At 66.5% G+C, this 57,671-nt stretch carries 48 protein-coding genes (2 of these 48 cut by a window edge); 27 read left to right on the forward strand and 21 right to left on the reverse strand.

Annotated features, from left to right (window positions below):
• A protein-coding gene (locus tag CAL26_RS11495) for a nitroreductase family protein (RefSeq protein ID WP_373454471.1) crosses the window boundary here: on the forward strand, nt 1-586 show its 3' portion. It extends 11 nt beyond the left edge of the window; the window shows 586 of its 597 coding nt (coding positions 12-597); its start codon lies off the left edge, out of view; the stop codon is at nt 584-586.
• A gap of 66 nt (nt 587-652) precedes the next feature.
• Here CAL26_RS11495 and cueR read toward each other — a convergent pair whose 3' ends face one another.
• Together cueR and CAL26_RS11505 are read right to left on the reverse strand one after the other, a co-directional pair.
• Nucleotides 653-1,042, reverse strand: a complete 390-nt coding sequence (gene cueR, locus CAL26_RS11500; RefSeq protein ID WP_094847074.1) for a Cu(I)-responsive transcriptional regulator — start codon at nt 1,040-1,042, stop codon at nt 653-655.
• Nucleotides 1,039-3,402, reverse strand: a complete 2,364-nt coding sequence (locus CAL26_RS11505) for a heavy metal translocating P-type ATPase (protein ID WP_094847075.1) — start codon at nt 3,400-3,402, stop codon at nt 1,039-1,041. Before CAL26_RS11505 ends, cueR begins: the two co-directional genes overlap by 4 nt.
• A gap of 174 nt (nt 3,403-3,576) precedes the next feature.
• Here CAL26_RS11505 and CAL26_RS11510 point away from each other — a divergent pair, with 174 nt between their 5' ends.
• The 3 genes from CAL26_RS11510 (at nt 3,577) to CAL26_RS11520 (ending at nt 6,139) form a co-directional block, all read left to right on the forward strand.
• On the forward strand, nt 3,577-3,777 hold the full coding sequence (locus CAL26_RS11510; RefSeq protein ID WP_094847076.1) for a heavy-metal-associated domain-containing protein: 201 nt from the start codon (nt 3,577-3,579) through the stop codon (nt 3,775-3,777).
• A 156-nt stretch (nt 3,778-3,933) separates the two neighbouring features.
• On the forward strand, nt 3,934-4,662 hold the full coding sequence (locus tag CAL26_RS11515; RefSeq protein WP_094847077.1) for a glutathione peroxidase: 729 nt from the start codon (nt 3,934-3,936) through the stop codon (nt 4,660-4,662).
• A 58-nt stretch (nt 4,663-4,720) separates the two neighbouring features.
• A complete protein-coding gene (locus tag CAL26_RS11520) occupies nt 4,721-6,139 on the forward strand; it encodes a dihydrolipoyl dehydrogenase (RefSeq protein WP_094847078.1) in 1,419 nt (472 codons plus the stop codon).
• Between the two features lie 37 nt (nt 6,140-6,176).
• On the opposite strand, the gene CAL26_RS11525 is transcribed toward CAL26_RS11520, so the two are convergent.
• The 7 genes from CAL26_RS11525 to CAL26_RS11555 form a co-directional block, all read right to left on the reverse strand.
• The gene (locus tag CAL26_RS11525; protein ID WP_094847079.1) at nt 6,177-9,203 is read right to left on the reverse strand and encodes a hypothetical protein; all 3,027 of its coding nucleotides are present in this window, start codon (nt 9,201-9,203) and stop codon (nt 6,177-6,179) included.
• A 308-nt stretch (nt 9,204-9,511) separates the two neighbouring features.
• Nucleotides 9,512-9,763 (reverse strand): GlsB/YeaQ/YmgE family stress response membrane protein, encoded by a 252-nt coding sequence (locus CAL26_RS11530; RefSeq protein WP_086064593.1) that lies wholly within the window; start codon nt 9,761-9,763, stop codon nt 9,512-9,514.
• Nucleotides 9,764-9,877: 114 nt separating this feature from the next.
• Nucleotides 9,878-10,492, reverse strand: a complete 615-nt coding sequence (locus CAL26_RS11535) for an SCO family protein (protein ID WP_094847080.1) — start codon at nt 10,490-10,492, stop codon at nt 9,878-9,880.
• Nucleotides 10,493-10,496: 4 nt separating this feature from the next.
• A complete protein-coding gene (locus tag CAL26_RS11540) occupies nt 10,497-12,560 on the reverse strand; it encodes a M3 family metallopeptidase (RefSeq protein WP_094847081.1) in 2,064 nt (687 codons plus the stop codon).
• 185 nt (nt 12,561-12,745) lie between these two features.
• Nucleotides 12,746-13,594: a bifunctional methylenetetrahydrofolate dehydrogenase/methenyltetrahydrofolate cyclohydrolase FolD gene (gene folD, locus CAL26_RS11545; RefSeq protein ID WP_094847082.1), complete on the reverse strand. Its 849-nt coding sequence runs from the start codon at nt 13,592-13,594 to the stop codon at nt 12,746-12,748.
• Nucleotides 13,591-14,217 carry a response regulator transcription factor gene (locus CAL26_RS11550; protein WP_066348896.1) on the reverse strand — a complete coding sequence of 209 codons (627 nt, stop codon included), beginning with the start codon at nt 14,215-14,217 and terminating at the stop codon, nt 13,591-13,593. The genes folD and CAL26_RS11550 overlap by 4 nt, the downstream gene beginning before the upstream one ends.
• Nucleotides 14,214-15,968: a PAS domain-containing sensor histidine kinase gene (locus tag CAL26_RS11555; protein WP_086064597.1), complete on the reverse strand. Its 1,755-nt coding sequence runs from the start codon at nt 15,966-15,968 to the stop codon at nt 14,214-14,216. Before CAL26_RS11555 ends, CAL26_RS11550 begins: the two co-directional genes overlap by 4 nt.
• Before the next feature lie 259 nt (nt 15,969-16,227).
• On the opposite strand from CAL26_RS11555, the gene aceE reads away from it, so the two are divergent.
• The 3 genes from aceE to lpdA are packed head-to-tail and all read left to right on the forward strand — an operon-like array spanning nt 16,228 to nt 22,497.
• Nucleotides 16,228-18,936, forward strand: coding sequence for a pyruvate dehydrogenase (acetyl-transferring), homodimeric type (gene aceE / locus CAL26_RS11560; protein ID WP_094847083.1), 2,709 nt, complete (start codon nt 16,228-16,230; stop codon nt 18,934-18,936).
• Between the two features lie 12 nt (nt 18,937-18,948).
• Complete coding sequence (gene aceF / locus CAL26_RS11565) at nt 18,949-20,640, forward strand: dihydrolipoyllysine-residue acetyltransferase (protein WP_094847084.1); 1,692 nt, start codon at nt 18,949-18,951, stop codon at nt 20,638-20,640.
• A gap of 12 nt (nt 20,641-20,652) precedes the next feature.
• Nucleotides 20,653-22,497, forward strand: coding sequence for a dihydrolipoyl dehydrogenase (gene lpdA / locus CAL26_RS11570; RefSeq protein ID WP_094847085.1), 1,845 nt, complete (start codon nt 20,653-20,655; stop codon nt 22,495-22,497).
• A gap of 64 nt (nt 22,498-22,561) precedes the next feature.
• Here lpdA and CAL26_RS11575 read toward each other — a convergent pair whose 3' ends face one another.
• The 9 genes from CAL26_RS11575 to CAL26_RS11615 form a co-directional block, all read right to left on the reverse strand.
• The gene (locus CAL26_RS11575; RefSeq protein WP_094847086.1) at nt 22,562-23,326 is read right to left on the reverse strand and encodes a cephalosporin hydroxylase family protein; all 765 of its coding nucleotides are present in this window, start codon (nt 23,324-23,326) and stop codon (nt 22,562-22,564) included.
• Nucleotides 23,323-24,504, reverse strand: a complete 1,182-nt coding sequence (locus tag CAL26_RS11580; RefSeq protein WP_094847087.1) for a class I SAM-dependent methyltransferase — start codon at nt 24,502-24,504, stop codon at nt 23,323-23,325. Before CAL26_RS11580 ends, CAL26_RS11575 begins: the two co-directional genes overlap by 4 nt.
• Nucleotides 24,495-25,376 carry an NAD-dependent epimerase/dehydratase family protein gene (locus CAL26_RS11585; RefSeq protein ID WP_094847088.1) on the reverse strand — a complete coding sequence of 294 codons (882 nt, stop codon included), beginning with the start codon at nt 25,374-25,376 and terminating at the stop codon, nt 24,495-24,497. The genes CAL26_RS11580 and CAL26_RS11585 overlap by 10 nt, the downstream gene beginning before the upstream one ends.
• A complete protein-coding gene (locus CAL26_RS11590; protein ID WP_094847089.1) occupies nt 25,373-25,951 on the reverse strand; it encodes a dTDP-4-dehydrorhamnose 3,5-epimerase family protein in 579 nt (192 codons plus the stop codon). The genes CAL26_RS11585 and CAL26_RS11590 overlap by 4 nt, the downstream gene beginning before the upstream one ends.
• On the reverse strand, nt 25,948-27,018 hold the full coding sequence (gene rfbG, locus CAL26_RS11595; RefSeq protein ID WP_094847090.1) for a CDP-glucose 4,6-dehydratase: 1,071 nt from the start codon (nt 27,016-27,018) through the stop codon (nt 25,948-25,950). Before rfbG ends, CAL26_RS11590 begins: the two co-directional genes overlap by 4 nt.
• A complete protein-coding gene (gene rfbF / locus CAL26_RS11600; RefSeq protein WP_094847091.1) occupies nt 27,012-27,782 on the reverse strand; it encodes a glucose-1-phosphate cytidylyltransferase in 771 nt (256 codons plus the stop codon). Before rfbF ends, rfbG begins: the two co-directional genes overlap by 7 nt.
• 5 nt (nt 27,783-27,787) lie before the next feature.
• On the reverse strand, nt 27,788-31,429 hold the full coding sequence (locus tag CAL26_RS11605) for an O-linked N-acetylglucosamine transferase family protein (protein WP_179283343.1): 3,642 nt from the start codon (nt 31,427-31,429) through the stop codon (nt 27,788-27,790).
• Nucleotides 31,430-31,721: 292 nt separating this feature from the next.
• On the reverse strand, nt 31,722-33,371 hold the full coding sequence (locus CAL26_RS11610) for a flagellin N-terminal helical domain-containing protein (protein WP_094847093.1): 1,650 nt from the start codon (nt 33,369-33,371) through the stop codon (nt 31,722-31,724).
• Between the two features lie 279 nt (nt 33,372-33,650).
• Nucleotides 33,651-34,406, reverse strand: coding sequence for an RNA polymerase sigma factor FliA (locus CAL26_RS11615; protein ID WP_094847094.1), 756 nt, complete (start codon nt 34,404-34,406; stop codon nt 33,651-33,653).
• Between the two features lie 420 nt (nt 34,407-34,826).
• Between CAL26_RS11615 and flhD the strand changes: the two genes are divergently transcribed.
• The 15 genes from flhD (at nt 34,827) to flhF (ending at nt 52,163) form a co-directional block, all read left to right on the forward strand.
• Complete coding sequence (flhD, locus tag CAL26_RS11620) at nt 34,827-35,150, forward strand: flagellar transcriptional regulator FlhD (RefSeq protein ID WP_066348928.1); 324 nt, start codon at nt 34,827-34,829, stop codon at nt 35,148-35,150.
• A gap of 25 nt (nt 35,151-35,175) precedes the next feature.
• Nucleotides 35,176-35,754 carry a flagellar transcriptional regulator FlhC gene (gene flhC / locus CAL26_RS11625; protein WP_094847095.1) on the forward strand — a complete coding sequence of 193 codons (579 nt, stop codon included), beginning with the start codon at nt 35,176-35,178 and terminating at the stop codon, nt 35,752-35,754.
• Nucleotides 35,755-35,919: 165 nt separating this feature from the next.
• A complete protein-coding gene (motA, locus tag CAL26_RS11630) occupies nt 35,920-36,792 on the forward strand; it encodes a flagellar motor stator protein MotA (protein ID WP_094847096.1) in 873 nt (290 codons plus the stop codon).
• 15 nt (nt 36,793-36,807) lie between these two features.
• Nucleotides 36,808-37,791, forward strand: a complete 984-nt coding sequence (gene motB, locus CAL26_RS11635) for a flagellar motor protein MotB (protein WP_094847097.1) — start codon at nt 36,808-36,810, stop codon at nt 37,789-37,791.
• 13 nt (nt 37,792-37,804) lie between these two features.
• Nucleotides 37,805-38,197, forward strand: a complete 393-nt coding sequence (locus tag CAL26_RS11640; protein WP_086064613.1) for a response regulator — start codon at nt 37,805-37,807, stop codon at nt 38,195-38,197.
• Nucleotides 38,198-38,212: 15 nt separating this feature from the next.
• On the forward strand, nt 38,213-40,390 hold the full coding sequence (gene cheA, locus CAL26_RS11645; protein WP_094847098.1) for a chemotaxis protein CheA: 2,178 nt from the start codon (nt 38,213-38,215) through the stop codon (nt 40,388-40,390).
• A gap of 12 nt (nt 40,391-40,402) precedes the next feature.
• On the forward strand, nt 40,403-40,903 hold the full coding sequence (gene cheW / locus CAL26_RS11650) for a chemotaxis protein CheW (RefSeq protein WP_094847099.1): 501 nt from the start codon (nt 40,403-40,405) through the stop codon (nt 40,901-40,903).
• A 57-nt stretch (nt 40,904-40,960) separates the two neighbouring features.
• On the forward strand, nt 40,961-42,637 hold the full coding sequence (locus CAL26_RS11655) for a methyl-accepting chemotaxis protein (RefSeq protein ID WP_094849823.1): 1,677 nt from the start codon (nt 40,961-40,963) through the stop codon (nt 42,635-42,637).
• A 15-nt stretch (nt 42,638-42,652) separates the two neighbouring features.
• On the forward strand, nt 42,653-43,507 hold the full coding sequence (locus CAL26_RS11660; protein WP_094847100.1) for a CheR family methyltransferase: 855 nt from the start codon (nt 42,653-42,655) through the stop codon (nt 43,505-43,507).
• Nucleotides 43,508-43,531: 24 nt separating this feature from the next.
• On the forward strand, nt 43,532-44,587 hold the full coding sequence (locus CAL26_RS11665) for a protein-glutamate methylesterase/protein-glutamine glutaminase (RefSeq protein ID WP_094847101.1): 1,056 nt from the start codon (nt 43,532-43,534) through the stop codon (nt 44,585-44,587).
• 51 nt (nt 44,588-44,638) lie between these two features.
• Nucleotides 44,639-45,028, forward strand: a complete 390-nt coding sequence (gene cheY / locus CAL26_RS11670) for a chemotaxis response regulator CheY (RefSeq protein ID WP_086064618.1) — start codon at nt 44,639-44,641, stop codon at nt 45,026-45,028.
• An 8-nt stretch (nt 45,029-45,036) separates the two neighbouring features.
• A complete protein-coding gene (cheZ, locus tag CAL26_RS11675; protein ID WP_094847102.1) occupies nt 45,037-45,663 on the forward strand; it encodes a protein phosphatase CheZ in 627 nt (208 codons plus the stop codon).
• 480 nt (nt 45,664-46,143) lie between these two features.
• A complete protein-coding gene (flhB, locus tag CAL26_RS11680) occupies nt 46,144-47,307 on the forward strand; it encodes a flagellar biosynthesis protein FlhB (RefSeq protein ID WP_094847103.1) in 1,164 nt (387 codons plus the stop codon).
• 3 nt (nt 47,308-47,310) lie between these two features.
• Nucleotides 47,311-49,425 carry a flagellar biosynthesis protein FlhA gene (gene flhA / locus CAL26_RS11685; protein WP_094847104.1) on the forward strand — a complete coding sequence of 705 codons (2,115 nt, stop codon included), beginning with the start codon at nt 47,311-47,313 and terminating at the stop codon, nt 49,423-49,425.
• Nucleotides 49,422-52,163: a flagellar biosynthesis protein FlhF gene (flhF, locus tag CAL26_RS11690; RefSeq protein ID WP_094847105.1), complete on the forward strand. Its 2,742-nt coding sequence runs from the start codon at nt 49,422-49,424 to the stop codon at nt 52,161-52,163. The genes flhA and flhF overlap by 4 nt, the downstream gene beginning before the upstream one ends.
• 108 nt (nt 52,164-52,271) lie before the next feature.
• On the opposite strand, the gene CAL26_RS11695 is transcribed toward flhF, so the two are convergent.
• The 3 genes from CAL26_RS11695 to flgA form a co-directional block, all read right to left on the reverse strand.
• A complete protein-coding gene (locus tag CAL26_RS11695; RefSeq protein ID WP_094847106.1) occupies nt 52,272-52,739 on the reverse strand; it encodes a flagella synthesis protein FlgN in 468 nt (155 codons plus the stop codon).
• Between the two features lie 5 nt (nt 52,740-52,744).
• Nucleotides 52,745-53,038 carry a flagellar biosynthesis anti-sigma factor FlgM gene (gene flgM / locus CAL26_RS11700; RefSeq protein ID WP_094847107.1) on the reverse strand — a complete coding sequence of 98 codons (294 nt, stop codon included), beginning with the start codon at nt 53,036-53,038 and terminating at the stop codon, nt 52,745-52,747.
• A gap of 205 nt (nt 53,039-53,243) precedes the next feature.
• The gene (flgA, locus tag CAL26_RS11705) at nt 53,244-53,963 is read right to left on the reverse strand and encodes a flagellar basal body P-ring formation chaperone FlgA (protein WP_256988368.1); all 720 of its coding nucleotides are present in this window, start codon (nt 53,961-53,963) and stop codon (nt 53,244-53,246) included.
• A 245-nt stretch (nt 53,964-54,208) separates the two neighbouring features.
• Between flgA and flgB the strand changes: the two genes are divergently transcribed.
• The 5 genes from flgB to CAL26_RS11730 all read left to right on the forward strand — a co-directional run.
• Nucleotides 54,209-54,616, forward strand: a complete 408-nt coding sequence (flgB, locus tag CAL26_RS11710) for a flagellar basal body rod protein FlgB (RefSeq protein ID WP_094847108.1) — start codon at nt 54,209-54,211, stop codon at nt 54,614-54,616.
• A 19-nt stretch (nt 54,617-54,635) separates the two neighbouring features.
• Nucleotides 54,636-55,052 (forward strand): flagellar basal body rod protein FlgC, encoded by a 417-nt coding sequence (gene flgC / locus CAL26_RS11715; RefSeq protein WP_094847109.1) that lies wholly within the window; start codon nt 54,636-54,638, stop codon nt 55,050-55,052.
• Nucleotides 55,053-55,090: 38 nt separating this feature from the next.
• A complete protein-coding gene (locus tag CAL26_RS11720; protein WP_094847110.1) occupies nt 55,091-55,783 on the forward strand; it encodes a flagellar hook capping FlgD N-terminal domain-containing protein in 693 nt (230 codons plus the stop codon).
• A gap of 74 nt (nt 55,784-55,857) precedes the next feature.
• On the forward strand, nt 55,858-57,120 hold the full coding sequence (gene flgE, locus CAL26_RS11725) for a flagellar hook protein FlgE (RefSeq protein ID WP_094847111.1): 1,263 nt from the start codon (nt 55,858-55,860) through the stop codon (nt 57,118-57,120).
• Nucleotides 57,121-57,158: 38 nt separating this feature from the next.
• Nucleotides 57,159-57,671 carry the 5' portion of a flagellar basal body rod protein FlgF gene (locus tag CAL26_RS11730; RefSeq protein WP_094847112.1) on the forward strand. The gene runs 246 nt beyond the window's last position, so 513 of the gene's 759 nt are visible here — the first part of the coding sequence; it begins with the start codon at nt 57,159-57,161; its stop codon lies beyond the right edge, outside the window.

Genomic DNA, 57,671 nt, shown 5'->3' on the forward strand with positions numbered 1-57,671 from the left:
ACTGAATTCGGCACCCATACACGCGCTGCATACGCGGCGTTCGATGAAATTCCTGCGCGCCCCGGCCCCGCGGCCGGAAGAACTGGAACAGATGCTGCAGGCCGCCATGGCCGCGCCCGACCACGGCGCGCTGCGGCCCTGGCGATTCAAGATCATCCGCGGCGAGGCCATCGGCCGCCTGGCCGACCTGGCCCTGGACGAGGTCAAGCGCAGCGGCGACAAGCGCATGACCCCGGAAAAGGAAAAGTCCGTCCGCGAATGGCTGGCGGGCGTGCCGGTGCTGATCGCGCTGGCGCAGAAGATCAATCACGACAACCGCAAAGTACCGGAGCAGGAGCAGCTGCTGGCCACCGGCGCGTCGGTCATGAACATCCTGAACGCCGCGCATATGCTGGGCTACGGCGCGTTCTGGAGCACCGGACTGGGCACCTACCTGGAACCGGTGCAGGACGCCCTGGGTTTCGACGCGCTGGACTACCGGTTCCTGGGCTTCCTGGCCATCGGCACGCCGGCCTGCGCCGTGCCGCCCGCCAACCGGCCGGACTTCCATGAGTTCGTGTCGGAGTGGACGGGTCCGGCCGCCTAGTCCCGGGCGCCTGACCGGTGGCGTCTGGCCGGGGGCGCCTGGCCGGGGGCGCCTAGCCGGGGGCGCCTAGCCTTTCGCCAGCTCTTCCATGATGGGACATTCCGGCCGATCGTCGCCATGGCAATGGTCGGCCAGATGATGCAGGGTGTCGGCCATCTGCTGCAGCGCCTGCGCCTTGCTCTCCAGTTCCGCGACGTGCCGCATGGCGATGCGCTTGACGTCGGCGCTGGCGCGGCCGCGGTCGCGCCACAATGCCAGCAGGTCGCGCATCTGCTCCACTGAAAAACCCAGGTCGCGCGCCCGGCGCAGGAAGCGCAGGGTGTGCACGTCGTTGTCGCTGTAGATGCGATAGCCCGCGTCGGTGCGTTCCGGCGACCGCGTCAGCCCTATGCTTTCGTAGTAGCGGATCATCTTGGCCGTAATGCCGGATGCCGCCGCAGCCTGGCCGATATTCATGATGCACCGCCTCCCGCGATAAGTGTGGATGTACCGTGGCCGGATCGATCGGCGGCGGCCGGCGTCGCCGGCACCGGCGCCCGGAACGTCCGCAGCCGCAAGGCGTTGCCGACCACGAAAAGACTGGAAAGGGCCATCGCCGCGGCCGCGAAAACGGGCGACAGCGACGGGCCGTGCAGCAGCGCCAGGGCGCCCGCCGCCAGCGGTATCAAGGCTACGTTGTACACGAAGGCCCAGAACAGGTTCTGGCGGATATTGGCCAGGGTCGCCCGGCTGATGGCGATGGCGCGCGGCACGCCCGCGGGGTCGCCGGCCATCAGCACGACCGAGGCCGCGTCGATGGCGACGTCGGTCCCCGTTCCGATGGCGATGCCCACGTCCGCCGCGGCCAGCGCCGGCGCATCGTTGATCCCATCGCCGACGAAAGCCAGCAGCGGGCGTCCCGCGGCGCCGGCCGCATCGCCTTGCCGCAGGTCACGGACCGCCTGTACCTTGCCTTCGGGCAATACCTCCGCGTGCACCTCGTCGATGCCCAGGACCCGCGCGACCGCCTGCGCGGTGTGGCGGTTGTCGCCGGTGATCATCACCGTACGTATGCCCGCCGCGCGCAGGGCCGCGATGGAAGCGGCCGATGTCGGGCGCACGGGATCTTCCACCGCCATGACCGCGGCGGCTACGCCGTCGATGGCCACGTAGATGGCCGTCTTGCCGGCGCGGGCCCAGTTCTCCGCCCGATCCCGCAGGCCGGCCACGTCCACCCCATGTTCGCCCATCAGCCGCTCCGCGCCGACCAGCAATTGCCGTCCTTGCACCTCGCCTTGCACGCCGGCGCCCGAAATCGCCTGGAAGCCGCTGACGGACGTGGCCGGCAGGCCTTCCGCGCGCGCCGCCGCCACGATGGCCGAGGCGATCGGATGTTCCGATGCGGCCTGCACCGACGCCGTCCAGGCCAGGACGTCGTCGCGCCGGAAGCCGGCGGCCAGCGCCATGTCGGTCATGGCGGGCTTGCCTTGCGTCAACGTGCCGGTCTTGTCGAAGGCCACGGTGCCGACGTCCCGCAGGCTTTGCAGCGCATCGCCCTGGCGGAACAGCACGCCCAAGTCGGCGGCGCGGCCGGTGCCCACCATGATGGACATCGGCGTGGCCAGCCCCATCGCGCAGGGGCAGGCCACGATCAGCACGGCCACCGCATGCACCAGCGCCTGGGGCAGGGCGGGCGACGGTCCCCACGCCAGCCACGCGAAGAAGGTCACGGCCGCGATCGCCATGATGGCCGGCACGAAACGATAGGTGATACGGTCCACCAGGCTCTGTATGGGCAGCTTCGCGCCTTGTGCGTCCTGCACCATGCGGGCGATACGCGCCAACGCCGTGTCGGCGCCGGTGTGCGTGACCTGCACGGTCAACGTGCCCTGAGTATTGAGCGTGCCGCCCGTCACCGCGTCGCCGGCCGTCTTTTCCACCGGTACGGGCTCGCCGGTGATCATGGACTCGTCCACGAAGGAGGCGCCGTCGCGTACCACGCCGTCGACCGGGATTTTCTCGCCGGGGCGGATACGCACCACGTCGCCGGACCGCACGTCTTCGATGGGCAGGTCCACGGTGTCGTCGCCGCGCAGCACCCGGGCGCGCCGCGGCTGCAGCGATGCCAGCCGCGCGATCGCGGCGCCCGTGCGGCCCTTGGCGCGTGCTTCCAGCAGGCGGCCCAGCAGGATCAGCGTCACGATGACGGCGGCCGCCTCGAAATAGACATGGCGGGCCTCCGGCGGCAGCCAGTCCGGCATGAACGTCGCGACCGTCGAATAGAGCCACGCGCTGCCCGCGCCCACGGCCACCAGGGAGTTCATGTCCGGTCCGCCACGCGCCAGGGCCGCGCCGCCTTTCAGGAAGAAGTCCCGGCCGGGGCCCGCCAGCACCAGGCTGGTCAGCAGCCATTGCAGCAGCCACAGGCGCTCGAGTCCCACATACGCATCCAGGGCGTGATGCAGGGCAGGCACCAGATGGCCACCCATTTCAAGCAGGAAAACCGGCAGGCTCAAGGCCAGCGCGACGGCGAAGCGGCGGCCCAGGCGGCGCGCCTCCTGTTCGCGCGCGGCCGCCTGGCGCGCCGTCTCGTCGTTTTCCGGCACGAGGGGGCGGGCGCCATAACCGGCCTTGGCGACGGCGGCCACCAGGGCGTCCGCCGTGGCCGCGCCCGCCTGGTCCCATGCCACCCGGGCGCGTTCGGTCGCCAGGTTCACGCTGGCGCTGCGCACGCCGGGTACGGCGGCCAGGGCGTTTTCCACGCGCTTGACGCAGGACGCGCAGCTCATTCCTTCTATGGCGAGCTCGATGGAGGCGGTTTGCGGTTCGGTTTTCATGTTCGCTGCGGCGCTGAGAGGTATGACCCACAGTGTGATCCTTCCCATCATGGTAAGGTCAAGCGGGCTCCGGTCAAGTGCGCCAGATCAAGGATTGACCTTGCCATGATGGGAAGGTGTACTGTTCCAGGCATCGGGCGGCATGCCGTTCGCCCAGCGCTACAAGGAGTCATCATGGCCATGCAATATCAGGTCCCCGACATGTCGTGCCAACACTGCGTCCAGACCATTACCCGCGCCGTCACCCAGGCCGTGCCGGGAACATCGGTTCAGGCGGACCTGTCGAACCACCGCGTGACCGTCACCGGCACGGAAGACCAGTCGCGGGTGGAAGGCGCCATCCGCGAGGCCGGGTACACCGCCGTCCCTGCTTGAAATGGGGCGCGCTGGCAACGCAGCATGGGACAGCGAGCGGGCCCTCATTGATGAAGACTATCGATTAATAAGAATAATTAAATTTGATGTATTGATAGCTGTTATTTATTATTCGTCCATGGCGTTTCGCCTTTGAACCGAACAGGAGATCTACCCATGCTGCAAGCCCGCGAAGGACAACGCGTCCCGAACGTGACTTTCCCCGTCCGCGAAGACAACGCCTGGAAGCAGGTCACCACGGACGACATCTTCAAGAACAAGACGGTAGTGGTTTTCTCCCTGCCTGGCGCCTTCACGCCCACCTGCTCGTCCACGCACCTGCCGCGCTACAACGAACTGGCGCCGGCCTTCCGCGCGAACGGCGTGGACAGCATCGTCTGCGTCTCGGTCAACGATACCTTCGTGATGAACGAATGGGCCAAGGACCAGGAATCGGCCAACGTAACGCTGCTGCCCGACGGCAACGGCGATTTCACCGAAGGCATGGGCATGCTGGTCGACAAGCGCAACCTGGGCTTCGGCAAGCGCAGCTGGCGCTATTCGATGCTGGTGCGCGATGGCGTGGTCGAAAAGATGTTCATCGAACCGGAAAAGGACGGCGACCCGTTCGAGGTCTCCGACGCCGACACCATGCTGAACTACATCGCCCCGGCCGCGCGCAGGCCTGACCAGGTGGTGGTGTTCTCCAAGCCGGGCTGCCCGTTCTGCATCGAAGCCAAGTCCCTGCTGGAAAGCAAAGGCTACGACACGATCGACATCCCGCTGGAAAACAAGGTGCGCGGCCGCGTGATCGGCGCCGTTTCCGGCAAGGCCACCGCGCCGCAGGTGTTCATCAACGGTTCGCTGATCGGCGGCCTGGATGAACTGAAGGCGCACTTCGCCTGAGCCGCGCCGACGCGTGCATGACCTCGCCATACCTATCCGAGCATCATAAGGATTACACATGAAAACCCTGCAAACCGATGTGGCCGTGATCGGCGCCGGCACGGCCGGCCTGGGCGCCTATCGCGCGGCGGTCGCCGCGGGCAAGCGCGCGCTGATCATCGAAGGCGGGCAGTACGGAACGACTTGCGCCCGCGTGGGCTGCATGCCGTCCAAGCTGCTCATCGCCGCCGCCGAGGCCGCGCATGCCGCCGGACACGGCGCGCCCTTCGGCGTCCACATCGACGGCAAGGTGCGTGTGGATGGCCGCGAGGTCATGGATCGCGTCAAGCGCGAGCGCGACCGTTTCGTCGGGTTCGTCGTGGAAGGCGTGGAAAGCATCCCCGCACAGGACAAGCTGCGCGGCTTTGCGCGCTTCGTGTCCGACACGGTGCTGCGCGTGGACGACCATACCGAAGTCCATGCGCGCACCGTGGTGATCGCCACCGGCTCCACGCCGGCGGTGCCGCCGCCGTTCCAGGCGCTGGGCGACCGCCTGGTGGTCAATGACGACGTGTTCTATTGGGACGACCTGCCTGCCAGCGTGGCCGTGTTCGGCCCCGGCGTGATCGGCCTGGAGCTGGGCCAGTCGCTGGCGCGGCTGGGCGTGCGCGTCAGGGTGTTCGGTGTCAGCGGCAGCCTGGGCGGCATCACCGATCCCGCCGTGCGGCAAAGCGCCAAGAAGGCCTTCCAGGAAGAGTTCTACCTGGATCCCGATGCACGCGTGCTGGAAACCACGCGAGACGGCGACCGCGTACGCGTGCGCTACGTCGCGCTGGACAACACCGAACGGGTGGAGCATTTCGACTATGCGCTGGTGGCGACCGGCCGCCGCGCGCACCTGGGCGGCCTGGCGCTGCAGAACACCAGCCTGAAGCTGAATCCGTCCGGCGTGCCGGAGTACGACCGCTACACCTTGCAGGCGGGCGATACGCCGATCTTCATCGCGGGTGACGCGAACGGCGATCTGCCCTTGCTGCACGAAGCGGCGGACGAAGGGCGCATCGCGGGCGAAAACGCGGCGCGTTTCCCCAACGTCAAGGCCGGCAGCCGCCGCGCGCCGATGGCCGTGGTGTTCTCCGATCCGCAGCTCGCCGTGGTGGGCACGCCGTACAACCGTCTGCCGGAAGGCACGTACGTGACGGGTGAAGTGGACTTCGGCAACCAGGGGCGTGCGCGCGTCATGCTGAAGAACAAGGGCCGCCTGCACGTTTATGCGGACCGCGTCACCGGTCGTTTCCTGGGCGCCGAAATGGCGGGACCCAGCGTCGAGCACCTGGCGCATCTGCTGGCCTGGTCCTTGCAGCAGGGAATGACGGTGGCCCGCATGCTGGAGATGCCTTTCTACCATCCGGTGGTGGAAGAGGGCCTGCGCACCGCCTTGCGCGACGCCGACGCGCAGGTGCGGGAACATGGCCTGAAGTTGGCCAACGCCGCGTAAGCAATGCGAATAGGCCCCGCCTGGACGGGGCCTTGTTCTATCGCGCGGCGCGCGCTTCCACCGCGCTGGACAGGGCCTGCAAGGCCGGCACCGCTCGGCCGGTATCGTCCAGCGCCGTCAACAGGGCCCTGGCTTGCCGCGCCGTCGGCGCCAGGCGGTCAAACGCTTTCGCGCATAGCACGCTGGCGGTGCTCGCGTCCGGCGCGTACGTATCCAGGCACGCCGCCAGGGCGGCGATCGCCGCCGGCAGTTCGGCTTCCCGGCGCCGGTTGCCGGCCAGCGTTTCCATGACCTTGCCGACGGCTCGCGTCGCATGCCTGATCGCAGGCTCCCGGCCCAGCACGGTTTCCATTGCCCGCAGATGCCGCAGCTGTTCGATCATGTCCACGGTCGGCGCGCCGGCGGGCTCCAGCAGCCACTGATAGCTGTCCACCACATGATTCAGGCTGACGCATTCCGCGGGCGATAGCGTGCGCACGCAGGCTTCCACCACATCGTCGTAGCGCGCCGGCGCCGACTGCAGGCGCGCGATGTCCTTGATCGCCGCTTCCAGCAGCTTCCATTGCGAGCGGGTCAGGGGCCGGGACGACGCCGCCTGCTGTTTCAACGATACGGCGACCTGACGATGTGCCCGTGCCAGGCGCGCGGATCGGGACGCCGATGCCGGCCACCACGTGCGTCCGGATATCGTGCGCGCGCGACGCCAGATATCCCGGGCGATCGTGCCGGCAAGCGGCTGCTGCACCGGCGGCATGTCGCGCAACGCGTCCAGCGTGCGTACCGCCGCGATCTCGGGAATGGGATCGCCGGCCGCCGCGCGTGGCGGGACGGCTCGCGCGCCCACGCCCACGCCCTGTGGCGGCGGCACCGCTTTCGACACGATGGCGGCCAGCCCGCGCAGCGCGGGCATCAGCCTCAACGCTTCGTTGCGGCGCTGGGCATGCCCACGGAACAGCGGGATCATGTCGCGCTCGCGTTCGTCCAGGGCGGCGCTGTCGGGGATGCGTTGCAGGACCGCTTGCAGGTCCTGGCGCGGCAGGTCCAGCCGCCGCACGGCGAGTTCGCAGAATGCCTGGGCTTCGTCCACACCGCCGGCGGATTGCATTTCGTATGTCAGGCTATCGAGCGCGTCGGCCAGGACACGCGGGCTCGCACCGTCGCGCAACGCCACCATGACGCCCTTGACGGCGGGCATGTAGTCATTGCGCAGCGCGAATTCTCGCGTCACGGCAGCCTTGATGGCTTGCAGCCGGCGCGCGTCGGCTTCGTCGATCCTCACGAAATCCGGAACCTGGGTCATGCGGAGCAGCCCGGGCAGATCGGCGGATCGCAGCGTGCGGACATAGGCCTGCGCGGCATCGGCGTAGGCTTGGAGCGCGTCCTGACCGCCGAACCGGTTCCTGGCCTGGGCCTTCATCGTGCGGGCGATGGCCTTCTGCGCGCGTTCCAGCGACGACGGACTGAGCGCCGCGCGCAGCGCGTGCCTGATGCGGCTGGCGATGGGATCGCGGTGCGCGGCCTGGGGCGCGGACGTCGCGGGTAAGGGCATATCGGCACGCACGGTGTCCGACGCCTGGTTGGCGGATGCCGATGCCGTGGCGGGATAGGGCATGACGTTGGCGTCGTCGCCGCGCAGCATGGCCGCCGTGGTGAACAGGTCCGTGAGCAGGCGCCGTTGGTCGTAGCGCAGTCCGTCGCTCATGTAGCCGCCGGGCAGGTTGTCCGCGCGGCTGGATTCCAGATAGGCATGGATGCCGCGGATGGGCGTGTCGTGCGCCGCGTCCCTGTCCATCGGCATGAAGGTGTCCATGAACTGCTGACGGACGGCGGGCGGCAACTGCCTGACCAACGCGACGTGGCGATCCTGGTCGGACGCGTCATGCGCGGCGGAAGACCGATACATGCCGTATAGATGCTCGATCGCGCCGTGCATGCCGCCGATGTCGTAGCGTTCGCTGGCCGTCAGCAAGCTGCCCATGACGCGACGGGGGTAGGCGTCATGGGCGATTTCCGCCATGACGTCGACGATGCGTCGGGCAATGCGGCGGACGCGCGGCTCGGCCTGCAGCGCGGGGTTGGCGTCCAGGGCGGCGTCCAACTGTTGCCGCGCGTCGTGATCCAGCTTGCGCAGCCGTCCCGCCCTGTCCAGGGCGGGGAGTTGCGCGATGGTCGCGTTGTCCGTATGGAAAGCCAGGGCGAGTTGCACGAAGGCCATGTCGATCTCGGTGGGCGCGGCGCCATGCGCCAGTCGCGTGGCGGCGCGGGCGATGGCCTGGCTCGCATCGCGCGGCCACGCCGGATCGTCGGCCAGCATGGCTGCGTGCACCTGGCGGCCCAGCGCGTACAGTTCGGCGGCGTCGGCGACGGCTTTCGCGTTCGCGTCCCGATGTGGCAGCGGGGCATCCGTCAATGAGCCGGCAACGTGCGCATCGGCGCAGTCCTCGATCAAGGCATCGACCGCGCCGCGTATGGCCGTGGTGCTGACGCGGAAGCGTGCCGCCGCCGGCAAGCCCGGGGAGGATGCCGTCGCGCCTGGCGCGGCGCTGGCTTGGCTTTGCAGCGTGGCGTCGATGCTGGCGCTATCGGCGAGGTCATTGGAGGCGGCGTTGGAGGCACCGTCAAAGACATCATCGGAGACGTCGTCGCTGCCGTGATCGCCACTGTGATAGCCACTGGACGTGGCGCTGTAGCCGCTGTCCTGGCTGGCGACGGAATGATTGCGCCTGGCTTGATAGGCGTCCGGGCCGGCGGCGCTGCCGTCGCTGGGCGAACATGGACGCATGAAGGCCGCGACGACGGACAGCTTGACGGCGCCGGGCCGCGCGGGCGCGTGCCGCAACAGGGCGCGGGCATTCGATGCCAGCGTCAGCCGTGGGCGCGGGCGCGGCGCGGACAGGAAGATGGATGCCGTGGATACGTAGCCGGGCGCCCGGCTGCGGGAAGCGCGTGTGTGCGATCCGGCTTCCGCCCTGAAAGCGGCCGGCGCGTGTTCGCTGTCAGCCGCCTCGGGCGGAATCGCGTAGCTTGCGGTCAGGGGAATATTGAAAATGGTGTTCTCAGGCATCGAAAGCTTCCAGGGGAATTGAGGGACGAGCGCGTCGCCGGCTGCGGATATGGACGCCGCTGTCACCAACGCGCATGCGTGCGATTCCCCGTCGGTTGATTCCTTTGTCGGCCAACAGAATTGAAGGGCGGTTTTGCGCCTGGCCGGGCTCGACGCCGGACGCCATGGAGCGGGTGGAGGGGCGCCGGGCCGCGATAGCGTGCGCCCAAAAGAAACACCCCCAAGGCGCACTTGCCTTGGGGGTGTCCGTTTCGCCGCCGGTCCGCCCGAGGGCGGACTTTTTTCGTGGCGAGACGGGGGGCGCCGGGCTACGCTCGGCGGCGGGTGAACATGCCCACCACGAACAGCACGATGATCGCGCCGACGACGGAAGCAATCCATCCGGCCGGCTCACCAGCGGCATACCAACCCAGCGTCCGTCCCAGGAAGCCCGCCACGACGGCGCCGACGATACCCAGGATGGTGGTCAGGATAATGCCCATGGATTGGTCGCCAGGCATGAGCGCACGCGCGATCAGGCCGACGATGAAACCCACGATGATCATGATAATGATGTCCATACGTGCTCCTTCCGTTGTGATACGCGTCTAAAGGGAAACCGCAACACGGGCATGATAGCGGCGGCCGCAGGGGGGATCCGTCGATGTCATGTAACAACAAATTGCCCTGTTGTTTTAACGCCGCGCGTCGTCGATCAGCTTCCGCAGCGCATCAACGATCTGGTCGCTGGAGCTGCTGTCCGATACCAGCAGCCTGGCTTCGCCGGTGCCGTCGAACACGTAAACACCGCGGCTGTGCGTGACGTTGTAGGTCTCCGGGTCCGCGCCGGGCTTGGGCTTGTCGATCTGGTAGGAGACGCGATAGCGGCGCGCCACGTCCGCGATCTGCCGTTCCGTGCCGGTCAGCCCGATGGCATTGTTGTTGAAGGCGTTCACATAAGCTTGCAATCCATCCGGCGTGTCGCGATGCGGATCGACGCTGACGAACAGGATGCGTACGGCGTCCGCGTCCTTGCCGAGCCGGCCCATCACGTCCGCCAACTGCGCCATGGTGGTTGGGCAGACGTCGGGGCAGCTGGCATAGCCGAAGAACAGCAGGACCGTCTTGCCTTTCACGTCGTCCTGGCTGACGGTACGTCCTTGCGCGCCGGACAAGCTGAACTTCAGGTCGGGCAGGTGGCCATGGATGTCGTAGATGGGCGGCGGGGCGGCGGCGTGGCCCGCCGCGGGAACGGCCGTGCCCACCAGCATGGCGAAGGCGAGCAGGATACGGGCGGCGGCCGCGGGCATGGGTTTACTCCTGTTGGGCGATCATGCCGCTGTGGCGCAGCAAGGCGTCGATGCGCGGCTCGCGGCCGCGAAAGGCCTTGAACGAATCGGCGGCCGGCCGGGCGCCGCCCACGGCCAGGATCTCGCGCCGGAAGCGCGCGCCAGTGGCGGCGTCCAGCGTCCCGTGCGGGGCGTCCCGCGCGGCTTCCTCGAAGGCTTCGTAGGCGTCGGCCGACAGCACTTCGGCCCATTTGTAGCTGTAATAGCCCGCGCCGTAGCCGCCCGCGAACAGGTGCGAGAAGCTGTGCGGCATGCGATGCCAGGCCGGCGGCGTCAGCACCGCGACTTCGCCGCGCACCTGGTTGAGCAGGTCCAGCACGGCCTGGATGCCGGCGCCTTCCGGCCGGTCGTGCAGCAGCATGTCGAACAGCGCGAACTCGATCTGCCGCACGGTCTGCATGCCGCTCTGGAAATTGCGCGCCGCCAGCAGTTTGTCGAAGAGCGCGCGCGGCAGAGGCTCGCCGCTGTCCACGTGGGCCGACAGGCGCTGTACCACCGGCCATTCCCAGCAGAAATTTTCCATGAACTGCGACGGCAGTTCGATCGCGTCCCATTCCACCGCGGCAAAGGCGGCGGCGCCCGGTTCGTCCACTTCGGACAGCAGGGCGTGCAGGGCATGGCCGGTTTCGTGGAACAGCGTGATGACGTCATCGTGCGTCAGCAGCGCCGCCTTGCCGCCATTCGGCCGCGAGAAATTGCAGGTCAGGTAGACCACCGGCGTATGCAGGGTGCCCGAAGCCAGGCGGCGGCTGCGCTCGCTATCCACCCAGGCGCCGCCCTGCTTGCCGGCGCGCGCGTACAGGTCCAGGTAGAGATAGCCCACCAGTTCGCCATCCGCGCGTTCCACGCGCACGCCGCGCACGTCGGAATGCCAGGCCGATACCGGGAATTCCTTCAGGCGCACCGTGAACAGGGTTTCGATGACTTCGAACAGCCCGGTCAGCACGCGCGGTTCGGTGAAATATTGCTTGATCTCGTCTTCCGAATACGCATAGCGCGATTCGCGCAGGCGTTCGGACGCGTAGGGCACGTCCCAGGGCTGCAGGTCATCCATGCCCAGCTCCTGGCGAGCGTACTCGCGCAATTGGGCCAGGTCGCGTTCCGCGTAGGGGCGCGCGCGGCCGGCCAGGTCGCGCAGGAAGCCGATCACCTGTTCGGCGTCGCGCGCCATGCGGGTCTGCAGGCGCAGCTCGGCGAAATTGCGGAAGCCCAGCAGGCGCGATTCTTCCGCGCGCATGGATAGGAGCTCTTCGATCAGCGGCGAATTGTCGAACTTGCCGTCGCCGTGTTCGGACGCCACCGTGCCATAGGCGCGGTAGAGCGTCTCGCGCAGCGAGCGGTCGCGGGCATATTGCATGATGGGCAGGTAGCAGGGCATTTTCAGCGTCAGCTTCCAGCCATGCTTCCCATCGGCCTGCGCGGCCTGTTGCGCTGCCTGCCTGACGTCGGCCGGCACGCCGTCCAGCCGGGCTTCGTCTTCGACCAGCAGCGACCACGCGTCGATGGCGTCCAGCACGTTTTCGGAGAACTTCTGCGACGTCTGGGCTTCGCGGTCCGAGATTTCGGCATAGCGCTCGCGGTCCGCGCCCTGCAGTTCGACGCCGCTGAGCCGGAAATCGCGCAAGGCCAGGTCGATGACGCGTTGGCGCACCGGGCTCCACGACGCGAAACCCGGGGCGGCGCGCAGCCGCTGGTATTGCTTGTACAGGCCTTCGTGCAGGCCGACCCAGGTGGAAAACTCGGTGACCTTGGGCAGCGCGGCGTTGTAGGCCTCGCGCAGTTCGGGGGTATTGACCACCGCGTTCAGGTGCCCGGCCACCGACCAGGCGCGCCACAGCCGCTCGGAAGTCGAGTCCAGGGGTTCCAGTATGGTTTCCCAGGTGGCGGGCAGGGCGGGGTCCGCGGCCTGGTCCACCGCCTGCCGCGCGGCGGCCAGCAAGGTATCCACCGCCGGCACGATATGCTCGGGCTTGACGGCGGCGTAGTCCACCAGGTCTTCGACGGGGGCGAGTAGCGGGTTGGCGCTCATAGACGGGCTCGATCCAGGATAAACAACAATGCAGTTTAGATGGAGACGAGCCATCAAGGTTGCAAGAGCCACCCGGTCCGCAGAAACAGGTGCTGCCCGAGCCGGGACGCCGCGGATCCGGGTTCCCCGGTCCGCCGGCGTCGCCCCCTTGAGGGGGAAGCGCGCAGCGCTTCGGGGGTGGGCCTTTACCTTAGCCTTTCCGCCGCCTCGACGGTATTGACCAGCAGCATCGCGATGGTCATGGGCCCGACGCCGCCGGGCACGGGCGTGATCGCGCCCGCCACCTGCACCGCGCTGTCGAAATCCACGTCGCCGCGCAGCTTGCCGTCTTCGCCGCGGTTGATGCCCACGTCGATGACCACGGCGCCCGGCTTGATCATGTCGCCCTTGACGATGCCGGCCTTGCCGGTGGCGACCACCAGGACATCCGCCCGGCGGGTATGCGCCGCCAGGTCGCGCGTCTTGGAATTGCACAGCGTCACGGTGGCGCCCGCGGCCAGCAGCAGCATGGCCATCGGCTTGCCGACGATATTGCTGGCGCCCACGATGACGGCTTCGGCGCCGCGCAGCGCGACGCCTTCGCTTTCCAGCATCTTCATCACGCCGTAGGGCGTACACGGACGGAACAGCGGCTGGCCCGTCATCAGCAGGCCCGCGTTGCTGATGTGGAAACCGTCCACATCCTTTTCCGGGGCGATCGCCTCGATCACCTTGTGCGCATCCATGTGCGGCGGCAGTGGCAGCTGCACCAGGATGCCGTGTATCGTCGGATCGCCATTCAGCACGGCGATCCGCTGCAGCAGTTCGGCTTCGCTCATGGTGGCCGGATACTGCTCTTTCACCGAGTGAAGGCCGGCCTTTTCGCAGGCCAGCACCTTGTTGCGCACATAGACCTGGGACGCCGGGTTTTCGCCGACCAGCACCACGGCCAGGCCGGGTTGGACTCCCTGTTTCGCCAGTTCGGTGACGCGATGCGCGACTTCGTCGCGGATGCGCTGGGACAGCGCCGAACCGTCGATGATCCTTGCCGTCATGCGTGCGCCTCGGGTTTTGCCAGGGCCACCTTCATCAGGTCGGCCACGGTGGTGACTTCCAGTTTTTCCATGATGTTGGCGCGATGCGCCTCCACGGTCTTGATGCTGATCCCGAGATCGTCGGCGATCTGCTTGTTCAGGCGGCCCGCCACGATGCGTTCCAGCACCTGCTGCTCGCGCGCCGTCAGGCGGGCCAGCATGGCTTCATGATCGCGCTGCGCCTGGAACTTGGACACGCGCTGCGTGGCCTGTTCCAGCATGCGCGCGACGATTTCGCGCAGGTCCGATTCGTTGAAGGGCTTTTCCAGGAAGTCGATCGCGCCTTTCTTCATGGTCGTCACCGCCATCGGCACGTCGCCGTGGCCTGTGATGAACACGATGGGCAGCGGCGCCTTGCGGGCGATCAGCTGTTCCTGCAATTCCAGGCCGCTCATGCCCGGCATGCGGACATCCGCGATCAGCACGCCCACCTGGTTGGGGTCGTAGTCTTCCAGAAAGCTTTCCGCGCTGCTGTACGCGCGCACACGATAGCCGTTGGCTTCAAGCAGCCAGCGCAGCGAATCGCGTACCGCTTCGTCGTCGTCGACGATGAATACCGTGCTGGACGGATTGGGGGTGTTCATGCGTGAAGCTCCTCGGACTGGTCATTCTGCGACTGCGCCTGAGGCGCCGCGCAGGGCAGGGTGAAGCGGAAGATCGTGCCGCCCGCGGGATTGGGATCCGCCCAGAGGCGGCCGTGGTGCGACTCGATTATGGTACGGCAGATATTCAGCCCCATGCCCAGGCCCTGGGCCTTGGTGCTGAAAAAGGGTTCGAACAGCCTTTCCGGATCGGCCAGGCCGTGGCCGCGGTCCACCACGGCCACTTCGATGTGCTGTTCGTGCAGGATGACGGCAACCTTCAGTTCATCGGAATCGCTGTTTTCCATGGCCTCCAGGCCGTTCTTCAGCAGATTCAGCAGCACCTGTTCGATCAGGATGGGATCGGCCAGCACGTCCGGCGCGTTCGACGGCACGAAGCGTTCGATGCGGATGCGGCGCTTGCGGGCGTCGATCTCTGCGAAGCCGATGGCGTTGTCGACGATGCCGGCGATGGCGACGCGCTGGCGGCGCGGTTCGCTGCGCTTCACGAATTCGCGGATGCGGCTGATGATCTTGCCGGCCCGTTCGGCCTGCGCCGCGGCTTTTTCCAGCGCCGGCAGCAGCATGCGCGGATTGGTATGGCCCGCCTTGACCAGGGCGACGGCGCCCATGCTGTAGTTGGTGATCGCCGTCAGCGGCTGGTTCAGTTCGTGCGCCAGCGAGGACGCCATTTCGCCCATGGTGGTCAGGCGGCTGGTGAGCTGGATCTTTTCCTGCTGGACGCGCGACGCTTCTTCGTGCTGCCGGCGTTCCGTGATGTCGCGCGCCACCTGCAGGCGCACGCGGCGGCCGTCGGTCCAGGCCAGCATGCGGTGGTGCACTTCGAACCAGCGCTGCACCGACGGCGCGAAGACTTCCACCGATTCGTCGGTGAAGCGGCCGCGGCGGCCGGCCAGCAGTTCGTCATGGCCGCCGGTCTGCGCGCCGAACACGCGCCGGTAGGTGCGGTTGGCGAACAGCAGCTCCAGGCCATCGTGGGTATCGGCCGTGACCGAGATCGCGTCGTCCAGGCCTTCCAGCACCGTCATGAAGCGCTCGTGCGCCGCCGTCAGGGCTTCGCGGATGCGCTTGGGCTCGGTGATGTCCGTCATCGACGTCATCCAGCCGATCTGGTTGCCGTTGGGGTCCAGCAGCGGCGACACATACATGCGCGCCGTGAAGCGCGAGCCGTCGCGCCGCTGGGCTTCCACTTCCAGCCCGCTGCTGGGCGTCTTGCCCGACAGCAGGATGTCCAGGGTGTGCTGGTGCTGGTCGTGGCGTCCGGGGACCCAATAAGGGAAGGGCGGGCTGCGGCCGATCAGGTCGGCCTCGTTCCAGCCTATCATCCGGCAGAAGGCCGGATTGACGTAGGAGATGCGGCCTTCCATGTCCAGCACCCGCATGCCGGTGGACATGGAGTTTTCCATCGCGCGGCGAAAGCCCGTCTCGGCGATCAGGGCGGCCTCCGCATGCGAGCGGAAGCGGGTATAGCGCCACAGCATGAGCAGGCTGATGACGATCACGCAGGACAGCGCGAGCACGATCCACAGCAGGCGCTGCTGCCGCATTTCCTGGTCTATGGTCACGAACATGACGCTGTCGTCATGGATGCGCTGCAGCCAGAAGAACACGCCCATCACACATATATAGAGTATGAGGACGACGACAGGCGTCAGCCAATAGAGGCCGCGCCTGCGCAATCGGGCATGGTCGTGAAACGGCGTGGGTATATTCGACTTTGGGACGCTGGCCATGGCTATGTCGCGGGAACTTGAGACATTTTAGTCGCTTGTTTCCCTTGGCGATATTTTCATATTATGAAATGCCGTACCGCAACATGAAATTTCTCTTGCGTCACGGTAATCTTGTTTCCTAGAATGCGCCGCATAAGTTGCCCTGGCCAAGCGGTCTGGCGCGGAAACGCGCGGCAGGCCGGTTTTCTGCGGGCGTTTTCAGTGCCCCTCGCGCCGGCACAGGCGCACGGCTACAACCCTCTCTGCTCGGAGACACACGATGTCCTCTAACGCCCTGGCTGGCGCCCAAACGGCTGCCAATGACGAAGACACCCTGGAAACCCAGGAGTGGCTCGAAGCGCTGGCGGCGGTGCTCGACCGCGAAGGTCCGGAACGCGCCCACTACCTGCTGGAACGCCTGATCGATGAGGCTCGCCGTTCGGGCGCGAATATGCCGTATTCGCCCAACACCGCTTATGTGAACACGATACCGCCGGGCCTGGAGCCCGCGCATCCGGGCAACCTGGAGCTGGAGTCGCGCATCCGCGCCTACGTGCGCTGGAACGCCATGGCCATGGTGGTGCGGGCCAACCGCCACTCGCCGCCCGATGGCGGCGACCTGGGCGGCCACATCGCGTCGTTCGCCTCGCTGGCCACCATGATAGGCACCGGCCAGAACCACTTCTGGCATGCGGAAAGCGAAGACCACGGCGGCGACCTCGTGTACTTCCAGGGCCACTCGTCGCCCGGCGTGTACGCGCGCGCCTTCCTGGAAGGCCGGCTGACCGAAGAACAATTGAACCACTTCCGCCAGGAAGTGGACGGCAAGGGCCTGTCGTCGTATCCGCATCCCAAGCTGATGCCGGAATTCTGGCAGTTCCCGACCGTGTCGATGGGCCTGGGCCCCATCACCGCCATCTACCAGGCGCGTTTCCTGAAGTACCTGCACGCGCGCGGCCTGGCCAACACCGCCAACCGCAAGGTCTGGGTCTTCTGCGGCGACGGTGAAATGGACGAACCGGAATCGCTGGGCGCGATCGCCCTGGCGGCCCGCGAAAAGCTGGACAACCTGATCTTCGTCATCAACTGCAACCTGCAGCGCCTGGACGGCCCGGTGCGCGGCAACGGCAAGATCATCCAGGAACTGGAAGGCGATTTCCGCGGCAGCGGCTGGAACGTCATCAAGCTGATCTGGGGCGGCTACTGGGATCCGCTGCTGGCGCATGACAAGGAAGGCATCCTGCGCCGCGTGATGGAAGAAACCGTCGACGGCGAGTACCAGGCCTACAAGGCCAACGACGGCAAGTTCGTGCGCGAGAAGTTCTTCGGCAAGCATCCCAAGCTGCTGGAAATGGTCGCCCGCATGAGCGATGAAGACGTGTGGCGCCTGAACCGTGGCGGCCACGATCCGCACAAGGTGTACGCCGCGTTCGAATCGGCCTCCAACCACAAGGGCCAGCCCACGGTCATCCTGGCCAAGACCATCAAGGGCTACGGCATGGGCCAGGTCGGCCAGGCCAAGAACCCCACCCACCAGCAGAAGAAGCTGGACGTGGCGGCGGTGCGCGAATTCCGCGACCGCTTCGGCATTCCCATCCCCGACGACAAGCTGGAAGAACTGCCGCTCTTCAAGCCCGCCGAGGATTCGCCGGAAATGAAGTACCTGCACGAACGCCGCAAGGCGCTGGGCGGCTATCTGCCCAAGCGCCGCGTCAAGGCCGACGAAAAGCTGAACGCGCCCAAGCTGGAAGCGTTCAAGCCGGTGCTGGAGCCCACCGCCGAAGGCCGTGAGATCTCCACCACCCAGGCCTTCGTGCGTTCGCTGAACCAGATCCTGCGCGACAAGGACCTGGCGCCGCGCGTCGTGCCCATCCTGGCCGACGAATCGCGCACCTTCGGCATGGAAGGCCTGTTCCGCCAGATCGGCATCTATGCGCCGGAAGGGCAGAAGTACATCCCGGTCGATAAGGACCAGGTGATGTACTACAAGGAAGCGGCCGACGGCCAGTTGCTGCAGGAAGGCATCAACGAAGCGGGCGCGATGAGCTCCTGGATCGCCGCGGCGACGTCGTACTCGACGAACAACCGCATCATGATCCCGTTCTACGTGTACTACTCGATGTTCGGTTTCCAGCGCATCGGCGACCTGGCCTGGCTGGCCGGGGACATGCAGGCGCGCGGCTTCCTGATCGGCGGCACCGCGGGCCGCACCACGCTGAACGGCGAAGGCCTGCAGCACGAGGACGGCCACAGCCACCTGATGGCGGCCACCATCCCGAACTGCCTGCCCTACGACCCGACCTACGCGCATGAAGTGGCGGTCATCATCCAGGACGGCCTGCGCCGCATGGTCGAGAACCAGGAAAACGTCTATTACTACCTGACCGTGATGAACGAGAACTACCCGCACCCGGGCTTGAAGCCGGGCGACGAGGAAGGCATCGTGCGCGGCATGTACAAGCTGAAGACGGTGGGCAAGGGCAAGCAGCGCGTGCAGCTGATGGGCTCCGGCACCATCCTGCGCGAAGTCGAGGCCGCCGCCGACCTGCTGGACAAGGACTGGGGCGTGGCCGCCGACATCTGGAGCGTGACCAGCTTCACGCTGCTGCGCCGCGAAGGACAGGACATCGATCGCCACAACATGCTGCACCCGGCGGAAAAGAAGCCGCAGGTGGCTTACGTGACCCAGCAGCTGGCGAAGACGGAAGGCCCGATCATCGCGTCGACCGACTATATGAAGCTGTATGCCGACCAGATCCGCCCGTTCATTCCCAAGGGCCGCGAATACCGCGTGCTGGGCACGGATGGTTTCGGCCGTTCCGATTTCCGCTACAAGCTGCGCGAACATTTCGAGGTCGATCGCCACTTCGTGGCCGTCGCTGCCTTGAAGGCGCTTGCGGACGAAGGCGCCATTCCGGCTTCCAAGGTGGCCGAGGCCATCAAGAAGTACGGCATCAACCCCGAAAAAGCCAACCCGCAATACGCCTGAGGCCCGAACGACATGAGCAATACGGTGGAAATCAAGGTACCTGACATCGGCGACTTCAAGGAAGTCGAAGTCATCGAAGTACTGGTGGCGGCCGGCGACACGATCAAGGCGGAACAGAGCCTGATCACGGTGGAGTCGGACAAGGCTTCCATGGAGATTCCGGCGTCGGAAGGCGGCGTGGTCAAGTCCGTGAAGGTCAAGGTCGGCGACAAGGTGGCGATGGGCACCGTCGTCCTGGAACTGGAAGCGGGCGGTTCGTCCGAAGCGGCCGCGGCAGCGCCGGCCAAGGCCGAAGCGAAAGCGGAAGCCAGGCAGGAAGCCGCGCCGCAGGCCCAGCCCGAGGCGCAGGAAGCCGCGCCGGCCGCCGCGCCCGCGCAGGGCGGCGGCCAGCAGGTCATCGAGGTGCCCGATATCGGCGACTTCAAGGAAGTCGAGGTCATCGAGGTGATGGTCGCGGTCGGCGACACCATCAAGGCCGAACAGAGCCTGATCACGGTGGAGTCGGACAAGGCGTCGATGGAGATTCCGTCGTCGCAGGGCGGTGTGGTCAAGGAAGTGCGCGTCAAGGTCGGCGACAAGGTGTCCAAGGGCACGCCGGTGGTCGTGGTGGAAGGCGGCGAAGCGCCTGCCGCCGCCGCGCCGGCCCAGGCGGCGCCCGCCCAGGCCGCGGCGCCGGCTCAGGCCCAGGCCTCCGCGCCGACCCCCGCGGCCGCGTCGCCGGCGCCTGCCGGCCGTGCCGCGCCCGCCGCCGCGCTGCCCGAAGCCGAACTCAAGCCCGGCCAGCTGCCGCATGCGTCGCCTTCGGTGCGCAAGTTCGCGCGCGAGCTGGGCGTGGACCTGGCGCGCGTGCCGGGCAGCGGTCCCAAGGGCCGCATTACGCAGGACGACGTGCGTGGCTTCGTCAAGCAGGCGCTGGCCGGCGGCGGCGCGCCCGCCGCGGCTGGCTCGGCCGCCGGCGGCAATGTCGGCGGCCTGAGCGTCCTGGGCTGGCCGCAGGTGGACTTCAGCAAGTTCGGCCCGATCGAAGCCAAGCCCTTGTCGCGCATCAAGAAGATTTCCGGCGCGAACCTGCACCGCAACTGGGTCATGATCCCGCACGTCACCAACAACGACGAAGCGGACATCACCGACCTGGAAGCGCTGCGCGTCACGCTGAACAAGGAAAACGAGAAGTCCGGCATCAAGGTCACCATGCTCGCCTTCCTGATCAAGGCGGTGGTCGCGGCGCTGAAGAAATTCCCGGAATTCAATGCCTCGCTGGACGGCGACAACCTGGTGCTGAAGCAGTACTACCACATCGGTTTCGCCGCCGATACGCCCAACGGGCTGGTGGTGCCGGTGATCCGCGACGCCGACAAGAAGGGCATCCTGGACCTGGCCAAGGAAAGCTCGGACATGGCCAAGAAGGCGCGCGACGGCAAGCTGTCGCCCGCGGAAATGCAGGGCGGTTGCTTCTCGATCTCGTCGCTGGGCGGCATCGGCGGCACGCACTTCACGCCCATCATCAATGCCCCCGAAGTGGCCATCCTGGGCGTATCGCGCTCCGAGTTCAAGCCGGTATGGGACGGCAAGCAGTTCGTGCCGCGCCTGAAGCTGCCGCTGTCGCTGTCCTATGACCATCGCGTCATCGACGGCGCGGCCGCGGCCCGCTTCAATGCCTATCTGACCGCCTTGCTGGCCGACTTCCGCCGCATCGCGCTGTAATCGGGGATCGATATGAGCAATACGGTGGAAATCAAGATACCCGACATCGGCGACTTCAAGGAAGTGGAAGTCATCGAAGTACTGGTGGCCGCTGGCGACACGATCAAGGCCGAACAGAGCCTGATCACGGTGGAGTCGGACAAGGCTTCCATGGAGATCCCGGCGTCGGAAGGCGGCGTGGTGAAGTCCGTGAAGGTCAAGGTCGGCGACAAGGTGTCCATGGGCACGGCCATCCTGGAAGTGGAGCCCGCCGCGGGCGGCGCGTCCGCGGATGCGGGCAAGGACGCGGGCAAGGGCGCCTCGTCGTCAACGGACGCGCCGAAGGCCGCGCCGGCTGCCGGATCCCAGGCGGCCGGTTCGCCGGCCGCCGACAAATCCCCGCCGCCGCCCCCGGCGGCAGGCGCCGCCGCCGCGCCCACGGCGGCGAAGTACGCCGGCAACGCCGATATCGAATGCGACATGCTGGTCCTGGGCGCGGGCCCCGGCGGCTATTCCGCCGCCTTCCGCGCCGCCGACCTGGGCATGAAAACCGTGCTGGTCGAGCGCTACTCGACCCTCGGCGGCGTCTGCCTCAATGTGGGTTGCATCCCGTCCAAGGCCTTGCTGCACGTCGCGGCGGTCATGGAGGAAGCCAAGGCGCTGGCCGACCACGGCATCAGCTTCGGCGAGCCCAAGATCGACCTGGACAAGCTGCGCAGCTTCAAGGACAGCGTGGTCGGCAAGCTGACCGGCGGACTGGCCGGCATGGCCAAGATGCGCAAGGTCACGGTGGTGACGGGCGTGGGCGAATTCGCCGATCCCAACCACATGACGGTCAAGGGCGCCGACGGCAAGACGCAGACGGTGCGCTTCAAGAACGCCATCATCGCGGCCGGCAGCCAGGCGGTGCGCCTGCCCTTCCTGCCCGATGACGAGCGCGTGGTGGATTCCACCGGCGCGCTGCTGCTGCGTTCCATTCCCAAGAAGATGCTGATCGTCGGCGGCGGCATCATCGGCCTGGAAATGGGCACGGTGTACTCCACGCTCGGCGCCCGCCTGGACGTGGTGGAAATGCTGGACGGCCTGATGCAGGGCGCCGACCGCGACATGGTCAAGGTGTGGCAGAAGATGAACGCGCCGCGCTTCGACAACATCATGCTCAAGACCAAGACCGTGGCCGCCGAAGCCCGCAAGGACGGCATCTACGTCACCTTCGAAGGCGAGGGCGCGCCCAAGGAGCCGCAGCGCTACGACCTGGTGCTGCAGGCGGTGGGCCGTTCGCCCAACGGCAAGAAGATCGGCGCCGACAAGGCCGGTATCGCGGTCACCGATCGCGGCTACATCCCGGTGGACAAGCAGATGCGCACCAACGTGCCGCACATCTACGCCATCGGCGACATCGTCGGCAATCCGATGCTGGCGCACAAGGCCGTGCACGAAGGCCATGTGGCGGCCGAAGCCGCGTCGGGCGAGAAGTCCTTCTTCGACGCGCGGGTGATCCCGGCCGTGGCGTATACGGATCCCGAGGTCGCCTGGGTGGGGCTGACGGAAGACGAGGCCAAGAAGCAGGGCATCAAGATCGAGAAGGGCGTGTTCCCCTGGGCCGCCTCCGGCCGCGCCATCGCCAATGGCCGCGACGAAGGCTTCACCAAGCTGATCTTCGACGCCGAGAACCACCGCATCCTGGGTGGCGGCATCGTCGGCACCCATGCCGGCGACCTGATCAGCGAACTGGCGCTGGCCGTGGAGATGGGGGCCGACATCGTCGACATCGCCAAGACCATCCATCCGCATCCCACGCTGGGCGAATCGGTGGGCATGGCGGCGGAAGTGGCGGAAGGGGTCTGCACGGACCTGCCGCCGACGCGCAAGAAGTAAGGCAGGCGGCGCCCGCGCTCGCGGACGCCGCCTGTGCCCTTGTCCCGGTGTACCGGGACCCGGCTTACACCCGCTTCAGCCAGGCGCCCGGCCAGTGCGTGATGTTCTGGTCGAGCGCGCTTTCGTTGAACGGCCAGGAAGGCGTCGCCACCTTGAATTCCGGGTGTTTTTTCGCGAAATCGCGCGCCGCGTCCGTCGGGTTGTCCGTGGTCCAGGTGGCGGTGCCGCGCGGTACGTCCGCCAGGTCGTACATGATGCCGTCGGTCGCCACGATGTACGATCCCGGCGTGACCAGTCCGGAGTACAGCTCCAGCTCCTGCAGCACGTGGTCGTAGGTGTGGTTGGAATCCAGGATGACCAGCACCTTTTCGCCGGGCTTCACCAGCGATGCGACGTGGCGCACGGTTTCCGGCGCGGTCGAGCTGCCTTCCACCAGGGTGATGTACGGCATCAGGGGATGCGCCTCGATGGCCGCGCGATTGTGCGGACGGATCTCGATATCGATCCCGACGATGCGGCCGCGTCCCATCGCCTTGCACAGGGATGCGTAGAACACCAGCGAACCGCCGTGGGCCACGCCGGTCTCGATGATCACGTCCGGCTGCAGCTGGGTGATCACTTCCTGCATCCGCACCATGTCTTCCGGCAGCTGGATCACGGGACGACCCATCCAGCTGAAGGTGTAATGGTATTTCTGGTCCCAGCCCACCCGGACCCACTGGCGCGAGATGGCCTCGAAGGCTTCCTTCGAGTAGAGGTCCAGGGAGCGCGTTTCCTTGCCCTCGGTGAGGGTCAGCAGCTTCGCATCGGTATCTATCAGCAGCTTCATTGTTTGCTCCAGTCCGCGAGATCCATCCGGATATTCTGTTCCGCGAGGATTTTCAGATTTTCACTTCTGTAGTTGGGGTTCATGAGGACGGCCATCGCCACGCCGCGCCGCGCGGCCTGCGCCGGGCTGACGATGGGATGGCCGGTGCCGGGTACGAAGCGACCCTGCTTGTTGGGGTTCAGGTCGATGACGCAATCGATGCGCGTGCCGTCCGGGTCCAGCAGATTGGCCAGCGTCACGCCCTTGGCGCCGGCGCCCCAGACGGCGATCTTCATGCGTCCGCAGGCGTCGTCCAGCTGCGCCTTCAGATGCCCGATGAGGCGTGCTTCGGCGTCGGCGTAGGCCTGGGTCAGCGCGACCAGCTCCGCGGCATCGGCCGGCGGGGCGTCTCCGGCGGCGGGCTCGGTGGGCGTGGCTTCGACCCACAGGTATTGTTCGCCGAAGATGTAGTGCACGTCCTCGACGCGGAAGCCGGCGCGCTGGAACGCGGCGCGGATGGACGTCGCGGAGAACAGCGAGCAATGCTCGTAGAAGAAGTCCCAGATCACCTGCCCGCGCAATATCCATTCGACGGCGGGCGTTTCGAAGAACACGCGCGCGTCGCGCGACCGGGACAAGGCTGCCCTGACCGAATGCAGCAGATCCAACGGCGTCTGTATATGCTCGATCACGTGGCGGCAGATGACGATGTCGGCTGGGACGGCCGCGCAGGAGGCGTCGTAGTACGACTTGCGGAAGGACAGCCGGCCGTCCAGCTCCGTTTCCGGGCCGATATAGCTGGGATCGAATCCTATGCCCCGGTTGCCGGCGGCCAGGTCGCCGACCAGCTTGCGCAGGAATTCGCCCTTGCCGCAGCCGACTTCGACGATCGTGCAGTCGCGTACCTGCCTGTCGCGCACCAGCATCGCGGCCAGCCCGTCCAGATAGGCGTCGAAGTGCGCGGAATGCGATTGCGCGTTGTCATAGCTCTGCCCATAGGACAGCCTGGCCGGATCGAAGCTGCGGTTGAAGACGAAGCCGCAGGATGGGCAGGCAGCCATGTCCAGGCGGCCCCGAGCGATGCGGCGCGCTTCTTCCGCCGTGTCGTAGACCAGGTGCTGGTGGCACGGCACGTCCGGACGGCTGACGAAAGGCGGGGAGGCCGGCGTGCCGCAAAGCGGGCAGGTCGCTATATGCATTCGAGTGTTCTCATCAGGCCTTCCCGCAGCGCGAGCGACTGCCGCCAGCCCAGGCTGGCGAGCCGGTCGTTGCGGCCGAAGAGGCTGGCGGGTCCCCTGGCGCCGCCGGGGGTCAGGTCGAGTACGGGATCGGGGCTGGCGCCCAGCGTGGCGGCGATTTCGCGGACGATGGTTTCTATCGCCGTGGCCTGGCCCGAGCACAGGTTGTAGCAGCCATGGGCCCGCTCGCCGAGCAGCGCGTGAAACGCGGTGGCGACGTCCGACACATGCATGAAGTCGCGCCGGGCGTCATGGTGCACGCCAAAGGGCGCGATGTCGCCGCGCAGCGCATCGGCCAGCGCCGGTACCAGGCGCCGGCGGCCTTCACCCTGGCCGTACAGCAGGAAGATCCGGCCCCAGGCCCATGCGACGTCGTGCGATTCGCAGATGTCCCGTACGCGTCCCTGGGTATCCAGCTTGGCCTTGCCATAGGGCGTGGCCGGCTCGACGGGTGTGTTTGCCTCATCGCAGGGCGTGTCGTCGTGGCGGTATTCGTAGCAGGTGCCGGCGGCGACGACGCGCGTGCCGCCGCCGCGGCAGAACGCCTCCACCAGACGCGCGGTGGCATCGCCCCATGCCTCATTGAGCGGCGAATCCCAGAATTTGCCGTGCTCCACATACCAGGCCAGATGCAGCAGGTGCGTGGCCCGCGCGGCGTCGACGATGCGGGCGTGATCGCGGGTGTCCAGCAGGTCGGCTTCGATGAATCGGACGTCTCCCGCGCCATCGGGACGGCGCCGTCCGACCACGACGACCTCGATCCCGCGCGCGACCAGGACGTCGAGCACGTGGCGGCCGATGAAGCCGCTGGCGCCGGTCAGCAGCACCTTCATCCGGCGTTCTTCACGGGGATGTCGTACCCCATGAAGGCCTCGTCCAGGAAGGCGCGTTCCGCGTCCTTGGGCGACATATTGCGCACGGGCAGGGGCCATGAAATGCCCACACGCGGGTCCAGCGGGTGCAGGCCGGCCTCGGCGCCGGGCGCGTAGGCGCGCGTATTGCAGTAGACCAGCTCCGTGTCCGGCGCGAGCGCCTGGAAGCCATGGGCAAAGCCTTCCGGCACCAGCAGCGCGACGCCGTTCGTCGCCGACAACTTCTCGGCATGCCATTGCAGGAAGGTCGGCGAGCCCTTGCGCATATCCACCGCGACGTCCCACAGCTCCCCGCGCAGGCACATCACCAGCTTCATCTCGGCGTGGGGCGCGAGTTGCATGTGCATGCCGCGCACGGTGCCGGGATGGATGGTCAGGCTGTGGTTGACGTGGGCGATGGGGCCGGTCCAGCCCGCTTCCCGCAGGGTATCGGCGCAGAACAGCCGCTCGAAGTAACCGCGGTCGTCGGCGTGCGCGCCGCGATGGACGGTATGGACGCCGGGCAGCGCGCACGGCCTGATTTCGAGATTGCTCATGACGTACGCTCGAACAGATCAATGTGGGCGTGGCAGAGCGCGCGCCCGTCGCCGCCCTGTTTCAGCTGGCGATACCATTCCATGGTCAGGCGGACGGCCTCGGCGGCGGACCAGCGAGGCACGATGCCCAGGATGTGCCGAGCCTTGGCGGTTTCCAACGCGAGATGGTGCGTTTCGTGCGGGCCGTTGGCGTCGGGTTGGCCGAATTCGACCGCGCCTTCGCCGTAGACCTCGCGCGCCAGGTCGACGATGTCGCGCACGCACAGCACGTCGTCCGCGGCAGGGCCGATGTTGTAGGCATCCGCCAGGGCCGGCTCGTGCCACAGCCTTTCAGCCAGGCAGAGATAGGCGTTCAGCGGCTCCAGGACATGCTGCCATGGGCGCACCGCCGCCGGATTGCGGACCTGCAGCGTGCGGCCGGCCTGCCAGGCGCCGATGGCGTCGGGGATCAGCCTGTCCTGCGACCAGTCGCCGCCGCCGATCACGTTGCCGGCACGGACGCTCGCCAGCGGCACGCCGGCCGAGCGCAGGAATGCATCCCGGTAGCTCGCGATGACGATCTCGGCGGCCGCCTTGCTGGCGCTGTAGGGGTCATGCCCGCCCAGCGTGTCGGTCTCGCGGTACGGCAAGAAGGTGCGCTGGTCCCGGTACACCTTGTCGGTGGTCACGGCGACGATGGCGCGCACCGATCCCGCGCGGCGGGCAGCCTCCAGCACGTGGACGGTGCCCATCACGTTGGAACCGAAGGTGAATACCGGGTCGCCGTAGCTGGCCCTGACCAGCGGCTGCGCGGCAAGGTGCAGCACCACTTCCGGCTGGAAGGCGTCGACGATACGATCCAGCGCCGGCATGTCGCGGACGTCGCACAGATGGCTGCGGAGTCCTTCGGACACCCGCGCCAGCTCGAACAGGTTCGGGTGGGTGGCCGGCGGCAGCGACACCCCGCTCACCGTCGCGCCCAGGCGTTGCAGCCAGATCGCCAGCCAGGCGCCCTTGAAACCGGTGTGGCCGGTCAACAGTACCCGGCGGCCGCGCCAGAACGCGGGCGAGGGGATGGGTGTCACCATAGCTTCCACGGCGCCTGGTTGCGCGCCCACAGGTCCTCGAGCAGATTCTTCTCGCGCAAGGTGTCCATGGGCTGCCAGAAGCCGTGGTGCTCGTAGGCCATCAGGTCGCCCTGCCTGGCCAGTTGTTCCAGGGGCTTCAGTTCCCAGGGGCTATCGTCGTCGTCGATCAGCGAGATGGTCTTCGGCGACAGGACGAAGAAACCGCCATTGATCAGGCCGCCGTCGCCAGGCGGCTTTTCCTGGAAGCCCGTGACCTGCGCATTGTCCAGCATCAGCGCGCCGTAGCGGCCGGGCGGCCGTACCGCCGTGACGGTGGCGGCGCGTCCGTGTTCGCGGTGGAAGCGGATCAGCGATGAGATATCGACGTCGGCCACGCCGTCGCCGTAGGTGAAGCAGAAGGCTTCTTCGTCCTTGACGTACTGGGCGACCCGCTTCAGGCGGCCGCCCGTCATCGTGTTCTCGCCGGTGTCCACCAGGGTGACGCGCCACGGTTCGGCCTTGCGCTCGTGGACGACCATCTCGTTCCGCGCCATGTCCAGCGTGATGTCGGACATGTGCAGGAAGTAGTTGGCGAAGTACTCCTTGATCATGTAGCCCTTGTACCCGCAGCAGATCACGAAGTCGTTCACGCCATGGGCGGAATAGATCTTCATGATGTGCCACAGGATCGGACGGCCGCCGATTTCTATCATGGGCTTGGGCCGCAGATGGGTTTCTTCCGAAATCCGCGTCCCAAGGCCGCCGGCCAGGATTACCGCTTTCATGATGGCTAGTTCCCGAAACGCGCTTTCAGAACCCGCAGGATTTCTTTCCGCAGCTTCTCGAACTCGGCCGCGGGCAAGGCCGGCTGCGCCAGCTTGGTGAAATCCTTCAGGTAGTAGTCGTAGAAGTCCGCGCGGGGCAGGGCCCGCTTCTGGCCCGTCATGCGCTGCTCCGTACTGGTGTCGCGCTGGCCGAAGTAGCGTCGGTAGTACGCGGCATCGTCGACGTACTGGAGCTTGCCGGTCCACAGCAGGCGGCTGATCAGGACGTGATCCCAGGAAATGGTGCCCGTGATCTCGAAACCCTCCAGGGCGGCGCGGCGGAAGACCGAATGCAGGATGGTGCAGTTGGCGACCTTGGCGACCGAATTCATGTACCGCACGACCGGCGATTCGTCGGAGAAGTCATACACCGCGGCCGGGACCGGGCCGGTACGGCCGTCCATGACCGAATGCGGCATGCCGCAGGCCATCGCCGTTCCGGGCGCCGCCGCGATCGCGTTCAAGGTCTTCCGAAGGTAGCCATCCGACAGATAGTCATGGCCGCCCAGCCACATGAAGTATTCCGAGCTGGTCTGCTCGAACAGGAACTTCCAGTTCTTCAGCGCGCCGATGTTTTCCGGCTGGCGGACCAGCTCGAAGCGCTCGTCGCCGGCGGCCAGGTCGCGCAGTAGCTCCGCCGATCTGTCGGAAGAGGCGTTGTCCGAGACCAGGAACCTGACCGAGTCGACATCCTGCTTTTTCAGCGACAGGATGGTCTGTTCGAGATACTTGTCCTCGTTGTAGACGGGTATGCCCAGGCAGAGCCGGTGCGCCACGTCCTTGCCTTTCAGCACGGCCGGCGCCTCGATGGCGTCGGTCGTCGTCCCGGCGTCGGCTTGCGCCTGGGGCGGCGCGGCCACGGGCTTGGCCGGCGCCTTGGGCAACTGGGTGGCCAGGTAGCTGGCCGCGGCCGCCGCGCTGCCGGCCTCCAGCACGCGATGGGCCAGGTCGGGCGATCGATAGGCCGTGTGCAGGATGAAGGCCAGCTTGGCCCGCTGGTTGTCATCCAGCGTCTTGATGCGCTGGTCGTCCGGCACGAAGATGGCGTCGCAGCTCAGCATCTGCGAATGGACATTGGCGTGTTGCTGCCGCAGGATGGGGTCGGAGAACAGGCTGGCCGCACGGTGATTGTCCAGCCGCAGCAGGCGGAAGCCATGCTTGGCGACCAGCTTGCTGACCGTGCCCAGGTCGGTCTGTTTCTTGAAAACGTCCACGAACATGACCCGGACATGGACGATCAGCAGGTTGGGCAGCAGGTCTTCCGCGCCTTGCAGGATCTTCTTGTTGTCGTGGCTATCGTTCAGGACCAGCCAGTCCAGGGTCTCCAGGCCGTCGATGCGATCCAGCCGGACGGTGGCGATGGGCAGCTTGGCCAGCAGGCTGGCGGGCTGTTGCATGAAGGGCTGCTGCTTGCCGGAGGGCAGGGGTTCGAGCGTCCCGCTCAATTCCGAATTCAGGCAGGTATACAGGACGCCGGGCTCGCCGTCGCCCAGGGCGATATGGCTCTGGTGATGATGCATCACCTTCTCGTACTTCAGCCGCGCCACGTCCTGGATACGGCTGGCCGGGTCCAGGACCACGATGGACAGGGCCTTGGTACGGTTCGGAACCTGGAAGATCGGCGTGTTGTAGAGCGTCCCGCCATGGTCCACGGCCACGACCTTGCCCTTGATGCCGAACTGGAAGGAATCGCTTTTCTCGGGCTCCGGGGGCAGGGCGTCGGTGTCGGGCCGCACCACCTCCATGGGGGCGTCTTCGTCCTCGAACCACGGTTTGCCGTCGGGGGTGAAGGCGACCGCGCCGGGCGCCTTGCCGGCGCAATAGCGTTGCCAGATGGCGCGGAAAGCCGTCGCCAGATGGCCGGCGAAGCGCGGCGCGTTGCAGACGGGCGATTCCAGCAGGATCTGCCGCAGATGGCGGCGGATGGTCGCCAGGCTGTCCAGGTCGCTGACCAGGCCCACGCAGCGGGCGCGGTACTCGTCCCAGTCCTTGACGATCAGTTCGGGCATGGCCACGTTGGCCAGGTGGGTGGCGGAGTGGCGTCCCGCGAAGGTCGGGCCTGGCAGCGTCACCACCGGTACGCCCATCAGCAGCGCTTCGCAGGTGGTCAGGCCGCCCGAATAGGGCCAGGGATCGAGCGCGACGTCGACGTCGTTGTAGCACTCGAACAGCTGGTAGTGCGGAGACTGGCCTTCCATGCGCAGGCGGTCGGCCTCGATGCCGTGGCCGGCCATGAAATCCTGGATGCGCTTGCGCATGGATTCCGTGCCGTAGCCGGCGCCTTTCAGGAACAGGTGCGAACCAGGCACCGCCTGCATGAGTTCGGCCCAGCGCGTCAGCAGGACGTCATTGATCTTGGTCGGGTTGTTGAAGCAGCCGAACGTGACATAGCCGTGCTTGCTCGCCGGCAGCGGACCGACTTCCGGCAGCCGTGGCGGCGGCACGTAGCAGATATAGTCGTCCGGCATGCGGATCAGCTTTTCCGTATACATGTGATCGCTGCCGGGGGGCGATTCGACGCTATCGGTAATCAGATAGTCGATCGTTTCCAGCCCCGTCGTATTGATCAGGCCGCCGACCCATTTCACCAGGATGGGCGCCGGCTCCAGCGTCATGGTGCGCATGTGGGTGCCGGCGTTGTAACCCGCCAGGTCGATCAGGATGTCGATCTCATCTTCGCGGAACATCTCGGCCAGGGCGTCGTCGCCGACCTGCATGATGGGCGTCCACTTGGCCGCGACGGCCTGCAGCCGCTTGGTGATGTGGTCGACCGTCGAGGTCGTCGTGTAGAGGTAGAGCTCGATGCCGTGCTGGCTCAGCTGTTCGAGCGCGGTGGTGGTCATCGCGCCCACCGGGTGCTGGCGGAAGCCGTCCGAAAACATGCCGATGCGCAGTTTGCGGCTCGGGGAGCGGTCGGCCGGGACCGGCCGCTTGACGTCCTTGTTGGGCGGATAATAGGCCACCCACTGCTTGCAGGCCTCGAGGATTTCCTCCGCCGTTTTCTCCGGCATGTAGTGCAGCAGCGTCAGCCAGTTGGAGAATGCCGACGCATTGTGTTTCGGCGACAGCTTGATCGCTTCGCGATAGGTGGCTTCCGATTCGTCGAGCAGTCCCAGGTCGCGCTTGGTGCTGGCCAGGTTCGTCATGTGCGAATACCGGGCCTGCGGATCACGCCGGATCAGCTCTTCCTGCAGCGCGATGGCTTCCTCGAAGCGGAACGTGCCGACCAGCAGCTGCGCCTTGGTCCAGATGGCCGCCAGGGAGTCCGGGTTCAGCTCCAGCGAGCGGTTGATGTACTTCAAGCCTTCGTGGCTGTTGTTCATGCGCCAGAACACGTCGGCCAGCCCGTGGTAGGCGCCGGGCAGCTTGTCATTCAGCGAAATGGCGTGTTCGAAATGCTGGCGGGCGACAGGGTCGTTGCTGCATTGCGTTTCCACCTGGGCCAGCAATACCCAGCCGTGCGGGTCTTCCGGGGCCAGTTCGACGACCTTTTCGGCCGCGTGGCGGGCGCCTTCCAGTTCCTTGGCCTTGGACAGCATGGTGCCCAGCGCCAGCCAGGCCTTCACGTCGTCGGGCGACTTTTTCGTCAGGGCGCGAAGCTGGTCCACGGTCAGCGGGACCTGTGCGACGGGAGCAGCGCCGGGGCCGGATCGGCGAGCGGGCGGGGAAGGGCGGTGCGATTTTGCCATGGCGGGACGCGATGCGGGTGGGTACAGAAAGTGACGAATGCCAGTCTAAATGCAGGCCCGCGGGCCAAATTCGATGGTCAGCGGCGAAAAATAGCGGCTTTTCCCCGGGCAGGCCGGGCGCGAAAAAAAGACCCCGCGGCACGGGGCCGGGGGGTCTTTCGGTACTGCGGGTGCCTGACGGGCAGCGAGCCGCCCGTCGGCCTGCTTGCGATTAACGCAGCAGGGACAGCACCGTCTGCGGCACTTGGTTGGCCTGCGCCAGCACCGAGGTGCCAGCTTGTTGCAGGATCTGCGCGCGGGTCATGTTCGACACTTCCGTCGCGTAGTCGGCATCTTCGATGCGCGAACGCGAGGCCGACAGGTTGTTCACCGTGTTGTTCAGGTTGGCAACCGTCGATTCGAAGCGGTTCTGCACGGCACCCAGGGCGCTACGCAGATCGTCCACTTGCGACAGGGCGGCGTCGATGGCGTCCAGCGGGTCGACCACGGTGGCCGACTTGTCCAGCGTCAGCTTGCCGTTGGTGGTGTTGGTCGCTTCAACCTTGAAGTAGCTGACGCTGCCGTCCGTGCCGGTGTGCTGGATGTACAGCGCGCCGGTGTTGGCGGCCGAGGCGCTGCCGGTGGCGTCAGGCGTGTAGCGAACCAGCTTGTTGGTGCCGCTGCTGAAGCCCAGTTGCGTGTTGACGTCGGAGTAGTCGACGCTGACCGCGAACGAGGTGCCGGTGTGGACGGTGGTCGTGCCGGTGTAGGTCGTGCCGCCGTTGGTGGTGATGCCCTGGGCGCTGACCGCGGCCGAGGTGGAGACGATGGCGGAAGTCGCCGTCGTGACATCCAGGCTGACCTTGCCGGTGGTGCCGTTGAAGCTGGCGGCGTAGTACGTGCCGCCGACCTTGGCGTAGTAGTTCGTCGTGCCGGCCGTGGCTTGGTACAGCGAGGCGCTGGACAGGTCCAGGCTGGTCAGCTTGTATTCGCTTTGGTCCACCGCGGACAGTTCCACCAGGCCGTCGGCGCTGTTGGAGTTGTACTGGGTGATCGTCGTCATCGTGCTGTAGCTGGTGACAGCGCCGATTTCGATGGTGTTGGACGTCGAATTCCAGCTGGCCGAGAACGTGGTCGAGCCTTGCTGCACGTACAGATTGCCGTCACCGCCAACCTTCGCGGCGTAAGCAGCGGTGCTGCCGCCCGTGGCCGAGAAGCTGAAGGACGTGTAGTTGAAGCTGTGCTGCGTACCGATGTTGGCGGTCGTGGTGCTGGCGTAGGTCGTGCCGGACAGCGAAGCGGCGACGTCGGAGAAGTTCGACGCGCCATCGCTGTTCTTCGAGGTCATCTGGTGACCCATGTTCAGCTTGTTCAGGCCCAGCGTCGTCGCATTGATCTGGTGCAGATCGATGTTGATCGTTTCGCTGTCGTTGGCGCCGACCTGGATGCTCAGGCTTTGGTCGCTGGCCAGGACCTTGACGCCGTTGAATTGGGTCTGGTTGGCAACGCGGGTGATTTCATCCAGGCGCTGGGTGATTTCAGCCTGGATCGAGTCCAGGTCGCTGCCGCTGTTCGTGCCGTTGGCGGCTTGAACCGACAGTTCACGGATGCGCTGCAGGTTGTTGTTGATTTCGTTGAGGGCGCCTTCGGTCGTTTGCGCGATCGAGATGCCGTCGTTGGCGTTGCGAGCAGCCTGGGTCAGGCCGTTCACGTTGGCCGTGAAGCGGTTGGCAATGGCCTGGCCGGCGGCGTCGTCCTTGGCGCTGTTGATGCGCAGGCCCGAGGACAGACGTTCGATGGCCGAACCGAGGTCCGACTGGGACTTGTTCAGGTTGTTTTGCGCAACCAGCGACAAGTAATTGGTGTTGATAACTGCAGCCATGAATAGCTCCCAAGAGAGAAAGGCATCTTCAAACCGGGCAGCCAGGCCGCCCTGCGGGCACGGAATCGTCCACCGGAGGTGATGGCCGCATGCCGCGCCGCTGACTGGGTAACGGCAAGGCTCCGTAAACCTTTAGGGGGATGGACAGCGAAAAATTTCGGAGTGTGGCGGTCGTGCCGGTTTTCCCCGGCGTCCGGCCGTCGGGCCAGGGCGGGGCAAGGCCGGGATGATGGCTGCCGCGGGCCACGGCGGCGCCGTCGTCCGTGGAGCGCCCGGCGCTCAGGCGACCGATGCGATCCGGACGTCTTCCGGCAGTTGCTGCCAGGCGCCGTCCTTCAGCTTGGCGCGCAGGCGGCTCATGGCCTGGGAGCGCAGCTGGCAGACGCGGGCCTCGGTGACGCCCATGACGGCGCCGACTTCCTTGAGGTTCAGACCCTGCTCATAACAAAGGGACAGCAGCAGCTTTTCGCGGTCGGGGAGGGCGCCGATGGCTTCGGCCAGCGCCTGACGGAAGTCCGCCGCCAGCAGGCTGTCCAGCGGATTGCCCGAAGGGCCGGAGTCCGCCGCGCCGGCCGCCCAGTCGGCGTCCCGGGCCTCGGCGCCGTTCTCGGAACCGAAATCCTCGTAATGGACGATCTGGGCGCCCTGGGCGTCGTAGAGCAGCTGGTGGTATTCCGCCAGCGGCAATTCCAAATGGCCGGCGATTTCGGTCTCGTTGGGCGGCCGCATCAATTGTTGTGTCAGCTGCGCCACCGCCTGGTCGATGCGCTTGGCCTTGCTGCGCACGCTGCGCGGCAGCCAGTCCTGATTACGCAGTTCGTCCAGCATGGCGCCCCGGATACGGGCGGTCGCATAAGTCTCGAACTGCGCGTCGGCCACTTCCTGGTAGCGCCGGGCAGCGTCCAGCAGGCCGATCATGCCCGCCTGGATCAGGTCGTCCAATTCCACGCTGGCGGGCAAGCGGGCCAGCAGCTGCAGGGCCAGCTTGCGCACCAGGGGCGCGTATTCAGCCAGGCGGTCTTCGGAAAGGGGCATTGCACTCGACTAAAAGGGTTGGCCCGCGGCGCCGCCATTGTGAATTGTTGCCTGTACGCGACATTGCTGCTCTGCCGTTTACCCGTACAAGGCCGATGGCTCGCCCACGATTCACCTTGCATTGTGAGTACTTCGCCTGGATTCATTGGCACAAAGACACAAGCTTTCTAATGCTTGTTTACGGAATTGACTTACACTTGCGAAAGTCTTTGTTGCTATATATGTCTCAGAAGTGCGATATTTCACCAAGCACAAAGAATTGTCATGTCTGTAATACAAAATGACATTGCACATGGTAAATTGTATGACTTGTGGGAACAAAAGAAATATTTAGAGATTTGTTGCACACATGAAGTAACCGGTCGGCTGGGGGCTGACCGGTCCCGGGACAGAACTGACATTAGTGAACAAGGGATACCCATGAAACAGCCTGAGAACACTTTGCTCGCCGACATTCGCGAAGTGAACCTGTCCTACCTGCTCCTCGCCCAGCGCATGCTGCGTGACGACTATGCCGCGTCGATGTTTCGCCTGGGCTTTAGCGAGCAGGTGGCCGACATCCTGATGCGACTGTCGCCCGCGCAACTGGTGAAGCTGGCCAGCTCCAGCTCGCTGCTCTGCCGTTTCCGCTTTGACGACTACAGCCTGCTGTCGGCGCTGACCCACGATGTGCTGGGCGGTGCGCTGCAACAGGCGCACGCGACCATTCTGCTTGCCAAACAGCCGGTCGAGCAACTGGCCTGATCTTCTCCCGCACCCCCTCAAGGTCATGGCTATCAAAAGCGTATCCCAAGAAGCCGACGAGATCCTCCTGGCCAGCGCCATGATCGGTCTCGGCGCCCGCCTCCAGGTGCTGGAGTCGGAAACCAGCCTGAGCCACGACAGGCTCGCCCGGCTGTACCGCGAAATCCGCGGCTGCTCGCCTCCCAAGGGCATGCTGCCGTTCTCGGTGGACTGGTTCATGACCTGGCTGCCGAACATCCATTCGTCGCTGTTCTACAACGTTTATAAATTTCTGAACGAAAACACCGGCAGCAAGGGCGTGCGGGCCATCATCGATGCCTACCGCCTTTACCTGGAGCATGCCGGCGTGGCCGATCCGGACCAGAGCGAGCCGGTGTTGAGCTTCACGCGCGCCTGGATGCTGGTGCGGTTCTTCGACGGCAAGATGCTGCAGTTGTCGGAATGCCGCCAGTGCGGCGGCCATTTCATCGCGCACGCCCACGACCCGCGGTCCGACTTCGTCTGCGCGATCTGCCGGCCGCCTCCACGCGCGGGCAAGACCCGCGCGGCCGCCAAGGAACGCGCGGGCCGGCGGACTGCCCCGGCCGCCGCCATCGGGGTATGAAAGCCACCGGGCCGGCCATTGCCGGCCCGGTGTGTCATTGAGAGCCGCCGTGCTCAATAACCCCAAATGCCGCTGAAAATTCCCCGTAAACCACGCTTTCGCGGTGCCGCTCTCGGGGGATCATGGGCGCTTGGGTAATACGTCTACGCTTGGCAGGGGCCTGATGTGCTGATTGTTATTGGTTATCTCGTGGTGATCGTGTCCGTCGTCGGCAGCTTCGTTGCCTTGGGCGGCCATCTGGGCGCGCTGTACCAGCCTTTCGAATTCACCCTGATCGCTGGCGCGGCGGCGGGCGCGTTCCTGGCCGGGAACAGCCGCAAATCGCTGAAGCTGATCAAGTCCGCCATCCCCAATGCCCTGCGCGGCGCGCGCTACAGCAAGGACGTGTACATGGAGCTGATGTCTCTCATGTACGTGATCCTGAACAAGGCCCGGCGCGAAGGGCTGATGGCCATCGAATCCCACATCGAGGATCCGGCTTCCAGCCCCATCTTCACCGAATGCCCGCGGATCATGAAGGACGAAAAGCTGATGGAGTTCATCACGGACTACCTGCGCATCATGATCAGCGGCAACATGAGCTCCTTCGAGATCGAAACGCTGATGGACGAGGAGATCGAGACTTTCCGCCACGAGCGCCAGGTTCCGGTCCAAGCGCTGCAAAACATGGCCGACGGCATGCCCGCGTTCGGTATCGTGGCCGCGGTGCTGGGCGTGATCAAGGCGCTGGCGGCGGTGGACCAGCCGCCCGCGGTGCTGGGCGACCTGATCTCCAAGGCCATGGTCGGGACCTTCCTGGGCATCCTGCTGGCCTACGGTTTCGTGGGGCCGCTGGCCTCGCGCGTCGACCGCCAGACCAGCGAAGCGGTCAAGATCCTGGAATGCATCAAGACCACGCTGCTGGCCAGCATGAACGGCTACCCGCCGCAGCTGGCGGTGGAATTCGGCCGCAAGGTGCTGTTCTCCGGCGTGCGCCCGTCGTTCGCCGAGCTGGAAGAGCACGTGCGGCAGGCCAAGACGTCCACCTCCAAGGCTTGACGGAGACAGGTCCGCATGGCTCCGGTCAATAACCACCGCGTGGTGATACGCCGCAAGAAGGGCGCGCACGGCGGGCACCACGGCGGCAGCTGGAAGATCGCCTACGCCGATTTCATCACCGCGATGATGGCGTTCTTCCTGGTCATGTGGCTGATCAGCGTCGTGCCGCGCGAAGAACTGAAGGGGATCGCCGAGTACTTCCGCATGCCGCTGGCCGTGGCATTGACGGGTGGTCCCAATAATTCCGCCAACACCAGCGCCATCCCCGGCGGCGGCGCCGATCCGGTGCGCAGCGACGGTGACGTGCGCCGGGCCGACGGCAATCGGGTCGAGGCCCAGGTCAGGGGCGACGAGGCGCAGCGGCGCGACCAGCGGCGCCTGGAAGACCTGCAGAAGCGCCTGAACAATCTGATCGAAAGCAGCCCGGTGCTGAAGAACTTCCGCCCGCAGCTGCTGATCGACATGACCACCGAAGGCCTGCGTATCCAGATCATCGACAACAAGAACCGGCCGATGTTCGCCACCGGCTCGGCGGAAGTGCAGCCCTATATGCGCGACATCCTGCGCGAACTGGGGCCGGTGCTGAACGAAATCCCCAACAAGATAAGCATATCCGGCCACACCGACGCCACCCAGTACGCCCGCGGCGAGCGCGCCTACAGCAACTGGGAGCTTTCCGCCGACCGCGCCAACGCGTCGCGCCAGGAATTGGTGGCCGGGGGCATGAACGAAACCAAGGTGGCCCGCGTCATGGGCCTGTCATCCAGCGTCAGCCTGGTTAAGGATGACCCTTATGCTGCCGTTAACAGACGTATCAGCCTGGTGGTGCTCAATCGGGCCACGCAGGAAAGGCTGGAGCGCGAGAACGCGGCGGCGGCGGATATTTCGGCAAGCGATGCGAAGCAGGCCGGTAGCGGCCTGACGCGTTCGCTGTCGAACGCGGCCAGCCAGGGCAGCGGTGTGGTGCAGGAAATTCCGGCCGCCCGCCCCGCACAATAGGAGCAGTTCGACCATGACGGCGACGATACTGGTCGCGGACGATTCCGCGACGATGCGCATGATAGTCCAGGCCACCCTGACGGGGGCCGGCTGGAAGGTGCTGGCCGCGGGCAATGGCAAGGACGCGCTGGCGCTGGCGCTGGAACAGGCCGAGCCGGTGGATCTGGTGGTCAGTGACTGGAACATGCCGGTCATGGGCGGGCTGGACCTGATACGCGGCCTGCGCCAGATGGAGCGCTACGAAGACGTTCCCGTCCTGGTCCTGACGACCGAGGACGACGTGGAAAGCAAGACCGCGGCGCGCGACCTGGGCGTGTGCGGCTGGCTGCAGAAGCCGGTGGATCCGGACTTGTTGGTAGAGATGGCGTCGGAGCTCGTGGGCGAGCCCGGCGAGCCCTCGCATTGAGAACAGAAGGGCGTCATGAGCGGTCTTGACCTGAGCCAGTTTTACGAGACGTTCTTCGATGAAGCGGACGAGCTGCTTGCGCAGATGGAGCAGTTGCTGCTCGAACTGGACGCTGGCCAGCCGGACATCGAACAGCTGAACGCGATATTCCGGGCGGCGCATTCGATCAAGGGCGGCGCCGCCACCTTCGGCTGCTTCACCCAGCTGGCCGAAACCACCCATTTGCTGGAAAACCTGCTCGATGCCATCCGCCGCGGCGAGATGGCGTTGCGCACGGACATGATCGACATCTTTCTGGAAACCAAGGACGTGCTGAAAAGCCAATTGGACGCCTACCGCGCCTCCGAGGAGCCCGACGCCGCTGCCTACGAGCGCATCTGCGGCGTGCTGCGCCAGCTGGCGCTGGAACAGCAGCAGGGCGGCCAGGCGGCGCCCGCCGCCCCGGCGCCCGCGCCGGCTGCCCCGGCCGCGCCGGCGCCTGTCGCGGCGGCTCCCGCGCCTGCCCAGAGTCCCGCGGCCGCCGCGCCGGCCCCGGCCGGCGGCGCCGATCTGCCGTTGCGCGTGCGCATCAACCGCGTCTCGGCGAAGGATGCGCAGTCGCTGCTCGAAGAGATGAACAACCTGGGCCATGTGCTGGCCAGCGACCAGGCCGGCGGCGGCTTGACGGTGTGGCTGGAAAGCACCTGCTCCGCTGACGATATCGAAGCCGTTTGCTGCTTCATCGTCGACGCCGACCAGATCGCCATCGGCCATGAAGCCGTGCCGGCCGCGCCCGCCGCCGGCCAGGCGGTGGACGACTTCGCCCAGGCGGCCGCGGATTTCGCGGCCCAGGCCCAGAGTGCCGCTCCGGCGCCCGCGCCCGTGGCGGCGGCGCCCGTCGATGCGCCATCCGCCGCGCCGGCCGCGAGCACGCCGGCCGCCGCTGCGTCGAGCGCCCCCAAGCCGGCCGCGCCCGCCGGCGCCCAACGCGCCGCCACCGGCGCGCCCGCCGCGGACAAGGAATCCACCTCCATCCGCGTCGGCGTGGAAAAAGTCGACCAGATCATCAACCTGGTCGGCGAACTCGTGATCACCCAGGCCATGCTGGCGCAGACCGCGTCGACGCTGGATCCGGTGCTGCACGACCGCCTGCTCAACGGCATGGAGCAGCTGGAGCGCAACGCGCGCGACCTGCAGGAAGCGGTGATGTCCATCCGCATGATGCCGATGGATTACGTGTTCAGCCGCTTCCCGCGCCTGGTGCGCGACCTGGCCGGCAAGATGGGCAAGCAGATCGAGCTGCAGACCTTCGGCCGCGCGACCGAACTGGACAAGAGCCTGATCGAACGCATCATCGATCCGCTTACCCACCTGGTGCGCAACAGCCTGGACCACGGTATCGAGACGCCCGAAAAGCGCGTCGCCGCGGGCAAGGAGCCGGTGGGGCAGCTGGTGCTGTCGGCGCAGCATAGCGGCGGCAACATCGTGATCGAGGTCAGCGACGACGGCGGCGGCTTGAACCGCGAACGCATCCTGAAGAAAGCCATCCAGCAGGGCATCGCCGTCAGCGAGAACGCAACCGATGACGAGGTGTGGCAATTGATCTTCGCGCCGGGCTTTTCGACGGCGGAACAGATCACCGATATCTCGGGCCGGGGCGTCGGCATGGACGTCGTGCGCCGGAACATCCAGGACATGGGCGGCCACGTGCAGCTGTCGTCGGTGCCGGGCAACGGCACCACCACCCGCATCGTGCTGCCGCTGACCCTGGCCATCCTGGATGGCATGTCGGTGCGCGTCGGCGCGGAAACCTTCATCCTGCCCCTGAATCACGTCACGGAATCGCTGCAGCCCACCAACGAGCAGATCTATTCGGTGGCCGGCAACGAACGCGTGATGCACGTGCGCGGCGAATACCTGCCCCTGGTCGAACTGCATCGGGTGTTTTCGGTGGGCGGCGCGCAGGACGACCCCACGCAGGCCATCGCCGTCATCATGCAGGCCGAGGACCGGCGCTTCGCGCTGCTGGTCGATCACCTGGTCGGGCAGCATCAGGTCGTGGTGAAGAATCTGGAATCCAATTACCGCAAGGTGCCCGGCGTATCGGCGGCCACCATCCTGGGCGATGGCAGCGTGGCGCTGATCATCGACGTGTTCGCCATGGCCAGGGCGAATCGCGAAAAGTGGACACCGGCCGAAGCGGTTATGAACTGAGGGAGTAAACACATGGCAGCCAAACCGCACTCGCAAGGCGCTCGCGTCGAAGACATAGGCCGTGAATTCCTGGTCTTCACCCTGGGTGAAGAGGAATACGGCATCGATATTCTGAAGGTGCAGGAAATCCGCGGCTACGACGCCGCCACGGTGACCCGCATCGCCAACGTGCCGTCCTTCATCAAGGGCGTGACGAACCTGCGCGGCATCATCGTGCCTATCGTCGACCTGCGCATCAAGTTCAACCTGGGCAAGGTCGAATACAACGAGCAGACGGTCGTCATCATCCTGAACCTGGATCGCCGCGTCGTCGGCATCGTGGTCGACGGCGTGTCGGACGTGCTGATGCTGGGCGCCAGCCAGGTGCGGCCGGCGCCGGAATTCGGCGCCACCCTGTCCACGGAATACCTGACCGGGCTGGGCACCGTCGACGAACGCATGCTGATCCTGGTGGATATCGAAAAACTGATGACCAGCGACGAAATGGCGCTGGTGGAGAAAGCCGCCGTCTGAGCGGCGCCACGTGCAGGGGCGGGGGCGGGGGCCAACCGGTTCGTTAGAGGGATGCAGATGCGCAATTTCTTTTCCAACATGACAATACGCGCGAGCCTGCTCTTGGTGTTGGTGTTCTTCTCGCTGATGCTGGTGCTGGGCGCGGCGCTGGGGGTGCTGTCGCTGAAGGTGGGCGACGCCACGATGCGCGACATGCGGCGCAGCCAGACCATAGGCATCGTCTTGCAGGACATGGTGGGGGACTACAAGACCGCCATGATCGGGCTGGGGCGCGCCGCCGCGCTGCACCTGAACGAGGTCATCAAGCAGATCGGCCAGCCCAGCATCCCACAGCCGGGCTTGAGCGCTTCCGCCAAGCCCGTTCTGGACTTCGCCCGCATTTCTTATGAAAAGGCGCAGGCGGACTTCAAGCGCTACCAGGCCTTACCCAAGCCGCCCGGCCTGGAAAGCGAGTTCAAGGCGATCGACGACGCGTTCTCCGCCCTGATGGCACAAGGCCTGAAGGTCATGTTCGACGACCTGAGCAAGGGCGACCTGCCGGCTTACCAGAACCACGCGCAGATGGTCGCCGACGTCATGGAAGACCGCCTGAACCTGGCGATCAGCCAATACATGACGTGGCGGATGAGCACCAACGAGCAATCCTTCGACGAGGCCGAGCAGCGCTACAACTTCGTGCTGATCGCCGTCGCGGCCGGCGGGGTCATCGCCCTGCTGCTGGTGCTGGCGACCTATATGTTCCTGCGCAAGCGGGTGGTCCGGCCCCTGGCCGACGCGGTCCAGCATTTCGACCGCATCGCCGCGGGCGACCTGACGCAGGGGGTGACCGTCGACTCCACCAATGAAATCGGCGCCCTGTACGGCGCGATGAAACGCATGCAGGAAAGCCTGACACGCACGGTATCGGCGGTACGCCGCGGCGTGGACGAGATCAACGTGGGCTCGCGTGAAATTTCCGCGGGCAACACCGACCTGTCCAGCCGCACCGAGCAGCAGGCGGCGTCGCTGGAAGAGACGGCGGCGTCGATGGAAGAGCTGGCCTCGACGGTCAAGCAGAATGCCGAGAACGCACGCCAGGCCAACCAGCTGGCGGCCAGCGCATCGGACGTCGCCGAGCGCGGCGGTTCGGCGGTGGCGGAAGTCGTGAGCACGATGCAGGAGATCTCGGGCAGCTCGCGCAAGATTTCGGAAATCGTCAGCGTGATCGACGGCATCGCGTTCCAGACCAACATCCTGGCGCTGAACGCGGCGGTGGAAGCGGCGCGGGCGGGCGAGCAGGGCAAGGGATTCGCGGTGGTGGCGGGCGAAGTGCGCTCGCTGGCGCAGCGCAGCGCGCAGGCGGCCAAGGAAATCAAGTCGCTGATCGAGGATTCGGTGACCAAGGTGGGCGCGGGTTCGCAACAGGTCGAACGCGCGGGCGCGACCATGCAGGAGATCGTGGCCTCGGTGAAGCGGGTGACCGACATCATGGGCGAGATCTCGGCGGCGTCGGAAGAACAATCCAGCGGCATCGACCAGGTCAATCGGGCGGTGTCGCAGATGGACGAAGTCACGCAGCAGAACGCGGCGCTGGTGGAAGAAGCGGCCGCCGCGGCCGGATCGCTGCAGGAACAGGCCCAGCGTTTGGCCGAGGCGGTGGCGGTGTTCAAGCTCAGCCAGGGCCAGGTGATCGATGTGGCGGCGCGCGCCATCGCGTCGCCAGCGGCGCCGCGGCTCGCGGCCGAACCGGCATAGGGCCCAGAGGACCACGTGGCGACAGCGACTGCAACTGCGGCATCCAGCCAGGTCGAGCGGCAATTCGAGTTCCGCGAGGCGGATTTTTCTCGCGTGCGCCGCATGATCCATGAGCGTGCCGGCATCTCGCTGGGGACGCACAAGCGCGAAATGGTGTACAGCCGGCTGGCGCGGCGGCTGCGCAGCCTGGGCGGGGCGGATTTCGCCAGTTACCTGGACCGGCTGGAATCGGCGCCCGCCGATCCGGAGTGGGAAGAGTTCGTCAACGCGCTCACCACCAACCTGACCGCCTTCTTTCGCGAATCGCATCATTTCCCCATCCTGGCGAAGTTCGCGCAGGAGCGGCCGCAGCCCGTGTCGATCTGGTGCTGCGCGGCGTCGACGGGCGAAGAGCCTTATTCCATCGCCATTACCCTGATGGAAGCGCTGGGCGCGCGCGCCTCGTCGGCCAGCGTGCTGGCGACCGACATCGACACGAACGTGCTGCAGCGCGCCCGCGGCGCCGTTTATCCCTTCGAGCGCGTGGCCAAGATCGAGGAAGCGCGTCTCAAGCGCTTCTTCCTGAAAGGCAGGGGACCGGCGGCAGGGCAGGTGCGCGTGCGGCCGGAAGTGGCCGGCATGGTGCGTTTCGATACCTTGAACCTGCTGGCGCCGGACTGGCCCATCCAGGAAAAGTTCGACGCCATCTTCTGCCGTAACGTGATGATCTATTTCGACAAGCCGACGCAGGCGCGCATATTGGAGCGCTTCGCACCGCTGTTGAAGCCTGGCGGCCTGTTGTTCGCGGGCCATTCCGAAAACTTCAGCTATATCAGCCGGGATTTCCGCTTGCGCGGACAGACGGTATACGAATGTTTGGGCAGGCCGTAAGGACTGTCCATCGGCGAAAACGACATGCAGAAAAAAATAAGCGTTTTGTGCGTCGACGATTCAGCGCTGGTGCGCGGCCTGATGACGGAGATCATCAATAGCCAGCCGGACATGGAGGTCGTGGCGACGGCGCCCGATCCGCTGGTGGCCCGCGACCTCATCAAGAAGCACAACCCCGACGTGCTGACGCTGGACGTCGAAATGCCGCGCATGGACGGGCTGGATTTCCTGGAAAAGCTGATGCGCCTGCGGCCGATGCCGGTGCTGATGGTGTCCTCGCTGACGGAGCGCGGCTCGGAAATCACGCTGCGGGCGCTGGAGCTGGGCGCGGTGGACTTCGTCACCAAGCCCAAGCTGGGGATACGCGACGGCCTGCTCGAATACACCGAGGTCATCGCCGAGAAGCTGCGCGCGGCGGCTCGTGCCCGCCCCAAGGCCTTGCAGGCGGCGCCCGAGGCCCCCAAGCAGGTGCTGCGCTCGCCGCTGTCCAGCTCCGAAAAGCTGGTGATCATCGGCGCCTCCACCGGCGGCACCGAAGCCATCCGCCACGTCCTGCAGCCCTTGCCGCCGGACAGCCCGGCCATCCTGATCACGCAGCACATGCCGGCGGGTTTCACGCGCTCGTTCGCGCAGCGCCTGGACTCCCTGTGCAGCCTGACGGTGCGCGAAGCCACGCATGGCGAACGGGTGCTGCCCGGGCACGTGTACCTGGCGCCGGGCGGCGACTGCCATATGCGTCTGGGCCGCAGCGGCGCGAACTACATCGTCGAGCTGGATCCTTCCGAGCCGGTCAACCGCCATCGGCCTTCGGTGGACGTGTTGTTCCATTCGGTGGCGGTATCGGCTGGCCGCAACGCCGTGGGCGTCATCCTGACCGGCATGGGCAAGGACGGCGCGGCGGGCATGCTGGAAATGAAGCGCGCGGGGGCACGCACCCTGGCGCAGGACGAAGCGAGCTGCGTGGTGTTCGGGATGCCGCGCGAGGCGATCGCGCTGGGCGCCGCCGACGAAATCGTGCCGCTGGGCGCAATGAGCGAACGCATCCTGGCCAACGCCGGGGACCGTGGACACCGCGTATGATGCCGGGCGGTCAACGTCCCGGCGTGGAATGAATTTTTTGGAGTCGATGAAATGGTTGACAAGAATTTGAAGATTTTGGTGGTTGACGATTTCCCGACCATGCGTCGCATCGTCCGCAACCTGCTCAAGGAATTGGGATTCGAGAACGTCGACGAAGCCGAGGACGGCCAGATGGCCCTGGACAAGCTGCGTACCGGCGGCTTCCAGTTCGTGGTGTCGGACTGGAACATGCCAAATTTGGATGGACTGTCCATGCTGCAGCAGATTCGCGCGGACGCCAATCTGTCCAAGCTGCCCGTGCTGATGGTGACGGCCGAAGCCAAGAAGGAAAACATCGTCGCGGCCGCGCAGGCCGGCGCGAACGGCTACGTGGTCAAGCCCTTCACCGCTGCCACGCTGGAAGAGAAGCTGACCAAGATTTTCGAGAAACTCGGCGGCTGAGGGATGCCATGGAGACCACGCAACCGAACAGCGATCCCGGCGAACTGATCCATCGCATCGCCTCCCTGACGCGCATGCTGCGCGACAGCATGAAGGAGCTGGGGCTGGACCAGGCGATCAAGGATGCGGCCGAAGCCATCCCGGACGCCCGAGACCGCCTGCGCTATGTGGCGCAGATGACGGAACAGGCGGCGCACCGGGTGCTGAACGCCATCGACCAGACCCAGCCCATCCAGGACGGCATGGCCAAGAGCGCCCAGGCGCTGGACGCGCGCTGGAACGAGTGGTTCGACAAGCCCGTGGAGCTGGCGGATGCCCGCGAACTGGTCAAGGACACCCGCGCTTTCCTGCAGGATGTGCCCAAGCAGACGCAGGCGACGTCGTCCAAGCTGCTGGAAATCATGATGGCGCAGGATTTCCAGGATCTGACCGGCCAGGTCATCATGAAGATGATGGACGTGGTGGGGGCGATCGAGAAGGAACTGCTGCAGGTGCTGATCGACAGCGTCCCGACCGAACGCCGCGACGAGGCGAACTCGCTGCTGAACGGCCCGCAGGTGAATCCCACCGGCAAGGCCGACGTGGTCACCAGCCAGGACCAGGTCGACGACCTGCTCGCCAGCCTGGGCTTTTAGGCCCACCCCCGAAGCGCTGCGCGCTTCCCCTCAAGGGGGCGACGCCAATGGACCGGGAGGGAAGACCCACCCCCGAAGCGCTGCGCGCTTCCCCCTCAAGGGGGCGACGCCAACGGACCGGGAGGGAAGACCCACCCCCGAAGCGCTGCGCGCTTCCCCCTCAAGGGGGCGCGCCTGCGGACCGGCGGAGCCGGATCCGCGGCGCCCGGGTCGAGTGGCACCGTTGTGCGGGGACGAGTGTCTCTGGGGCGTAACGGGGGGAGCCATCCACCGAAAGTCGTACCTTCCTGCGGGTGCGCCCGTCGGGTGTTAGGGCTGGATGGTATCCCTATGGTCAAAAAGCGCCGCTTTCCCCGGCTTGATCGCGGATTCGCTTTTCGCCGCTTTTCCTAAAATTTCGTTGCCACGGCCTGTTTATCCGAAAGGAGGCTCTCGAGAGAGCGCCAGCAGGCCTGGCCGACGTCCGGAACAGCGCGCAGTATGGCCGAAGATAGCGATCTCGAAAAAACCGAAGCCGCCTCACCCCGGCGCCTGGAAAAGGCGCGCGAGGACGGGCAGGTACCCCGCTCGCGGGAGCTCAGCACTTTTCTGGTGCTGGCCACCGGCGTGGCGATCCTGTGGGGCGGCGGCGCTTACATCTACGGTGCGCTGAACGGCATCATGCGCCACGCGCTGGGTTTCGATCCCAACCTTGGCCGCGACACCAACGTCATGATCGCCAGCGCGGTCTCCAACGGCTGGCAAGCCTTGCTGCTGCTGATGCCCATCCTGGTCCTGCTGGCCATCGCCGGCATCGCCGCCGGCGTGGCGCTGGGCGGCCTGGTCTGGTCCGGCAAGCCACTGGAATTCAATTTCGGCAAGCTCAATCCCCTGTCCGGCCTGGGCCGCATGTTTTCCTGGCAGACGGCTGTGGAGCTGATCAAGGCCGTTTTCAAGGCGCTGCTGGTGGGCGGCGTGGGCGCCGCCGCGATCTGGAACTACCACGACGACCTGATCGGCCTGATGCACGCCGCGCCGGCGGCGGCCCTGGCCCGCATGCTGAACATCGTCGGCATGTGCTGCGCCCTGGTGGTGGGGGCGCTGTTGCTGATCGCCCTGATGGACGTGCCCTGGCAGATCTTCAGCCATGCCAAGAAACTGCGCATGAGCAAGGAAGACCTGAAACAGGAATTCAAGGAAAGCGAAGGCGACCCCATGATCAAGGCGCGCATGCGGCAGCTGCAGCGCCAGGCGGCGCGCCGCCGCATGATGGCCGAAGTGCCCAAGGCCGACGTGGTCGTCACCAACCCGACGCACTACGCCGTCGCCCTGCGCTACAGCGACGGCGACATGGCCGCGCCGCGCGTGGTGGCCAAGGGCATGGGCGAGATCGCCGCCCGCATCCGCGAATTGGCGCAGGAGAACCGCGTGCCGATGCTGGAGGCGCCGCCGCTGGCGCGCGCCCTGTATCGCCACGTCGAACTGGGCCAGGAAATTCCCGCCACCCTGTACACCGCCGTCGCCGAGGTGCTCGCCTGGGTATTCCAGCTGCGCTCCTGGCGTCCGGGCTGGGCGGCGCCGGTGGCGCCGACGAATCTGCCGGTGCCTGACGGGATGGACCCGCAGGCCGGGCTGGCGGCCGCGCCGGCCGCTGAAGGAGTTTAAGGAATGGCCGCGTTGATCGCGATGTTCAAGAACAACGGTGGCGCGCAGGCACGACTGCTTGCCGGCCCGCTGCTGATCGTGATGGTCCTGGGGATGATGATCCTGCCGTTGCCGGCATTCATCCTCGACCTGCTGTTCACCTTCAACATCTCGCTGTCGATCATGATCCTGCTGGTCGCCATGTTCACGCGCAAGCCGCTGGACTTCGCGGCCTTCCCGTCGGTGCTGCTGTTCGCCACGCTGTTGCGGCTGTCGCTGAACGTGGCGTCGACGCGTGTCGTGCTGCTGAACGGCCATACCGGGCCCGACGCCGCCGGCAAGGTGATCGAGGCGTTCGGCCACTTCCTGGTGGGCGGCAATTTCGCCATCGGCATCATCCTGTTCGCGATCCTGACGATCATCAACTTCATCGTCATCACCAAGGGCGCCGGCCGGATCGCCGAAGTCGGCGCGCGGTTCACCCTGGACGCAATGCCCGGCAAGCAGATGGCCATCGACGCGGACTTGAACGCCGGCCTGATCCGCGAGGATGAAGCACGCAAGCGGCGCAGCGAAGTCGCGCAGGAAGCCGACTTCTACGGGTCCATGGACGGCGCCAGCAAGTTCGTGCGCGGGGACGCGGTCGCCGGCCTGCTGATCATGGCGATCAACATCATCGGCGGCCTGATCGTGGGCGTGGCGCAACACGGCCTGTCCATCGGCGACTCGGCACGGGTTTACACGCTGTTGACCATCGGCGACGGCCTGGTGGCGCAGATCCCGGCGCTCATCATTTCCACGGCCGCCGGCGCGGTCGTTTCGCGAGTGTCGAGCGAGCAGGACATCGGCCAGCAGATCATCGGCCAGCTGTTTTCCAATCCCGCCGTGCTGTTCCTGACGGCGGGCATCATCGGCGTCATGGGCCTGATCCCCAACATGCCGCATGTGGCCTTCCTGGCGCTGGCCGCGGTGTTCGCCACGGGCGGCTACCTGCTGCAGAAGAAGCAGGCGCGCGAAGCGGCCGAGAAAACGCGCGCGCCTTCACCGGCGCAGGAGCAGGCCAAGATCGCCGCCGCGGAGGCCAGTTGGGAAGACGTGTCCATGGTCGACCAGCTGGGCCTGGAAGTAGGCTACCGCCTGATTCCCCTGGTCGATCACTCGCAGAATGGCGAGCTGCTGCACCGCGTGCGCAGCCTGCGCAAGAAATTCGCGCAGGACGTGGGCTTCCTGCCGCCGGTCGTCCACATCCGCGACAACCTGGAACTCAAGCCCAACGATTACGTCATCCTGCTGTCCGGTGTCGAGGTCGGCCGCGGCGTGGCCATGCCTGGCCAGTGGCTGGCCATCGATCCGGGCGGCGTGACGATCAAGCTGAAGGGCACGCCGACCACCGATCCAGCCTTCGGACTGCCGGCGGTGTGGATCGATGCCTCGCTGCGCGACCAGGCCCAGGTGGCGGGCTACACGGTGGTGGATGCCAGCACCGTGGTCGCCACGCACCTGAACCACCTGATGCACCGCCACGGTTCCCAGCTGCTGGGCCGCCAGGAAGTGCAGCAGCTGCTGGACCGCATCGCCCGCGAAGCGCCGAAGCTGGTCGAGGACCTGGTGCCGAAGACGATTTCGCTGACCGTGCTGCAGAAGGTGCTGCAGGGCCTGTTGAGCGAAGAAGTGCCGATCCGCGATATGCGCTCCATCGTCGACACCATGTCCGAACATGCGCCGCGCCTGTCGGCCCTGAACGCCACCACGGGCGGACAGCCCGAGGTGGGCGAGCTGATCGCGCTGGTGCGGCGTGCGCTGGGCCGCGCCATTACGCAGCAATGGTTCCCGGGCGACGGCGAGGTTCGTGTCATCGGGCTGGACGTCCGCCTGGAGCGCGTGCTGTCGCAGGCCATCGGCACCAGCGGCGTGCTGGAGCCGGGCCTGGCCGATACGCTGCTGCGCGAGGCGCGCGCCGCGGTGGGCCGCCAGGAAGCCCTGGGCAATGCCCCGGTCCTGGTGGTGTCGCCGGTCCTGCGTCCGGCGCTGTCCCGTTTCCTGCGCCACCACGTACCGCAATTGGGCGTGCTGGCCAATACCGAAATTCCAGATGAACGCATCGTGCGCGTCACGGCGCTGATCGGGGGTAACACGTGAAGATCACCCGCTTCTTTGGGGCGACGCACCGCGAGGTGATGCGCGAGGTCCGCATGGCCCTGGGGCCGGATGCGCTGATCATTTCCAGCCGCAGCATGGATGGCGGCGTGGAAGTGATGGCCACGGATCCGTCGGCGATCGACGACGAGGGCCGGATCGTTTTCCAGGAGCCGGACGCCGTCGTCGCCGAGTCCCCCGCGCCCCGTACGGCGCCGCCGCCGTCCCGGGCCGACGAAGCGCCGGCGTATGCGCCGCGCTTCGCCGGCAATGGATACGCCGAGCGTGGCTGGACGGACCGCACGGCCGCCGAAGACCCTGTCGCGGAACCGGCGGAACCGCTGGAACCTGCCTATGCCCGGGCCTATGCCGCCGAGGCGCCCGCCGTGACGTCCCGGCTGCCGGAAGCGTGGTCCGAGCCCCCCATGGCCAGGTCGCGCATGCCCATGCCGGGCGACGCGCCCGCCGCGACGCCACGCATGCCCATGCCGTCCAGCGCGCCCGCCGCCACACCGCGCGCGCCCGTCGCGCCGCCGCCGGCCGGCCCGGCGGACCACACTTTCGCGCTGGTCGACGAGGACAGCTCGCAATACCAGCCGCTGGGTTCGGGCACGCCCGACGTGACGCAGATGACCGACGCGCTCAACGCGCTGCGCGGCGCATTGGAAACCCGCATCGACGGCCTGATGTGGGGCAAGGGCCTGAGCCGCGAACCGGTGCCGACCACGCTGTTCCGCACCTTGATGGAAGCCGGTTTCAGCGCCGGGCTGGTCCGCGCCATGCTGTCGCGCCTGCCGCCGCGGATGACCTTCGCGGCCGCCATGAACTGGGCGCGCAATGAACTGATCAAGCACCTGCCCGTCATCGGCGACGAAGACGAACTGCTGGGCAGCGGCGGCGTGTTCGCGCTGGTCGGCCCGACCGGGGTCGGCAAGACCACCACCCTGGCCAAGCTGGCCGCCCGCTGCGTGGAACGCGTGGGCCGCGACCAGGTGGCGATGCTGACCACCGACAATTTCCGTATCGGCGCGCACGAACAATTGCAGATCTACGGCCGCCTGATGGGCGTGCCCACGCGCTCCGTGCGCGACGTCGGCCAATTGCGCGAAACGCTGGCGGAGCTGGGCGCGCGCAGGATCATCCTGATCGACACGACCGGGATCAGCCAGCGCGACCGGCACGTCGCCGAACAGGCCGCCATGCTGTGCGGCGCCGGCCGGCCGGTGCAGCGCCTGGTCGTGCTGAACGCCGCCAGCCAGGGCGACACCCTGGACGAAGTGGCGCATGCCTACCGCAACGGCGCCGACGAAGACGTGCGCGGCTGCATCATCACCAAGATCGACGAAGCCTCGCGCTATGCCGCGGCGCTCGACACCGCCATCCGCCACCGCCTGCCCATCCACTACGTCTCGCGCGGCCAGCGCGTGCCGGAACACATGGAAGTGCCGACGGCCGCCGAGCTGGTGGACGGCGCCTTCGCCTGCCTGCGCCGGCCCGCGCTGTATGCGCCCAGCGAAGCCGACCTGGCGGCGCTGTGGTCGGCGTCGCGCGAGGAAGCCGGCGGTCTGCTCGGCATGGACCCCGTGCGCCGGCGGCAATTGCTGGCGTCGGCGATGCTGCGTCCGCAGGGCGCCAGCGCCGAAACCGAGCAGAATATGGATGCGGCGCTGGCCTGGATCAATACCGATCCGGCCTGCGTGCAGGCGCGCGAGCTGTGGCGCGGCCTGAGCGGCGGTCAGCCGCTGCCCACGCCGTCGTTGTCGCGCATGCCGCTGGACATGGTGCGCGCCGAGTTTTCCGCGACCTGCTCCAGGCACCTGCTGGTGCTGCATGGACAGATCGCCATGAGCGGCCCTGGTATGCCCGGCGGCACGCTGGCGTCGTCGCTGCTGATGAGCGACCGCGGCGCCGCGCTGGCCGCGCCGGTGCAACAGCTGATGCTGGAACACGGCACCGTCTCGAGCATCGACAGCGGCGCCGCGCCGGCCGCCAACGTGGCCGACGCGCTGGTCGCGCGGGCGGAGTGGCTGCAGGCCGCGCTCAAGCCGCTGCCCGTCGTGCACCTGATCGCCGCCGGTACCGCGGCCCTGTGGCAATCCCTGTCCGCGCAGGGCATGGACTGGATGTCCCGTTGCACCGGCGCATTCCGCGTGGTCCAGGACGAAACGCCGACCACCTTGCAGGCCATCGGCAAGACGCTGGGCTACGTCCCGGTGGGGGAGGCCGGCGACATGGTCGGCCTGACGCACATGGCGGGCGACAAGCTCGTCCCGCTGCGCCTGTGGGCGGCCGGCACCGAGGTCACGCAGGCCGCGCGCGGCGCGGACACGGCGCCGCTGCGCGCCGTCTGCGCCAAGCTGATCGACCCTTCCGGCCGCGTGGTGCAGCAGGTCTATGGCCTGACCAACGTGGGCGTGGCCCATGCCGACGCGGCCACCATCGCGCGCTGGCTGGTCCTGCACGACCACGCCAAGGGGGCTTTCCGCTACATGGCGCATTCCTGGCAGCCCTTGACCGGCGCCAGCATGGGCGACGACTCCACGCTGCGCCAGGTGCTGATGGCCGGGCAGATGGGCGCCGCCTGCTGGCAACTGGCGCACGCGCCTTCGGCGTCCGTCATGCGCAAGCTGCTGCAGGACCTGATGGGACCGGAGCGCAAGCTCCCCGCGCGCCTGGTGCCTCCGGCCTTGCTGCGTTTCCTGGCCATGGTGGAAATGGCGGGCGAGGGCGGCCCGGGCTGACGCAGCCTGGCCTGGCGCTCAGGCGTCGGGGGCCGCGTGCCCCGGGCGGCCGCCGAGGCAAAAAAAGGCCGGCATATGCCGGCCTTTTTCTTTCATCGAACGCTCCGATCAGGTCGCGATGATGGTCTTGCCCGTATTGCCCTGGCGCGCACGGCCGTTGGGTTCGTAGAGGCTGGACCGTTTGGTCAGGGATTGCAGCGCGTCCAGGGCTTCCTCGGTATAGCGCAGGTGCATATCGATCAGCGCGCCGTTGCGGTCGTTGATGCCGGCGGCGGCGGCGCAGCGGTCGAGCAACTGACGCCAGGTCTCGGCGATTTCCGGATGCCGCGCGGCGGCTTCCGTGGTGCCATCGTGCCCCGGACCGAAACCGAGTTCGGCGAGCAGGGCGTCGCGCCGTTCGCTCAGTTCATGCAGGCGCGCGGCGATCCCGTTCTTCGAAACGGTGATCTGGTTCAACGCATTGAAGGATTGGCGCTCCGTCAGGGCGACCGTTTCGGAACCGAGCAGTTCGGTGAATTCCGCGACCACCGCATCTTCTTCCAGCAGGCAAGCGAGCAGCTTTTCCGTGGCACTCATAAAGGTCACTTCAATAGTTCCTGGGCGCTGGCGATCAGGCCATCGGCGATTTTGGTGGGATCGATCTTGAGCTGGCCGGCCGCGATGGCGTCGCGGATGGCCTGGACCTTGGCGGTATCGATGTCGCCGGCGCCGTTCTGCAGGTCGATCAGCTTGCGGGACATCGGGCTCAGGTCCACCTGTGCGCTGCTCGACCCGCCGCCGGCGACGCCGCCGTAGGCCTGGGCGACGGCGGTACGCGCACCCGTGGTCTCGGTGGGAGTGGTCGAAGGCCGGGTAGTCGAGGAATTGATCTTCACGTCAAAATCCCGCCGGAACGGGCTCCTGGCTGTGCGGGCGGAAGCGCCTGCGTATGTCCCTGTAACGGCATCGGCGCCCCAAACTTTAGGGCGGGCCCACGGGACGGGCTCCTCAGTGTACCGGCCTGGGCCCCGGCCGCCAAATTGGCCGATCGGCGGCTAACTGGTCCGCATCTGTTCAGAATAATGTCAGGAATCGCCATGTTTACAGTGGCACTTCCACGATGCCGGTGGGCTGCAGGATCCCGCTCACGACCTGGCCGGAGGACGTCTTGACTTCCACCGTCGACCCCGGCGTGGCGTTCTGCATCACCTGGCCTTCGCTGCTGACCACGAAACCCGCGCCGCGCGCCGTGATGCGCACCGTCTGGCCGCGCTGCACCGAACCGGCGCTGCGCAGGTTGTTGGCTCGGACGGGTTGCCCCATGCCGACGCGGTAGCTTACCGTCATGCCGATCACGCTCTGCGGATCGGTGATGGCGCCGGGGGGCAGGTTGATCAGGTCGCCGTCGCGCGGCGCCAGGTCTTCCATGCGCAGGGTCTCGCCGGCATTGATGGGGCGCGCGGCCACGTAGTACTGGCCAGGCAGGCTGACGGTGGCCTGCACATATACGTTCCACGGCTTGGGCGCGGCGCAGCGCACGGCCACGCTCATGCGGGCGCGCGGCCGCATCGGCCCGGCTATCGAGGCGGTCAGGGCGTCGCAGGCGGGCAGCCGTTCGGTATGCACCTCGTCCATCTGGATGTTGGGCTGCGCCGGCAGCGATGCCAGCTGCTGCAACAGGTAATTCTGCGCGACCTGCTGGACCGCCACGGGATCCTGCGGCCGATCGACCGCCTGGGCCTGGGCGCGCGCGGGGCCGGGCAGGGCACCCAGCGCGGAGAGCGCCAGGGCAAGGATCGGAATACGTCGGATCATGGGCATGGACGGAATTGTAGAAGTCCGCGCGCATAAGCAATACCCGAATTGGCGGACGAATAGTCGGTTATTTGGATGATTGTGCGTTGTCCGCCGCACCTATGATTCCTTCCGTGCCGAAAGGTCCGTCCCGCAGCGCCGTTCCGCCAGGAGCGCGCGCCCTTCGCCTTGGGGTTGGCCAATACGCACCGGCCCGGCAACCGCCCGGCTGGATGGCCGCATGGCCCCGTACGACCAGGGACGCGACCCGGATGATAGACCGCCTCAGCCAGGATCTTGGCTTCTTCCAGCAATCGCTGGGTTTGCGCGCGCAGCGCCAGGAAGTCCTGTCGGCCAACATCGCCAATGCCGATACGCCCAACTTCAAGGCGCGCGACTTCGATTTCCGCTCGGCGCTGGAAGGCGCGATGGGCGCGAACCTGAACCTGCCGGCGGTCAGCCTGTCGCTGACCTCGCCGCGCCACATTCCGGCGCAGGGCCCGGCCCAGCCGACGGTGGACCTGCTGTACCGCAATCCGTACCAGGCCAGCCTCGACGGCAATACCGTGGACATGGACGGCGAGCGGGTGCGCTTCGCCGACAACACGCTGCATTACCAGAGCACCTCCACCGTCCTGACCTCAAAGATCAAGGACATGCTGCTGGCCATCTCCGAATAACGCGGATACGGGATAGACCATGAGTTTGTTGAGCATTTTCGACATCGCGGGTTCGGCGCTGACGGCGCAGTCGCAGCGCATGAACGTGGCGGCCAGCAACCTGGCCAACGCCGATAGCGCCGTCGGTCCCGACGGCCAGCCGTACCGGGCCCGCCAGGTGGTGTTCCAGGTGAATCCGTCGCAAGGCCAGATGACCGGCGCCGAAATCGGCGGCGTGCGCGTGGCCGGCATCGTGCAGAGCGATGCGCCGATGAAGCGCCTGTTCGATCCGTCCAACCCGCTGGCCGACAACCAGGGCTACGTCACCATGCCCAACGTCGACCCGGTGGCCGAAACGGTGAACATGATTTCGGCGTCGCGCTCCTACCAGGCCAACGTCGAAGTCCTGAACACGGCCAAGGCCTTGATGCAGAAAACCTTGCAGATCGGCCAGTAGCGCGACGCGCGCGGCGATCCCGGACACCGGAGTCTTGCATGACCACTACCAGTAACGTCAACAACAACACCGCCAACGCCGCCAACACGGCGACGTCGGGCGGCGCGTCCAGCGCGCAGTCCCTGCAGGACCAGTTCCTGACGCTGTTGGTTGCCCAGTTGAACAACCAGGATCCGCTCAATCCGATGGACAACTACCAGTTGACCTCGCAATTGGCGCAGATCTCCACCGTGCAGGGCGTGCAGGACCTGAAGAGCGTCCTGCAGACCATCAGCAGCCAGGTCGACCTGGGCCAGTCGATGGACGCCGTGTCCATGATAGGCAAGCAGGTGCTTTTCCCGGGCGATGCGCTGAAGGTCGATACCGACGCCACTGGCGCGCGCGTCATGACGCCGATCGGCATCGACGTGCAGAACGACGCGCATGACGTTTCGATCAAGATCCTGGACAGCACGGGCCGCGTGGTCCGCTCCATGGACCTGGGCGCGCAGGACGCCGGCGTCATCATGCCGTCGTGGGATGGCAAGGACGACTCGGGCAACGCGGTGCCGGACGGCAAGTACACGTTCACCGTCAAGGCGACCGATCCGAACGGCAACGCGGTCACGGCCGAGGCGCTCACCTATGGCCAGGTGGGCGGGGTTTCGTACGGCACGCAGGGCGTGCGGCTGGACGTGGGCCTGGCCGGCCAGGTCAGCCTGCTGGATGTGCGCAAGGTTTTGGGTACCTGATAGACAGCGGCGGCCTGGCCGCCCTTTGCCGGTCTTCCGGCTTCCATCAATCTTCTGAATAAGCGAGAGAACGCATGGGTTTCGGACAAGGACTTAGCGGACTGGATGCCGCGTCGCAGAATCTGGACGTGATCGGCAACAACATCGCCAACGCGAACACCGTGGGCTTCAAGTCCGCCACGGCCACGTTCGCCGATATCTACGCCACGTCGCGCGTCGGCCTGGGCGTGAAGGTCGCCTCGATCGACCAGCGCTTCACGGTGGGCAACGTCACCTCCACCGGCGGCCAGTACGACCTGGCCATCGACGGCGCCAACGGGTTCTTCCGCATGGTCGATGGCAGCGGCGCGGTCTCCTACACGCGCAACGGCCAGTTCGGCATCGACAAGGACAACAACATCATCAATGCGGCGGGCCAGCAGCTGACGGGCTACGGTCCCGGCGGCGTCGGCACGGCGCCCGTGCCGCTGTCGCTGCCCACGGCCAACATCGCGCCGGCCGCGACGACCAAGTCCGGCTTCACGGCCAACCTGAACGCCAATGCGGCCGTGATCCCCGCGACCACCGATTTCGATCCGACCAATACGGCGACGTACACGGATTCGCAGCCGATGACGGTGTACGACTCGCTGGGCAACTCGCACCAGCTGACCACATATTTCGCCAAGCGTGCCGGCGCGGCCGGTCCCCCGGCCACCAGCGTCTACGACGTGTACTACACGCTGGACGGCGCCGCGATGGCGCCCACCACGCCGCCGGACGCCACGACCACGCCCGCCACGCCGTGGGGCGGCGCGACCCAGCTGACCTTCGACACCTCGGGACGCCTGCTGAACAACCCGCCCACGGTGAACCTGTCGTTCGCCACGCCGGGCGGCACGGGTTCGCCGGCGGCGCCGCTGGCGATTGCGATGGACTACACGGGCACCTCGCAGTTCGGCGGCGACTTTTCCGCCGGCTTCACCCCGGACGGCAATACCACCGGCGAGTTCACCAGCATCAGCTTCGGCAAGGATGGCAGCATCATCGCCAACTACACCAACGGCAAGACGCAGACCGTCGGCACCGTGGCGCTGGCCAGCTTCAACAACGTGAACGGCCTGCAGCCCATCGGCGACAACGCCTGGAGCGAAACGTCGGAATCCGGCCAGGCCGTGCTCGGCCAGCCGGGCACCAACGGGCTCGCCAATCTGCAAGGCCAGGCGGTGGAAGCCTCCAACGTCAACCTGAGCACCGAACTGGTGAACATGATCGTGGCCCAGCGGACCTACCAGGCCAACACGAACACCATCAAGACGCAGGACCAGGTGCTGCAGTCCTTGCTGGCCATTCAGTAAACGTGACGGCAAACGGTAACCAGGCAGGATAGGCGCGCATGGATCGAGTCATTTACACCGCGATGAACGGTGCTGTTCGCATCAACGAGGAGCAGGCCGTTCTGACCAACAACATGGCCAACGTCAATACGCCCGGGTTCCGGGCGCAGATGGCCATGTACCGGTCGGTGCCGGTCAACGACGCCACCAGCCTGCCGACCCGTGTTTCCACCGTCGCCGCCACGCCGCGCAACGACTTCACGCCCGGCGTGATGGACGCCACGGGGCGCGACCTGGACATCGCCGTGACCGGCGATGGCTGGATCGCGGTGCAGACGCCGCAGGGCGAGGCCTACACGCGATCGGGCGACCTGCAGGTCGGCGTCAACGGCCTGCTGCAGACCGCGCAGGGCATGCCGGTGCTGTCCAACCAGAACGGCCCCATCGACGTACCGCCCAACGCGACGCTGACCATCGCGTCGGACGGCACGATCACGGCCATCGGCGCCGGCGACCCGCCCAACACCATCCTCAACCTGGGGACCATCAAGCTGGTCAGCCCGCCGCTGACC

The sequence above is a fragment of the Bordetella genomosp. 9 genome (assembly GCF_002261425.1).
Taxonomy (GTDB): domain Bacteria; phylum Pseudomonadota; class Gammaproteobacteria; order Burkholderiales; family Burkholderiaceae_B; genus Bordetella_C.

What these genes read in the sequence shown, in the direction of transcription:
- cueR (WP_094847074.1), bottom strand. Translation starts at nt 1,042, where the DNA reads ATGAATATCGGCCAGGCTGCGGCGGCATCCGGCATTACGGCCAAGATG.
- CAL26_RS11505 (WP_094847075.1), bottom strand. Translation starts at nt 3,402, where the DNA reads ATGAAAACCGAACCGCAAACCGCCTCCATCGAGCTCGCCATAGAAGGA.
- CAL26_RS11510 (WP_094847076.1), top strand. Translation starts at nt 3,577, where the DNA reads ATGGCCATGCAATATCAGGTCCCCGACATGTCGTGCCAACACTGCGTC.
- CAL26_RS11515 (WP_094847077.1), top strand. Translation starts at nt 3,934, where the DNA reads ATGCTGCAAGCCCGCGAAGGACAACGCGTCCCGAACGTGACTTTCCCC.
- CAL26_RS11520 (WP_094847078.1), top strand. Translation starts at nt 4,721, where the DNA reads ATGAAAACCCTGCAAACCGATGTGGCCGTGATCGGCGCCGGCACGGCC.
- CAL26_RS11525 (WP_094847079.1), bottom strand. Translation starts at nt 9,203, where the DNA reads ATGCCTGAGAACACCATTTTCAATATTCCCCTGACCGCAAGCTACGCG.
- CAL26_RS11530 (WP_086064593.1), bottom strand. Translation starts at nt 9,763, where the DNA reads ATGGACATCATTATCATGATCATCGTGGGTTTCATCGTCGGCCTGATC.
- CAL26_RS11535 (WP_094847080.1), bottom strand. Translation starts at nt 10,492, where the DNA reads ATGCCCGCGGCCGCCGCCCGTATCCTGCTCGCCTTCGCCATGCTGGTG.
- CAL26_RS11540 (WP_094847081.1), bottom strand. Translation starts at nt 12,560, where the DNA reads ATGAGCGCCAACCCGCTACTCGCCCCCGTCGAAGACCTGGTGGACTAC.
- folD (WP_094847082.1), bottom strand. Translation starts at nt 13,594, where the DNA reads ATGACGGCAAGGATCATCGACGGTTCGGCGCTGTCCCAGCGCATCCGC.
- CAL26_RS11550 (WP_066348896.1), bottom strand. Translation starts at nt 14,217, where the DNA reads ATGAACACCCCCAATCCGTCCAGCACGGTATTCATCGTCGACGACGAC.
- CAL26_RS11555 (WP_086064597.1), bottom strand. Translation starts at nt 15,968, where the DNA reads ATGGCCAGCGTCCCAAAGTCGAATATACCCACGCCGTTTCACGACCAT.
- aceE (WP_094847083.1), top strand. Translation starts at nt 16,228, where the DNA reads ATGTCCTCTAACGCCCTGGCTGGCGCCCAAACGGCTGCCAATGACGAA.
- aceF (WP_094847084.1), top strand. Translation starts at nt 18,949, where the DNA reads ATGAGCAATACGGTGGAAATCAAGGTACCTGACATCGGCGACTTCAAG.
- lpdA (WP_094847085.1), top strand. Translation starts at nt 20,653, where the DNA reads ATGAGCAATACGGTGGAAATCAAGATACCCGACATCGGCGACTTCAAG.
- CAL26_RS11575 (WP_094847086.1), bottom strand. Translation starts at nt 23,326, where the DNA reads ATGAAGCTGCTGATAGATACCGATGCGAAGCTGCTGACCCTCACCGAG.
- CAL26_RS11580 (WP_094847087.1), bottom strand. Translation starts at nt 24,504, where the DNA reads ATGCATATAGCGACCTGCCCGCTTTGCGGCACGCCGGCCTCCCCGCCT.
- CAL26_RS11585 (WP_094847088.1), bottom strand. Translation starts at nt 25,376, where the DNA reads ATGAAGGTGCTGCTGACCGGCGCCAGCGGCTTCATCGGCCGCCACGTG.
- CAL26_RS11590 (WP_094847089.1), bottom strand. Translation starts at nt 25,951, where the DNA reads ATGAGCAATCTCGAAATCAGGCCGTGCGCGCTGCCCGGCGTCCATACC.
- rfbG (WP_094847090.1), bottom strand. Translation starts at nt 27,018, where the DNA reads ATGGTGACACCCATCCCCTCGCCCGCGTTCTGGCGCGGCCGCCGGGTA.
- rfbF (WP_094847091.1), bottom strand. Translation starts at nt 27,782, where the DNA reads ATGAAAGCGGTAATCCTGGCCGGCGGCCTTGGGACGCGGATTTCGGAA.
- CAL26_RS11610 (WP_094847093.1), bottom strand. Translation starts at nt 33,371, where the DNA reads ATGGCTGCAGTTATCAACACCAATTACTTGTCGCTGGTTGCGCAAAAC.
- CAL26_RS11615 (WP_094847094.1), bottom strand. Translation starts at nt 34,406, where the DNA reads ATGCCCCTTTCCGAAGACCGCCTGGCTGAATACGCGCCCCTGGTGCGC.
- flhD (WP_066348928.1), top strand. Translation starts at nt 34,827, where the DNA reads ATGAAACAGCCTGAGAACACTTTGCTCGCCGACATTCGCGAAGTGAAC.
- flhC (WP_094847095.1), top strand. Translation starts at nt 35,176, where the DNA reads ATGGCTATCAAAAGCGTATCCCAAGAAGCCGACGAGATCCTCCTGGCC.
- motB (WP_094847097.1), top strand. Translation starts at nt 36,808, where the DNA reads ATGGCTCCGGTCAATAACCACCGCGTGGTGATACGCCGCAAGAAGGGC.
- CAL26_RS11640 (WP_086064613.1), top strand. Translation starts at nt 37,805, where the DNA reads ATGACGGCGACGATACTGGTCGCGGACGATTCCGCGACGATGCGCATG.
- cheA (WP_094847098.1), top strand. Translation starts at nt 38,213, where the DNA reads ATGAGCGGTCTTGACCTGAGCCAGTTTTACGAGACGTTCTTCGATGAA.
- cheW (WP_094847099.1), top strand. Translation starts at nt 40,403, where the DNA reads ATGGCAGCCAAACCGCACTCGCAAGGCGCTCGCGTCGAAGACATAGGC.
- CAL26_RS11655 (WP_094849823.1), top strand. Translation starts at nt 40,961, where the DNA reads ATGCGCAATTTCTTTTCCAACATGACAATACGCGCGAGCCTGCTCTTG.
- CAL26_RS11665 (WP_094847101.1), top strand. Translation starts at nt 43,532, where the DNA reads ATGCAGAAAAAAATAAGCGTTTTGTGCGTCGACGATTCAGCGCTGGTG.
- cheY (WP_086064618.1), top strand. Translation starts at nt 44,639, where the DNA reads ATGGTTGACAAGAATTTGAAGATTTTGGTGGTTGACGATTTCCCGACC.
- cheZ (WP_094847102.1), top strand. Translation starts at nt 45,037, where the DNA reads ATGGAGACCACGCAACCGAACAGCGATCCCGGCGAACTGATCCATCGC.
- flhB (WP_094847103.1), top strand. Translation starts at nt 46,144, where the DNA reads ATGGCCGAAGATAGCGATCTCGAAAAAACCGAAGCCGCCTCACCCCGG.
- flhA (WP_094847104.1), top strand. Translation starts at nt 47,311, where the DNA reads ATGGCCGCGTTGATCGCGATGTTCAAGAACAACGGTGGCGCGCAGGCA.
- CAL26_RS11695 (WP_094847106.1), bottom strand. Translation starts at nt 52,739, where the DNA reads ATGAGTGCCACGGAAAAGCTGCTCGCTTGCCTGCTGGAAGAAGATGCG.
- flgA (WP_256988368.1), bottom strand. Translation starts at nt 53,963, where the DNA reads ATGCCCATGATCCGACGTATTCCGATCCTTGCCCTGGCGCTCTCCGCG.
- flgB (WP_094847108.1), top strand. Translation starts at nt 54,209, where the DNA reads ATGATAGACCGCCTCAGCCAGGATCTTGGCTTCTTCCAGCAATCGCTG.
- flgC (WP_094847109.1), top strand. Translation starts at nt 54,636, where the DNA reads ATGAGTTTGTTGAGCATTTTCGACATCGCGGGTTCGGCGCTGACGGCG.
- CAL26_RS11720 (WP_094847110.1), top strand. Translation starts at nt 55,091, where the DNA reads ATGACCACTACCAGTAACGTCAACAACAACACCGCCAACGCCGCCAAC.
- flgE (WP_094847111.1), top strand. Translation starts at nt 55,858, where the DNA reads ATGGGTTTCGGACAAGGACTTAGCGGACTGGATGCCGCGTCGCAGAAT.